Here is a 56,644-nt window from a genome sequence, read left to right on the forward strand (position 1 = left end):
ATAGGCCAGGTCCTCGCTGCTGGCACCCGCCACCACCGGCTGGGTCGACTCGCAAGCCGCCAGCTGCGCCTGCACCTGCGGCGTGTCCAGGCACAGCGCCTGGTCCTCAGCCACCGGCACCTGCCCCAGCAGCCGCTGCTGCATCAGCACCTTGCGCGCCCCGGAGTCCTGCACCATGTGCGCCAGGCGCTGCGCCGGGTAGCTCGGGTCCAGCGGCACATAGGCCGCACCGGCCTTCAGGATGCCCAGCAGCCCCACCACCATCTCCAGCGAGCGCTCCATGCACAGGCCCACCAGCTCGTTGCGCTGCACGCCGCACGACTGCACCAGGTACTGCGCCACGCGGTTGGACTGCGCGTCCAGTTCGCGGTAGCTCAGGCTCTGACCCTCGAAGCGCAAGGCCACCGCATCAGGCGCGCGCTGCGCCTGAGCCTCGAAGAGCTCGTGGATGCGCACGTGCTGCGGGAAGGACCGCGTCGTGGCGTTGAAGCGCTGCAGCTGGGACTGCTCGGCCGCGCTCACCCACCGCAGCGCCCCCATGGCGTCAGTGGGTCGATCCAGCAAGGTCTGGAGGGCCAGCTCGAAGGTATCGGCCAGCCGATGCACGACGGCGGCCTCAAAAAGCCCATGTGCAAAGCGCCAGTTCAGCGCCAGGCCCTGCTCCGCGGCGCGGATGTCCAGTTCGAGCTCGTACTGGCTGAAGCCCTGCTCCAGCTGCGTGGCGCGGCAGGCCAGGCCCCGCAGCGAGAACGCCGGCAACTCCTGGTTCTGGTAGGACAGGCAGATCTGCACCAGCGGCGCGATGCCGGCGCTGCGGGCCGGCATCAGGCGCTCCACGATCTGGGCGAAGGGCAGCGCCGCATGAGCCACCGCCTGCTGGAAGCCAGCAGTCGCCAGCTTGAGCTCATGGATGAAGCTGTTCTTCAGGTCGAACCGCAGCCGCAGGGGCAGCAGATTCACGAAGTAGCCCACCAGCCCATCGAGCCGGGACGAGGGGCGCACGGCCAGCGGTGTGCCGATCACCACATCCCTCGCATTCGAGTGCATGCCCACGGCCAGCGCCAGCAAGGTGTGCAGGACGACGAACTCCGTCGTGCCGGCCTGCCGTGCCATGGCACGCACCTGCTCGAGCCGCTCAGCCGGCAGCAGGCGCTGGAAGGTCAAGACCTGACCCTCCGAGCCCAGCGCCCGCTCGCGGTTCACGCGCAGGCCGTGGACCTCGGGCGCATCGGCCAGGGCCTCTTGCCAGTAGGCCAGGTCCTGGGCACGCTGTGCCTGGTGCAGCTCGGAACGCTCCCAGACCGCGAAGTCGGCGTACTGCAGGGGCAAGGGCTCCAGCACGGCGCTGTGCCCGGCGTGGGCCAGCTCATAGAGCCGCCGCAGCTCCTGCACGAAGACGCCCAGCGACCAGCCGTCGCTCGCCGCATGGTGGAAGGCCAGCCAGAGCTCATGGGTCTGCGCGTCCAGGCGGACCAGCGCGCCTCGCAGCTTGCAGTCCTTCGCCAGGTCAAAGGGAGCGAGGAAGACCTGCTCACGCAAGCCTTGCAGCGCAGCGTCGCGCAGCACGGCTTCCTGACCCTGCGTGCTGAGGCGGGCCAGGGCCTTGAAGGGGGTCTGGCCGGCCCGCTGCACGAGGCCCGTCGCGCTGACCTCCATCGACGACTCCAGCACCTGGTGCCGTGCGCACAAGGCGCGCAGCGCCGTCTCCAGGGCCTGCTCATCCAGAGCGCCAGCGCATTCGATGCGTGCGCAGAAGTGCAAGCCGGGGTGCCGGCGCTGTGCCTCGTAGGCCAGCCAGAGCGCCTCCTGGCCAAAGGACAGCGGTGCGGCCTCGCCGGTGGCCACCACAGGCCTCAGCTGCGCCTCAATCCCCGTGAAGTCCGATGACGACGAGGCGCCGTCGGAGGCCAGCCTCTCCAGCCAGGACTTGATCTGCGCCTTGCGCTCCCTCAGTTCAGCCAGCAGCTCGCCCTGCAGGACACCACGCGGCGCACTCGTCTTGAGCTGCCCCTGCTCCAGCTGGAAGCGGATCCCGAGCTGCTCGCAGCGGCCAAGAAAGCTGATCCACGATGTGTCCATTCCCTCTGCTCCTGATGCTGGGTTGTCCCAGACGTATCACCCATGTGCGGCCCCTGTGCACAGGCTGCCAGCCCGGCATCGCGGCCTGATGACAAGGCGCTGCCGCCGGTGCTGAGTGCTCACCGGCGGCATGCGCGTCGCGCGCGGCGCTCCCCCGCGGGGGGCGCCGCCGCGTTCATTGCTGGCGTGGCGCGGGCCGGGATCGCTCCCGCCCGCGGCCGCCCTCAGTTCGCTCCGGCCTTGCGGATGCGATAGGTCCAGTTGATGCCGTAGTAATCGCGTCCCACGATGCCGGCGTCTTCGCCGTAGATCACGGCGCTGTACTTGACCTGATAGTTCGCACCCTCGCCCCAGACGAAGCGCAGCCGGCGGACGTGGGCGAAGCGGTAGGTGTCCAGCTTGGCCGGGTCGGTGAAGGCGTCGTGACAGACCTGGAAGCTCGGCTCGGAGACGCCCTGCTTGGAAATGCACTCGAAGCTGACCAGCTCGCCATCGGTGTCGATGAACCAGTGACCGCCGACCGTGCCACCGTCCAGGCTTCCATCGGGGCGGAAGTTGACCTTGACCAGGCTGACGCCATCCACGCTGGGCATGTAGTAGCTGCCGGGGAAGGTCTTGGGGTCCAGCACAGGCTTGGCATCACGGATGATGTCGGTCATGAGGTCCAGATCGGAACCATCCCGTGCGGTGAAGCTGAGCACGGCGCTGTAGCCGCCCTTGATCTCCTTGACGAAGCGCAGGCGGTACTTGGACACCCGTCCCGGCATGTCGTCCAGCTCAAGGGCGATCGCGCCGCTGTCGTCGCGCGACCAGCTGAAGCCGCGGGACTCGCTGTGGCGGCCCTGGATGACATCGACATACTTCATCACCCCGCGAGTCGCCGAGCTGAACTCCAGGGTGTTGCCGATGCCGTCGATGGTGAACTGCGCATCGAAGGCGCCGGGGAAGGTTCCGAAGAAGCGGTCACCCGCCTTCACCTCGGGTCCGCGGACGAACTGGTTCACGATGGAGAAGGCGCTGGTGGCCCTGTGCGGCTTCTCGTACACGTCGACGCCCAGCGCGGCCCGGTCCATGCCGGCCGGCAGGTCCACCTTGCGGTGCAGCTCGTAGCTCACCAGGAGGTTGTTGGATGCGCCGGCCATGAGCACCGCGTTCTCCAGCCACTCCTTCACCTTCACGGTGACCGGCTCACCGGTCACCGGATGGGGCACGGTCAGCTGCGTGTCCACCGCCTCGTCCTTGCCCGTCAGCACGGGCATGGCACGCATGGGCGTGGGCGGCAGCGGGATGGTCAGCACGTGGGGCACGCTGGTGTCGAGCAGGCCCATCTGCATGAACTGGCCGTCACTTCCCGCGGGATTCGCGTAGGAGAACTGCGCGGCCTTGGTCATCAGGAAGCGCCCGCCGGGCACCGTCGAGCGGCTCAGCGTGGCGGGGCGGAAGTTCAGCTCGCGCGTCGACGGCGCACTCGCTCCTGCCGGCGTCGACTCGATGGTCCAGGCGTAGTCCTGGGGACCGACCCGCAGCGCCACCTTGATCCGCTCCGTCCCCACTGCCGGACATTGGCGCAGGTCGGGCAGATTGCAGATGGGGTCCACCTTGGTCAGCATGGCCTCGCCATTGCTGTTCACCGACCAATGGAAGCGTGCCTGGACCTCGCCGCCCACGACGATGCGGCCGGTCTTCACCGCTTCCAGCTCCGCGCTGGCATTGATGCTGGAGGGGGAGAACTCATACTCCACCTCACCCGGCGTCTCGGTACGCCAGCCGCCCAGCAGCTTGTCAGCCTCCAGGCGCACAGGCGCCTGCTGCGAGTCAGAGCCGCCGCCGCAAGCAGCGAGCGCCATTGCGGCGGCCACTGCGGCCAGCCAGCGCGCCATCTTGAATCCAGGGACTGTGTTGAGTTTCATCATTGCGTTCGTTGGTTGTGACAAGCCGTGGACGCCGCAAGGCAGCAGGCGGCGTGGCCTGCCCCGCGCAGCTCCCGTGGCCGGGAGGGATGCCGTCAGGCCGCTTGCGGGGCCTGGCGCGCTGGGCTCTGGACGGCGGAAGGAGCGCTGCCCGCACCGCCTCGGGACGAATGCCCGGAGTCGGCGATGTCGGCGCTGACGCGCTGGCCGCCTTCCATCTTGATGACGGCATCCGCGCAGTGGAAATAGCGGTCGTCGTGCGTGATCGCCAGCACCAGCTTGTTCCGCCTGCTCAGCTCCGGAAGGATCACTTCGTAGAAGGCGCGCTTGAACTCGGGGTCCTGGTCGGCGGCCCATTCATCGAAGACGTACATGTCCCGGTCCTGCAGCAGGGCGACCAGCAGGGCCAGACGCCGCCGCTGGCCGTCGGAGAGCTTGGTCGCGGTGAACTCGCCGTCGCGGTACTGGGTCTTGCCCTGCAGGCCCAGCATGGTGATCAGCCGGTCCACTTCCTGGGTGTCGACCGGCGTCGCCACATAGAGCTTGCGGAACAGGTAGTAGTTGGAATAGATCGCCGAGATCCGACGGCGCAGCGACTGCCGGTTGCCGTCATGGACCACGGTGCCATCAAAGGCCAGCTGACCGTCCTGCGGGCGGTAGTGCAGCGTCAGCAGCTTGGACAGCGTGGTCTTGCCCGATCCATTGCCGCCCACCAGGAAATAGACCTTGCCGCGCTCCAGGTCCAGGTCGATGGGGCCGACCGAGAAGGCCTTCTCGGAGCCGCCGTCCTCCGCGATGACGTAGTGATAGCGCAGGCCGCGCACCGTCAGGTGCTGCCACGGCTCATGCGAGGCAGCGGTCTGCTCCTCGCGCACATCGGCCAGACGACGGAACAGCTCGGTCACGCGCTCCGCCGAGATCTTGCCGGCCTGCAGCTGCGGCAGCATGGCCAGGATGTTGCCGACCGGCGCGGCAATGCACAGCAGCACCATGACGGTCCCGGACACGGTGTCTGTCGGCAGGCTCAGCAGGCGCGGCAGCACGAACACGGTCAGCCCGATCACGAAGAAGGCCAGCAGGTCGCTGAACACGCCGGCCGAATGCAGCAGGGCATCGCCATGCTTTTCCCAGCGAACGGCGGCCTGCTGACTCTGGACGACCTCTTCGTCCATGAAGCGTCGGGACTTGGGGCGGTCCAGCCGCAGTTCGTAGGCCCCGAGGATGACGCCCCGCACGCCCTCCAGCGTCACGTCGCGCAGCTGGGTGGAACGCCGGTAGAAGCGCTCCGAAATGCCCAGCGGCAGCTGGAAGGCCACGACGCCCACGAAGATGGCCAGCAGCACCATCCCCAGCACCGTGAGGTTGAGATAGGCCAGGTAGGCCAGCATGCCCATCACGGTGACGGCCGAGACCATGATCATCGGGATCGCCGCCGCGGCGTTGGCGATCCGGTTCACGTCGTCGACCACCACATTGATCAGCTTGGCGAAGCCGACCGCCTCCAGCGCATCGACCTCCAGGCGGTTCACATGCGAGGTGATCGACACGCGCAGGTCCGCGGCGGCCGACTTGGCAATGTGGTTGATCAGGATCACCGAGCCGGCCTTGGTCAGCATGATCAGCGAGCACAGGCCGAAGAACAGCCACGCGCCGGACGATCCGCCCGCCTCGCCCGCGCCCTGGCTGCCCAGGCCCTTCATGATCATGGGCACCGCCGCGCTGTACAGCGCTCCGGCCAGGGCGCCCAGCGCGATGCCCAGGACCAGCCTGGCCGGCGCCTGCCGGAAGAGCATCCGCCCCACGGACAGCCCGCCGGAGAAGTCGGTCGCCTCACTCGCCGGCGGGGTCGGCGCAGAGGGCGGGAGCTCGGCCGCCAGGGCCTGCTGCATGGGCCCTGCACTCATAGCATCACCTCCTCAAGATCGTCGTCTTCCGTCGGCGCAGGCTGGGTCAGCGACTGCGCCATGCGTTGCATCACAGCGGCCTCGATCACCGCGGCACAGGCCCGCACGGACGAGTTGCCGTAGAACCGGGCGATCGGAAAGTCCACGCCAAAGCCTTCGCGGATCTGCGTCACCAGACGCGAGGCCTGCAGCGAGTTGCCACCGACCTCGAAGAAGTTGGCCGTCACGCCGAAGTCCTCGCGGCGCAGCACGGTCTGGCACAGGGCCAGCAGCTGGCGCTCGGTCTCGGTCGCCGGGGCCACCATGGCGTCGCTCAGGCGCGGTGCCGGCAGGCGCCGCCGGTCGACCTTGCCGTTCGGGCTTTGCGGCAGGCGGTCCAGGCGCATCAGCACGGCCGGTCTCATGGGTTCCGGCAGATGGGTGCGGAAGGTGGCATGCAGGGCGGCCTCCAGCAGGGCCTGCTCGGGATGCTGCGGCGCCGTCACGTAGTACAGGGTCAGCGTGGCCTCTTCGTCGCCCGGCAGCGACGGCACCCAGGCGGCCGCCTGGCTGACGCCGTCCACGGACTGGGCCAGGGCCTCGATCTCGCCCAGCTCGATGCGCACGCCGCGCAGCTTGATCTGGTGGTCGGTCCGCCCCAGGAACTCGAAGCGTCCATCGGCCAGCCGCCGGACCCGGTCGCCGGTGCGATACAGGCGGCCCGAGCCGCGCAGGTGATCCGGCACAAAGCGCTCGGCGGTCAGCTCGGGGCGGTTCAGGTAGCCCTTGGCGATGCTGGCTCCGCCGATGTAGAGCTCGCCTGGCGCGCCTGCCGGCTGCTCCTGCCCGCCCGGGCCCAGCACGTGGAAGCGGGCATGGCGATAGGGGCGGCCGAGCATGCAGCGCTGCTCGTCGTCTTCAGGCTGCGGTTCGTGGCTGGCGCAGACGATGGTGGACTCGGTCATCCCGTACAGGGCCAGCACACGGAGCTCCGGACGCCAGCGCCTGATCTTGCGCAGCAGGGTGCCGGTCACGGGCTCGCCACCGACCAGCATCAGGCGCAGGGGGGCATGGGAGCCAGGCCCCAGGGCCATGGCGGCGTCCAGCCAGCGCTGGGCCAGGCTGGGCACGGCATGCAGCACCGTCACGTCGGAGCTCAAGGCCGCCAGGCGGTCGATGTCGGCCACGTCTTCGCCCCGGACGATCTTGACCGAGCCGCCGCTGGTCAAGGGCAGCAGCAGTTCCAGCAGCGAGGCGCCGAAGGCCTGCGAGCCGATGGTCGGCATGCTGTCGGCCGGGCCGAAGCAGGTCACCTCGCGGTTCGCCCGCAGTGAATGCGCCAGGTTGAGCTGCGTGACCTCCACGCCCTTGGGCTCGCCCGTGGAGCCCGAGGTGAAGAGCACGTAGGCCACGCGCTGCGGATCTGGGGTCAGCGGTGCGAGGGGCGCCTGCCCTTCCGTGCCCAGGGACTCCACCCACCACCGCGCCACGCCGGGCGCCGGCGGGAAGGACTCGGCCTGCGCTTCGCTCAGCAGCACGCCGCGCGCCTGCGAGGTCCGCAGCATGGTCCCGATCCGTTCGGCGGGATAGCGCGGATCGATGGGCAGGTAGGCGGCGCCCAGCTTGAACAGAGCCAGCAGCGATGCGACCCAGTGCACCGAGCGGGCCAGCCCGACGGCCACCACGCTGCCGTCCCCCACGCCGAGCCGGGCCAGGTGCGCGGCGTAGGCGCTGCTGAGTTCGTCCAGCTGCGCGTAGCTGACACGCTGCCCCTCGTCGGACACCGCCAGGGCATCAGGCTGGCTGCGCACCAGCGCGGCGAAGGCCTCGATGGCCGTGGGCAACGGGGCGCCACCCTCGCTGTCTTGCACACGCGCGGCGGCTTCGGCCGGACCGCCAGACGCAGGCGCCACCGGCACCACGGCGAAGCTGGCCAGCGGCCGCTCGGGTTCTGCCAGGCCGCCTTGCAGGAGGCGCACGAAGCTGTGGCTGAGGGCCTCGATGGTGGCGGGCAGGAACAGCGCCGACGCGTACTCCCACGCCAGCACCGTGTCATCGCCATGCATGTGCAGGTGCAGGGCGATGTCGAACTTGGCCACCGGCTGCGACTGGATGATGGGGCGCACGCTCAGGCCCTGCAGACGCAGCGCCTGGGGATCGCCGTCCTGCTGCGTGAGCATGATCTGCAGCAGCGGGTTGTAGGCGGCAGACCGGCCCGGATTCAAGGCCTCCACCAGGGCGTCAAAGGGCAAGGCCTGGTGCCGCAGTCCGGCGACGGACAGGCGCTGTGACACCTCCAGCAGGCTGGACAGCGTGCTGTCCGGCCCCAGCTGGAAGCGCAGGGCCAGGGTGTTGACGAACAGGCCGATGGCCTGGGCCGCCTCGGGGTGCAGCCGGTTGGCGGCGGCCACACCGAACACCACGTCATCCTCGCCACCGTGCCGCGCGAGCGTGGCGGCGAACACGGCCTGGTACACGGTGAACGGCGTCACGCCCCGCTTCAGGGCAAACTGGTGGACGGCGGCAGCGAGCCCTTCCGGCAGCGCCTCGCGATGCACCGCGCCGGCCACGTCGCGCACGGGTGCCCTGGGCATGTCCGGCATCAGCCCGTGCAGCTGCGGCGCCTCGTGCAGGAGCTCGGTCCAGTAGGCCAGGTCTGCGCTGCGGCTCGCGGCACCGAGCCGCTCCTGGTGCTCCATGAGGTCCGCGTATTGCAGCGCGGGACGCTGCGGTGCCTGGCCCTGCCCGAGGGCATGGGCATAGGCCTGTTCCAGGTCCCGATAGAGCCGTCGCGCACTGAGGCCGTCAGCGGCGATGTGGTGGAGCGTCAGGGCCAGCACATGCTCGCCATCGGCCAGTTTCACCAGCAGGGCCCGCAGCGGCCATTCATCGGCGAGCTGGAAGCGATGGTCGGCATGGGCGGCCAGCAGGGCCTCCAGCGCGGCGGGTTCGGCGCCCGCCTGTGTGAGGTCCCGGCTTTCCCACTGCACGGGGCCGGGGGCGTCGACGCATTGCTCGATGCCCTGCTCGCCCCGCAGGTAGCGGGTGCGCAGGATGTCATGGGCGGACACCACCCAGTCCAGCCCGCGCCGCAAGGCCTGCACGTCCAGCGGGCCGCACAGGCGGAGCGCCGCCGGAATGTTGTAGTAGGACCGGCCCTCGGCAAGCTCCTCCAGCAGCAGCATGCGGGCCTGCGCCGGCGAGACCCGCCAGCGATAGGGCGCCTGCTTGGGCGACAGCAGGCGCACCAGCTCCGCCTTGTGCTGGCGCACCAGCGGCAGCAGCGCCTCCAGCACGTCGTCCGTGGCGTGGATGGAGAGGTCGGCGCCGTCCAGCCCGAGCTCCGCACCGCGGGCACGAAGCAGGTCCAGCAATTCGTAGGGGCTCATACCGTAGGAGCTCATACGGTGACCGTCCGCTTCGGGGCTGCCTGCACCGCCGGACGGGCCTGCTGCCGGGCATCGATCCAGCGGGCCATGTCTTCCAGGCGAGGCGTCTCGAACAACTGGGCGACCTGCAGGTCGGGCAGCCCGTACTGGCGCCCGATGGCCGCCACTACTTCCGCGGCCGACAGCGAATCGCCTCCCAGCGCCAGGAAATGGTCCTGCGCGGACACCTGGCTGCGGTTCAGGGCCGCGCACCAGATGGCAGCCAGGGCGCGCTCCGTGGCCGAGTCAGGCGCCCGGCCACTCACCGCGGCCTCGTGCAGCACGCCGGTGTCGGCCAGGATCTCAAGCGTGCCGTCCTGCAGCATCGCCCGCGCCTGGCGGCGCTGGATCTTGCCGCTGGACGTCATAGGCACCTTGTAGGGCTTGACCAGCACGACGCGATTCACCACCGCCTCGTACTGCTCCATCACGGCCGACCGGATGGCGTCGATGACGGCCTGTGCGTCCATGCTGCGGAAATGGGCACGCTCGATCTCGGCCACCACGACCAGCTGTTCGCCCTCCTCGCCGGCCTGCGCGAAGGCCGCCACATGGCCCTCGCGCACGGCTTCATGCGCGCGCGCTGCGCTCAGCTCGATGTCCTGCGGGTACAGGTTGCGGCCATGCACGATGACCAGATCCTTGATGCGCCCCGTGATGTACACCTGGCCCTGGTGCATCACGCCCAGGTCCCCGGTCCGCAGGTAGCGATGGGCGTTGTCCGGCTCGTCGACGATGGCCTGGCCGAAGGTGGCCAGCGAGAGCTCCGGCATCTCCCAATAGCCGCCGGACACGCTGGGCCCGGCGAACCAGATCTCGCCCACCTGGCCTTCCGGCAGGGCTTTGCGGCTGTCGGGGTCGACGATGCGAAGGTCGTGCGGTCCCAGCGCTGCACCGCAGGCCACGATCTGCGTCGCCCGCGGCGAATCGGGCGGCAGCAGGCTCAGCTGGCGATCGGCCAGGGCGAAGCGGTCCGCGCACTGCGTGATGGGCTCGGCCGCCGCGTCGCCGCCGCTGATGAACACGGTGGCTTCGGCCATGCCGTAGCTCGGGTAGAAGGCCGTGGACCGGAATCCGCTCGCCGCGAAATGGCGGGCGAACTGCTCCAGCGTCGACGCCCGCACCGGCTCAGCGGCGTTGTAGGCCACCCGCCAGCTGGAGAGATCCAGGCCCGCCAGACGCTCCGGCCGGATCTTGTCCACGCACAGCTGGTAAGCGAAGTTGGGCGCACCGCACATGGTGCCGCGGTACTCGGTGATGGCGCGCAGCCACATCTCCGGATCGCGCACAAAGGCTGCCGGCGCCATCAGGGTGGATTCCGCCCCCATGGCGGCGGGCCACAGCACGGTCGTGACCAGCCCGAGGTCATGGAACAGCGGCAGCCAGTTGACGAAGCGGTCTGCCGGGTTGCCGGTGGACATCAGGGAGAGATGCTCGACATTGCCCATGATGTTGGCGTGCGAGATCATCACGCCCTTGGGCATGCCGGTCGAGCCGGAGGTGTATTGCAGAAAGGCCAGGTCCGTGAGTGCGGGCCCGGCCTGTGTCACGGGGCCGGCGCCGGCCAGCAAGTCCTGGTCCACCGCGTGGAACTGCAGGCGCGACGCCAGCGGCCCGATGGTCTCGGGGCTGCTCAGCCAGTCGAGTTCGGCAAGGGTGGTCAGCGCCAGCCTTGCATCGCAGCTCTGGGCCACCTTGTCGATGCGCTCCTGCTTGATGCCGCGGCGCGGCAGATAGAGCGGCACGGCCACCCAGCGCGCCATCAGGCAGGCGAAGAACGCACGCACATAGTCCAGGCCCGGCGGGAACAGCAGCAATGCCCGGCTTCCGGCGGGACCTCGCTCCTGCAGAAAACCGGCGAGGCGCTGCGCCTCGTCCCAGAGCCCTGCGTAGCTGAGCACCTGCGGCTCGGTGGACATGTCGGAGAGGAACCGGAATGCCACGGCGTCAGGTTGCGATTGGGCATGCTGGCGCAGCCGCTCCACGATCGTCTTCATGCGTACCCTCCAGGGCCCCCTCGTGAGGCGCCCATAGCTGTGCATCAACCCCAGCCAGGTGGAGTTTGAAATTCAATTGGGATGAAGAAATAACCCGGCACGGTCTTCGCAAGACCCTGCCAGCCGCCCATCGCCCTGGCGGCGCCGGCGGCCCGCCCTCAGAGGGCGCCCGGCCCGCGCTCAGCCGGCGCTCGCGCGCCGCCGAGACACCTCAGTAGGCGCCGCTTTCCTCGAGCTGCTCGAAAAGCTGCTGAACATTACCCTGTTCAAAACCCTGAGCACCGGAAACGCGGGAGATGAATTCAAACATCATCCCCGAATTTGCATCACGCGAAGTGAATATCTGGACGAGCCCTTCACCGCGAATAACGCTGGTGGAGAATTTCATGCCATTCTTCGCCAAGGCCTCGGAGGCACGGGCAACGTCGTCCACCTCGATGGCAATATGCTGAACGCCGGGGCCATATTCGGAAAGATAACGGCTCACCTGCGAATTTTCTGCATTGCTCTGCAGCAGCACGATGGAAAAGCCGCCGGCGTCCATTTCTGCCGAGCGCATGCCGGAGTACTGGCCACGGGTCACACGTTCCGCCATGAGATGGAAGCCGAACACATCTCGATAAAGACTGATCGCCGCATCAAGATCGTGGACTGCGATGGCCACATGATCAATGCGACCGCCTGCCAAGGATTTGGATTTCATACCACCCGCTTTATTCTTGGAATCAACGCTGCGCAATAAGGCTGCCATCCGCTGATGGCAAGAGACAGGCCAAATCAATACCGGCCCGAAACAGAAGACCCATCGCCCTCCACCTCCCCGAGATGCGCATGAATTGCCCAGGCAAACCCAGCCGCATCTTTGACGGGAAAGCAGCCCGCAGCGTACCCCCGCTCAAAGGCGGAATTATGACCTCCACCCCCAGACCATCAAGCCAAGGGTAAACACTTAGCACCACACCCTGTAAGACATTCGTATTGCCATCAATATTCTCAGTAAATTAATTGACTCGGATTTGATCTTTTGTTAGGCACAAAAATCAATCTCCACGTCTATTACAAATTATTTCATTACCATTCGCCTCATTACTTTTGTCATTCGCTGGACTCTTGTGCTTAAGTTTTCTTCCGACAATGCCGCGACAAGCCTCGATACCCCGTTCCCCGACGCGTCCCGGGCAGGCCTCCTGCAGCCCTCCTGGAGCGCCCCGGGGTTCATGGACATGAGAAACTGAGGCATGCGCCTCACCATTGCCAACAAGAACTACTCCTCCTGGTCCTTGCGCCCATGGCTGCTGCTGCAGATGCTGGGCCTGCCCTTCGAGGAACGCCTGCTGCCCTTTGCCACCTCCACCGGCGGCCTGGCCTATGCGGGCCGCACGCCCAATGGCCGGGTGCCTTGCCTGGAAGACGGCGATCTGGTGGTCTGGGACTCCCTGGCCATCGTGGAATACATCGCCGAGCTGGCCCCGGGCGCCTGGCCGGGAGACCGTGCCGCCCGCGCCTGGGCCCGCAGCGCCTGCGCCGAGATGCATGCGGGCTTTGGCCGCATCCGCGACGTCTGCACCATGAACTGCGGCCTGCGCGTGAAGGTGCGGGACTGGAGCCCTGCCCTGCTCGCCGAGTGGGCCCGCATGGATGCCCTGTGGTGCGAAGGCCTGCAGCGCTTCGGCGGCCCCTTTCTCGCGGGCCCGGTCTTCACCGCGGTTGACGCCTTCTTCGCGCCGGTGGCCCTGCGGGTGCAGAGCTACAGCCCGCCTCTGTCTCCCACCGCCCAGGCCTACGCCCAGCGCCTGCTGGACCTGCCGCCGCTGCAGGACTGGTACCAGGCCGCCCTGCTGGAGCCCTGGCGCGATCCGGCGCATGAAGCCGAGGCCCAGGCCGCAGGCGACTGGCTGCAGGACCTGCGCGCGCCGGCCACCCCTTCCCGCCCTTAGCCCGAGACCGCCATGTACATCGCCCTGCTGAGCTACATCCGCCCGCTGGAGGAAGTGGATGCGCTGATCAATGCCCATCGCGCCTACCTGGATCAGCAGTACGCCGCGGGCGTCTTCGTGGCCTCGGGCCGGCTGGAGCCGCGCACCGGAGGCGTCATCCTGATCCGCGAGCATCCGCGGGCACTGGTCACCGAGATCCTGGAGCAGGACCCTTTCCACAGGGCCGGCGTCGCCCGCTACGAGTTGCTGGAGTTCACGCCCAGCCAGATGCTGGCGGGCTTCGAGAACTACCTCTGAACGCGCGAGCCCTGCCCCGCGGATGCGCTAGCCCTCGACGAGGGCCGCGCCGTGTTGACGCATCAGCTCGCGCAGCACCGAGCGGTGGCAGCGGGCCTCGTCCTCACAGTAGCAGCCCATGGAGAAGGCACTGTGCTGCGACAGCGCGGCCAGCAGCTGCAGGCTGCGCTCGGCCCCGGGCTCGGCCATCTCGGCCCTGTACCTGCGCATGAACTGCGCCCATTGCGCGGGCGTCTCGGCCGCCTGGCCCAGCTTCATGGTCTCGACCGAGGGGGCCAGATTGGGGTACCAGACGTCGTACCAGTTGCCGGAGGCGAACTCACTCTTGGGCACGCCCCGCGGCGGTCGCCGCACGGTGCCGATGCGAAGCCCTTCATCGGGCGCCCGGGGGCTGCCCAGCCTGACGATGCGCAAGGCCATGGGGTGTCTCCTGTCCTGCCACCGCGCTCAGCGCTCGCCTGCCGAGAGCAGCAGCTGCGGATGTTTGAGCCGCGCCGGGTCCGGCAGTTGGCGCCGCCAGGTGGCTCCGCGCAGGGCCGGGATCTCTTCCGTTGCCAGCTGGGCCTTCGCAGCCAGGCTGCGGTCGTTCAGCACCAGCACGCCCTGAGGTCCTTCCCTGGACGCGCTGATGCCGCGATCCAGCGCCTCGTAGTGGCCGGCGTAGACGATGTCCCCCTCCTGGATGCGCAAGCGGACCTGCAGCGGGCGCAACGAGCGGTCCACACGGGCGGTCTCACCGGCCTGCTGGACCAGCTCGAAGTCCTCGATTTCGTAGTCCCCCGCAGGCAAGGCCAGCAGCAGCAGCTCGCCCTGGGACTGGGGCGTGCGCCAGGGCCAGGTCTTGCCTCCCCAGCCCGGTTCTGACGGGTACTGCAGGACCTGCGCCGCCTTTGCACTCCCCTGCGCCGGCACGCCGCGCAAGCCCAGGGCGCAGGACCGGTAGGGCCGCTCGGCCGCGGTGCCCAGGCCCAGCAGCAGCCAGCCCGTGCCCGCCTGGGCGCGCACCGCCGGCGGCAGCAGCAGCGCCAGGGCGGCGGACGAAAGGCCGAGCAGGCAGCGTCTTCTTGGCAGGGCAGGCATGGCAGCAGCTCCGGTGGGGTGGCTCACCACTGTACGCTGGGGCCGGCATCCGCCCCGCCGGCCAGCTCGGCCTGCAGGGTGGCCAGCAGACCCCTCATCGAGGCTCGCAGCGGGGCATCGGCCAGCATGGCGGCTTCCGTCACGCAGGCGCCCAGCAGGGGCAGGCTGAGGCTGGACCGGCGCAGCAGCCGCGCATTCATGGTGCGCAGCACCTCCTGCAGGCTCTCGAAGGCATGGTGGGCGCGGGGCGAGGTGTTGACCAGCGCGACCGGCTTGTCCACGAAGCCCTCGAAGCTCACAAGCCAGTCCAGGGCGTTCTTCATCACGCCGGAGATGCCGTGGGCGTACTCCGGGCTGGCGATCAGCAGCACATCCGCCGCCTGCACCGCCGCACGCCACGCCTGCACGGCGGCCGGCGGCTCGCTTTCGAGGTCCGGATTGAACAGCGGCAGGCGCCCCGCATGCTCGCTGACGTGGACCTGCTGCGGCCCCAGCTGCGCCAGCGCACGGCAGAAGGCTGCGTTGATCGAGGCCCGGCGCAGGCTGCCGGCAACGGCCAGTACCTTCATGGCATGCTCACGATCGTCATTTCGCGCCCTGGTCCACGTCCTTGATGAAGCGGACCAGGCCCTGGAACCAGGTCTTCTGGTCGTCGTACATCGACATGTGCGAGCCCTGGGCGCAATGCAGGTAGCGGCCCTTGGGCATCAGCGAGGCCATCTTCTCCATGTGCTTGGGATCCATGGTGTCGTACTGGCCGCCGATGGTCAGGGTGGGGACGGTGATCTTGCCGAGGTCCGCCATCCGGTCCCACTGGGCCAGCTTGCCGCTGGAGCTCATCTCGCTGGGCCCCTGCATGGGCACATAGACCTCGCGGTTGGTCTTGTCGAAGCCCCGCTTCACCGGATCCGGCCACTGGTCCGGCGGCATGCGCAGGATGTGGTGCACGTAGTAGTGAGGGATCAGCAGTGCCATGTAGCGCGGGTTGTCGTAGTCCTTCTTCGCCTCCAGCTTGAGGATCTCCTTGAGGGCCTGCGGGTCCATGGCGGGCATCAGCGTGGTCTCGGCGTAGCGCACGTACTCGGGAATGCTGGCCATCATGTTGGAGATCACCAGGCCCTTGAGGTGCTGCTGGTACTTCAGCGCGTACTCGATGGCCAGCATGCCGCCCCAGGAGTGGCCCAGCAGGTAGAAGTTGTCCTTGTCCAGCTTCAGGGCCTGGCGGACCTGCTCGACCTCATCCACGAAGCGGTCCAGCTCCCACAGGCTGCCGTCCTTGGGCTGGTCGCTGTAGGCGGAGCCGAGCTGGTCGTAGTAGTAGTACTCGATGCCCTCGCCGGGGAAGTAGCTGTCGAAGGCCTCGAAGTACTCGTGCGTGGCGCCGGGGCCGCCGTGCAGCAGCAGCACCTTGATGCGCGGGTTGTGCCCCACCCGCTTGGTCCAGACCTTGAACGTGCCCTTGGGCGTCGTGATGGGGATGAGCCGGACGCCGCCGGTCAGCGCGTCCTCGCCGCTGGCGTCGTGATAGCTGGCCAGGCTGGGCTGCACGGCTCCGGAAGCGGCAGCCGCCGGCTTGTCGGCGCCGGGGGCGGTGGCCGGCGCCTGGCCCGCGGGCTGGCAGGCCTGCAGCCAGGCAGTGGCTGCCAGGATCAGGAGCCATCGCGCAGTCAATCCATGGAGCAGGTAGGGCATGTCAGTCTCCGGACTGGGAAGCCGCCTTTGTAGACGGTCGACGGGCCGCCGGCCACCGGGTCTTCACGGTGGCCACGGTCGCGCGGGGCTCCGGCCTCAGCCCGGGATGTCAGGTTCCACCAGCTGCGCCAGCAGCAGCAGGGACTCCTGCCAGCCCATCAGGCAGGCTTCCTTGGGAATCACGGCGGGAATGCCTTCCTGCACCACCTCCAGCTCGGTGCCGCAGAAGACCTGACGCAGCCGGATGGTGACCGTCAGCACACCAGGCAGGTTCGGGTCCTCGAACTGGTCCGTGTGGCGGATCAGCGAGGACGGCACCAGCTCCAGGTACTCGCCATGGAAGCTGTGGCTGTTGCCGCTTCCGAAGTTCGTGAAGGACATGCGAAAGCGGCCGCCGACCCGCGCATCCAGCTCATGGACCGTGCAGGTGAAGCCATGCGGCGGCAGCCACTTGCACAGCGCACCGGCCTCCAGGAAGGCGCGGTAGACCCGCTCGGGAGGCGCACGCAGGATGCGCTGAAGATGGACGGTATGGGTCTCGGACATGGCGGCTCCTCTCGCAGGTTCCCGCGCATGCTAACCAGCTGCGGGCGAACTGCAAGCCCGCACCGCCCCTGGGTGATCTCTGCAGGCACCAAAAAAAAACGGCCGGGGAGACCCGGCCGTTGCAAAGGCATTGGTGATTGAAGCGAGAGATCAGAGCTTGTAGTTCACACCCAGCAGGGTCTGGCGGCCGTACTTCTCCCAGCCGCGGTAGCGATCCTCGCTGCCGGAGAAGGTCTGGAAGGCCGAGTTCGTCAGGTTGTTGACCTGCAGCAGGAAGGACAGACCCTTGTACGTGCCCTCCTGGATCTCGTAGCCCAGCTGCAGATCCACCACGGTGTCCGCCTTGATGAAGGTCTTCTCGCTGGTGCCGCCGGGGCCGCCGATGGAGCCCAGGAAGTTGGAGCGATGACGCTGGCTCACCCGCAGCGAGTAGCCGTTGTTCTCGTAGTAGGCCGTCAGGTTCAGCACGCTCTTGGACAGGCCGGGCAGCGGCAGGTTCTGGTCACCGAAGCGCGAGTCCTTGACGTTGATGGAGCTGTCCGTCAGCGACAGGTTGCCCTGCACGCCAAAGCCCTTCAGCGAGGGGCTGACCATCTCCAGCGGCACCGACAGCGAGAACTCCAGGCCACGCAGCGAACCGCCCTGGCCGTTCTCCGGGTGGGTGATGGTGCCGATGGTGGTGCTGGGCTTGATCGGCGTGCCATCGGGGGCGGTGCCGGTCAGCGGATAGTCCTTGAAGTCGAAGGGCGTGGTGACGTTGTAGATGTAGGACTTCAGGCGCTTGTAGAAGCCGGCCACGGCCACATAGCCCTTGCTGCCGAAGTACTTCTCCCAGGACAGGTCCAGGTAGTCGGACTTCCAGGGATCCAGCCTGGGGTTGCCGCCGCTGCCGCTGGGCGTGCCGGTATTGCCGGCAGACAGGCCCACCTGGAAGGAGGCGTTCAGGTCATCCAGCTTGGGACGGGCAATCGCCTGACCGGCGCCGAGGCGCAGCTGCTGCTGGTCGGGCAGGCTCCAGGAGAGGTTCAGGGTGGGCAGCACGTCGGTGTACTTCTTGCCATCCTGCACCGGCACCAGGGAGGCCAGCGGCCACTGCAGCAGGGTGTTGGAGGTCGAGCTCTGGTCGGTGTTGACCACCTGCAGGCCGACGTTGCCGCGCACCGGGCGACCCAGCAGCTCGGTCTCGAGGTTGGCCTTGGCGTAGACCGTGCTCACGTTCTCCTTGATCGCCCAGTTCTTGGTGGCGCCCCAGGGGTTCAGCACGGCGGGGGTGTAGGGACCGAAGTTGCTGGCCAGCGCCTTGTCGATGTCCCAGGCCAGGATGGCGGGCAGGCCGACGCGCGAGAGGTCGGTGGGCGACAGCAGGTCGGCGCTGGCGAAGTCGGACTTCAGCGCGTTGAAGCCGGTCTCCAGATGCTGGCGGCTCTTCTCGCGGCGCGAGTAGTTCAGGCCGAAGTCGACGCTGGTGATGATGCCGGCGTCGAAGTCACGCGAGAAGTCCAGGCGCACGGCGTCCAGCTTGTCGCGGAAGCTCGGCACATTGACATAGCCGTTGCCGAAGGGGCCGCCCAGCTTGACGGCGGCATTGCTGTCGTAGGCCTTGCCGAACTTGAAGGTCGGCACCGGACCGGCGTAGTTGTAGGTGATGGTGTCGGCGCCGAGGCCCGAGTTCATCTCGATCAGGGTCTCGTCGTGGTCAGCGGTGGAGTGGCTCAGGTCCAGCACTGCGGTCCACTTGTCGACGACCCACTTGTTGTTCCAGCCGATGGCGCTGAGCTTGTCTTCGCGCGTCAGGATGTTGTTGCGCACCACCGGGGTGGCCTGCACCGTGCCGGCCAGGGCCAGACCGTTGGTGATGGTGGTCGAGTTGAAGTTGGCGCCGGACCAGTTCTCGAAGGGCACTTCCATGCCGCGACGGGTCTCGTCATACGAGAACTTGGAGTGGTAGACGTCCAGCGTCGAGCTGAAGCTGGTGCTCGGACGGTATTCCAGCACGCCCATCACGCCGTCACGCTTCTCGCGACCGGTGTAGTACAGGCCCTTGAAGCCCTGGGGATACAGCGCGTCCTTGTCGGCCGCGCCGGCGCCGCTGAGGTTGCCGCCGTTCTTGACCCAGTTCCAGGTCTCGAACTGATAGCGGCTGACCGGGTGGTCGCTGTGGGCGAAGCCCACGGCCAGGCCCAGGGTCTTGTCGGCGAACTGGTCGATGTAGGAGGCGCTGACGCGGTTGCCGGTCGAGGGGGCGCCGTCGGAGATGGCGCCGTTGGAGTTCTTCTCGCCGCGCACGTTGAAGGCCACGGTGCGCTTGCCGAAGTTCAGCGGCTTGACGGTCTGCAGGTTGACCGTGCCGGCCAGGCCCTGGCCAACCAGGGAGGCGTCGCCGGTCTTGTAGACGGTGACCGCGCTGATCAGCTCGGACGGGTACTGGTCGTATTCGACGTAGCGGTCGCCACTGGTGCTGACCTGTTCGCGGCCGTTGAGCAGCGCAGACGACAGGTCCGGGGCCGTGCCGCGGATGCTGATCTGCTGGGCCTGGCCATTGACGCGCTGGGCGGCCAGGCCGGGCAGGCGCGAGATGGACTCGGCGATGCTGATGTCAGGCAGCTTGCCAATGTCTTCGGCGGAGATGGACTCCACCACCGACGTGGCGTTCTTCTTGACTGAGATCGCGTCTTCGATGCCCTTGCGGATGCCGGTCACGGTGACGGTATCCAGCTTGTTGTCACCCTGCGCCGCGGGCGCCTGCTGTGCCTGGGCGCCTGCCGCCAGCATCAGCAGCGCGCAACCCGCCACGACGGGGCTCAAACGGAATGTGTCGCGATGGACTTGCACTGTCTTCATCCTTGTCTCCTGTAGCTCTTTGAACAACTGCTGCCGCGCCCCTCAGGACGGCTGGGACTGCGGCGCCATGGAACCCTTTGACTGAAACAATTCTGTACTAAAACTAGATTCGCACACAACACGAAGAAAACCCTTATCAGCCCCGAACGATGCCGAAAAGCATCAGATTTGGCCCAAACATCAAGGGTATCCACCAGTATTTCGGCCCCAAACGTGATCAAACGTCCGTGACCTTCGTCACCTGTATGTAGGTCAACTACACACAATCAGAACTTGACTACAGCCGCCCCCGGCAGTGATTGCTCGATCGCCAGGGACACACCGCCCATGGCGGCCAGGGTGTCGGTGATCAGCACCGTGGGAATGCCCGCCAGGTAGGACTGAAAGCGCCCCTTGGCCTCGAAGCGCTCGCGGAAACGGGACTGGAAGAAGGCCTCGCCCAGGCGCGGCACGATGCCGCCGCCCACATAGACTCCGCCGCGGGCCCCCAGGGTCAGGGCCACGCTGCCGGCAAAACCGCCCAGCATGGCGCAGAAGCTGTCCAGCGTGCGCGCACACAGGGGGTCCTGCCCGGCGAGGCCGCGCTCCAGGATCAACTCCGGTGTCAGCGGTTCCGGCGCGGCCTGGCTGCCGAGCACGGCGCACACCGCCTCATGCAGGGTCGGCAGGCCGATGCCGGAGAGCAGGCGCTCGGCGGAGACATGCGCATGGCGCCCCCGCACATGGGTCAGCAGGGCGCTCTCGAAGTCATCGGCAGGCGCGAGCGTGGCGTGCCCACCCTCCCCCGGCAAGGCCTGCCAGCCCTGCCCCGTCTGCAGCACCGCCGCGACCCCCAGCCCGGTGCCCGGGCCGATCACCGCCAGGCAGCCGGCCGCCGCGGGCAGCGGCCCGCCCCAGGCGCGGACCTGGTCAGCGCGCAGACGCGGCAGCGACAGCGCCAGGGCCTCGAAGTCGTTCAGCACCCGCAGGCTTTGCAGCTGCAGCGCCGCCTGCAAGGCCTGGCGGGAGAAGCGCCAGCGGCTGTTCGTCAGCACCACCTCGTCGCCCGCAACGGCGGTGGCCACCGCGACGGCGGCATGGCGAGGCGCCGGGCAGCCGCGACCCTGCGCCTGCAGCTCCGCAGCCAGGTCCTGGAGATAGCGGCGGACCGCCTCCTCCAGGCCAGGGAAGTCCTGGACGGCGTAACTGCGCAGCCGGGCCACGGGCGCACCGGGGCCTTCCACCCAGCCGAAGCGGGCGTTGCTGCCGCCGACGTCAGCTACCAGCCATGGATACAGATCCTGCGGGCCGCTCATGCCCGCCCCTCGTGGCACATCAGGGCTGCTGGAACCGGCACCGGTGGGCCGGACACCCGGGGCCACTTCAACTTGTCTTGCATGGATGATCTTTCCTCGCTCGGCCTGCCGCGGTCCGGCCAGCCGTGGAGCCTGTAGTTTTACAAGCGCATTGCATGCGGCGAAAGGTAGCAAAACTACATGCCACTGACAAGCTCTCGCTAGCCCCGCCCCGCAAGCTGTCAGCAGGACGCCTTCAATACAGGGCGGGCATTGAGGAAGAAATGCCGGGCAAGTCCCTGATCTGTCGAGCTTTCGTTCCACAATATGGCAAGCGCTGGCACTGCGGGCGCCCGCGCTGGTCAGGCCCACGGCCCGGCCCTGGGCATGTACCGATGCCCACCTGCTGTAGTTGCGTTACACCCTGACCCATCCCATGAGCTCCTTCGACAACCCCCGACTGATCGCCGACATCGGCGGCACCTATGCGCGTTTCGCCCTGGAAGCCAGCCCGGGTGAGTTCAGCCACAGCGCCTCGCTGCGTTGTGCGGACTACAGCGACTTCCACGCCGCGGTCTCGGCCTACCTGGACGGGCTGGGGGGGGCCCACATCGAGCACGCTGCCATCGCCATCGCCAATCCGGTGGAGGGCGACCAGGTCCGCATGACCAACTACCACTGGCAGTTCTCCATCGAGGAGATGCGCCAGCGCCTGGGCCTGGACACCCTGGTGGTGGTGAACGACTTCACCGCCCTGGCCATGGCCATCCCGCGCCTGGGGCCCGGCGAACTGCACCAGATCGGTGGCGGCGAGGCCCGGCGCCAGAGCGTGGTCGGCGTACTGGGCTCCGGCTCGGGCCTGGGCGTGTCGGGCCTGATCCCGGCGGGGGACGCCTGGATCTCCCTGGGCTCCGAAGGCGGCCACACCAGCTTCGCCCCGCGCGACGAGCGCGAGCTGGCCATCCTGCGCTTCGCCTGGCGGCAGTTCGACCACGTCTCCTTCGAGCGCCTGGTCTCGGGCCCCGGCCTGGAGCTGATCTACCGCGCTCTGGCCGACCGCGCCGGCGAGGCCGCCAAGCCGCTCAGCGCCCCCGACATCACCCAGGCCGCGCTGGACGGCCGCGACGCCGTCTGCGCCGAGGCCCTGGAGGTGTTCTGCGCCCTGCTGGGCACGGCCGCCGCCAATCTGGCAGTCACGCTGGGCGCGTTGGGCGGCATCTACATCGGCGGCGGCATCGTGCCGCGCCTGGGCGAGTACTTCGCCCGCTCCCCCTTCCGCAGCCGCTTCGAGGACAAGGGCCGGTTCAGCAGCTATGTGGCGGGCATCCCCACCTTCGTGATCACCGCGGAGAACGCCACCTTCAAGGGCGCCTCCGCCATTCTGGAATCCCAGCTCAAGAGCCTGCACAGCAGCGCCGGCGCGGCCATCCTGGGCCAGATCCGGCGTGCCCGCAGCGAGCTCTCGCCAGCGGAGCTGCGCGTGGCCGAGCATGTGCTGGCCCATCCGCGCGACGTGCTCAACGCTCCCATCGCCGACATCGCCCGCGCCGCCCAGGTCAGCCAGCCCACGGTGATCCGCTTCTGCCGCTCCCTGGGCTGCGAGGGCCTGTCCGACTTCAAGCTGCGCCTGGCCTCCGGGCTCACTGGCACCGTGCCCGTCACCCACACCCAGGTCAACATGGACGACTCCATGGTGGAGCTGGGCGCCAAGGTGCTGGGCAACACGGCTTCGGCCATCCTGCAGGTGCGCAGCCAGCTCAACCGCGAGATGATCGACCGCGCCATCCAGCTGATGCTGCAGGCGGGCCGCATCGAGTTCTATGCCGCCGGCCACTACGGCGTGGTGGCGCAGGACGCCCAGTTCAAGTTCCTGCGCTTCGGCGTCTCCTGCGCGGCCTACACCGATCCGCGCCTGCAGCAGCTGGCCGCCGATGTGCTGCGCCCTGGCGATGTCGCCGTGGTCATCAGCAGCTCGGGCCGCCTGCCGCAGCTGATGGACGTGGTGGAACGCGCCCATGCCCGCGGGGCCACGGTGATCGCCATCACCGCCAGCCAGTCACCGCTGGCGCGCAAGGCCGATGCGGCGCTGATCATCGACCACGTGGAGGACGTCAGCACCCATCTGCCCATGGTGAGCCGCATCCTGCACCTGCTGGTGATCGACATCCTGGCCGTGGGCGTGGCCCTGCGCCGCAATCCCGAGGCCATGCAGCTGATGGACGACGACGACAAAGCAGCCCTGGAACAACAGCGCGATGCCGGAGCCCGCCGTGCCGCGCCCGGCGTGGGCGTGGCGGCGCCGCTGGCCAGGCTGACTTCGCATACCCGCTGAAGCACCGCACGCGGGCTCCCCGCCAGCACAGGCGCCCGCCCGCGCTTCCGCGCTCCCGCACTCCCGCACTCCCGCACTCCCGCACTCCCGCACTCCCGCGCTTCAGCGGCTCTTGCTGCCCGTCAGGCCGTTGATCCACGGCCCCAGGGTCGCCCCGGCCGCGGCCTGCAGGCGCGCATCCGCAGGCAGGCCGGCGGGGTCCAGCACGGCGCAGCTCTGCTTGCCGTCCTTGGTCTCGTAGAGGAAGGTGATGCGGTGCGTGCCGCTGGACGAGACCCACACAGCCGGCGATTCACCGGCCGGCTGGCACAGGGCCACGCCCGAGACGCCTGGCAGCATCCAGCGGAAGGCCCAGGGCAGCAGGCCCTTGATGTCGCCCACCAGATTGCGCAGCTGCACGTCCGCACGCCCCACCTGCTCCGGCGTCAGGCTGGCCACCTTGGGGACCACCTCGAGACTCAGGCGCAGGCCCATGCTGCCCTTGGGCTGGTTGGGAATGAGCTTGGCCGTCTCGGCCTGCGCCGGTGTCAGCGGGGGCAGGCTCAGGGTGCCGTCCTCCGCCATGCCCACGGGCAGCTCCTGCTCGTTGTCCAGCTCCACGACCAGGCGGGTGCCGGGGGCCGGCAGCTTCTGCTTGCTGGCATGGGCCTTGAAGTCCAGGCGGATCAGCTCGCTGGCGTGCTTGCGGGCCACGCCATCGATCAGGTAGATGAACTTGGCGGGCATGATGGCGGGATCGGGCGCGCGCTTGCCCTGCACCGCCACGGGCGCCAGGACCAGGTCCGGTGCGGCGGAGGCCGGGCTTGCAGGCACGGCGGCCGCGCCTTCGGTGGCCTGTGCATTCTGGGCCAGCGCGCACATCGCCAGGCCCGCCACGCCAAGGCTGCGGCGCCCGCCGCAGCTGCTCTTTTTCTTGCTCATCGATGGTTCCTCTGTTCCGGCCCTGGCCGGTCCCTGTCATCCGGGCCCCGCAGTGTAGGCAAGGCCCGGCCGTCGCGGATCGCCCAGATGACCTGCTGCCGCGCCAGGGGAACCAGATGCAGTCGGGGATGACGAGTGACGGCCGGATCGCCAGAGGGGGGTCAGGTCTTGCCAGCCGGCGCGGAACGCTCGGCTTGCACGGTCGCCAGCAGCGCGGCCAGCGCCGCGCGCGCCGCCGGCTCGGGCTTCCCGCTGTCAGCCAGCAGATCCAGCTGGCGCTGGCTGAGCCAGCGGTAGAGCTGCAGGGCATCGGCGTCGCGCGCCTCCATCACCTGCAGATGGGCGGCCAGGACCCGCGCATCACCCCGGGCTACCGGGCCGGCGATGGCCCCTGGCAGGCCGCGCTGCGAGGCGGCGTCCAGGGCACCGCGTGCCAGCGGCATCAGGGCCGCCAGGGCCTGGTCGGCGGCCAGCCCGAGCTGCTCGAACAGGCTGCAGGCCTCGCTGAGCACTGACAGCAAGCCGCTCGCCGCGATGTTGGCCGCGGCATGGTAGGCAGCCCGCTGCCGGCCGCTGAGCGCCAGCGGGCGCAGGCCCAGGCGTCCGGCAAGGCGATGCAGCTGCTCACCCAGCGATCCATCCGGTGTCTCGATGGCCACCACCGAGCCCCTCAGGCGCTCGCGGGCCGTCCGGGGATCGGAAAAGATCTGCAGGGGATGAAAGCCCCCGACCATGGCGCCGGCGCGGTGCGCCGTGTCCAGCACGTCCAGGCCGGTGGCACCGCTGCAGTGCACGGCAGCCTGCCCGCGCCGCCAGGGCAGGCTGGCGGCCAGCGCCTCGATGGCGTCGTCCGGGGTGCTCAGGAAGACGATGTCCGCGACGGCCAGGCAGTCGGCCGCCGGCAGCGCGTGCACCCCGGGCAGCTGATCCGCCAGCCGCTGGGCGGCCGCCGGATCACGGCTCGCGATGGCCGTCACCGCCTCGCCCTGCTCCGCCAGCACGGGCGCCAGGCACTGCGCCAGCCGCCCGGCTCCAATGAATGCGATACGTGGACTCATGCCCGCGAACATACCACCCCGTCAGCGGCCGGAGGGCGCGGGCGCGGGTCCGGCCGCTGCATCCCGAGGCTCGGCACCTCCCCCAGGCGCATCTGCAGTGCCTGCGCCCGCTGGCCCTCGCTCAGGCGCGGCGGCCGCGGCTGCACGCCGCCGCTGCGGATCCGCATGCCGGTGAGCCTGTAGCATCTGGCGAGGTCCTGGGTCGAGCGGTAGACCAGGCAGCAGCAGCCGCTGGCGATGGCGCCCGGAGCGTTCCAGGTGAATTCATGGAAGCTCTCGTAGCTCGACCAGCTCAAATTCAGCGTGTACCTGCAGCAGGGCTTGGCACGGCTGCGGGTGTCTTGCCGCCGCTCACGCACCAGGTCGGGCGGTCGTTGCCGTCGCACAAGAAGCCACCCATGAAGATCTGGTCGCCCTGCACCTCCAGTGCAAAGCCGCGCGCGCCCACGGAGGCGCGGCGGCCCATGCGTGCGCCGCGCTGCACTCAGAAGGCGGCGATGCCCGTCTGCGCGCGGCCCAGGATCAGGGCGTGGATGTCATGGGTGCCCTCGTAGGTGTTGACCACCTCCAGGTTCACCAGGTGGCGGGCGATGCCGAACTCGTCGGAGATGCCGTTGCCCCCCAGCATGTCGCGCGCGGTACGGGCGATGTCCAGGCTCTTGCCGCAGCTGTTGCGCTTCATGATGGAGGTGATCTCCACCGCGGCCGTGCCCTCGTCCTTCATGCGGCCCAGGCGCAGGCAGCCCTGCAGCGCGAGGGTGATCTCGGTCTGCATGTCGGCCAGCTTCTTCTGAACCAGCTGATTGGCCGCCAGGGGCTTGCCGAACTGCTTGCGGTCCATCGTGTACTGGCGCGCCATGTGCCAGCAGAACTCGGCCGCGCCCAGGGCACCCCAGGCGATGCCGTAGCGGGCACTGTTGAGGCAGGTGAAGGGGCCCTTGAGGCCGCGCACTTCGGGGAAGGCGTTCTCCTCGGGGCAGAAGACCTCGTCCATCACGATCTCGCCGGTGATGGAGGCACGCAGGCCCACCTTGCCGTGGATGGCCGGCGCGCTGAGGCCCTTCCAGCCCTTTTCCAGCACGAAGCCGCGGATGGCGCCTTCGTCGTCCTTGGCCCAGACCACGAAGACGTCGGCGATGGGGCTGTTGGTGATCCACATCTTCGAGCCGGTCAGGCTGTAGCCACCCGGCACCTTCTTGGCCCGGGTGATCATGGAGCCGGGGTCGGAGCCGTGATTGGGCTCGGTCAGGCCGAAGCAGCCGATCCATTCGCCGGTGGCCAGCCTGGGCAGGTACTTCTGCTTGGTGGCTTCGTTGCCAAATTCGTGGATGGGCACCATCACCAGGGAGCTCTGCACGCTCATCATGGAGCGGTAGCCGGAGTCCACGCGCTCCACCTCGCGCGCCACCAGGCCATAGCAGACGTAGTTGAGGCCGGCACCGCCGTAGGCTTCGGGGATGGTGGGGCCCAGCAGGCCCAGGGCGCCCATCTCGCGGAAGATGGCCGGGTCCGTCTGCTCATGGCGGAAGGCCTCCAGCACGCGGGGCATCAGCCGCTCGGAGCAGTAGTCGCGGGCGGCGTCGCGCACGGCGCGCTCGTCGGCCGTCAGCTGCTGGTCCAGCAGCAGGGGGTCGTCCCAGTGAAAGCTTGCCTTGGTGGCCATGATGATCTCCTGTCCAGTCTTGTCTCTATTGCTGCGGGGCGGCTTTGCTGCACCTTGATGGGCAGCAAGTATTCCTTGTGAGACGATTCGTGTCCAATACGAATAAGCCATTCAACGATAGGCAGCAGATATGGCAAGCTCACTGGCGACCGCCGCCCTCTCCCGCGTGGAACTGCGCCATCTGCGCTACTTCCTGGCCCTGGCCGAGGAGCTGCACTTCGGGCGGGCGGCGCAGCGCCTGGCGATGTCGCAACCGCCGCTGTCCGTGGCGCTGCAGCAGCTGGAGTCGGCCGTGGGTGCGCGGCTCCTGGACCGCGACAGCAAGGGCGTGCGCCTCACCCCCGCCGGTGAGAGCTTCCGCGCCAGCGCGCAGGCGCTGCTGGGCCGCTTCGAGGAGGCCTGCGCCCAGGCCCGCGAGGTGCAGGCCGGCGAGGTTGGCCGCCTGCGCCTGGGTTTCGTGGGCTCCACGGTCTTCCATGGTCTGCCCGACTGGCTGGCCACCTTCCAGGACTCCCATCCCCGGGTGGAGGTGGTGGTGATCGAGCTGAACTCGCAGGACCAGATCCAGGCCTTGCTGCAGGAGGAGCTGGACCTGGCCCTGCTGCACACCGACCGCCTGCCCCCTGCCCTCGCCTGCGAGCCGCTGTACGACGAGCCCTTCCTCGCCTGCCTCCCCGCCTCGCATGCGGCCGCGGGCAAGCGCCGCGTGGCCCTGGCGTCGCTGAGCGACCAGCCCTTCATCCTCTTCTCCCGCCGCGGCTCGCCGGACTACCACGCACGCATCGTCGAGATGTGCCGCCAACAGGGCTTCTACCCGCGCCTGCAGCACGAGGGGCGGCACTGGCTGTCGGTGGTGTCTCTGGTAGCGCGGGGGCTGGGCGTGTCCATCGTGCCCGCGGCCTTTCGGGACGCCGGCATCCAGGGCGCCGTGTTCAAGCCTCTGGCGGAGACCATGGAGCGCAGCCGCGTGTTCGCGGCCTGGCGGCAGGATTCGGCGCCGGCACTGCGCGAAGCCTTTCTCTCGACGCTCGGCAAGACCTGACCCCTGGCCAGGCAGGCAGCCTGCGCCCACAGCGGCGACAGCGGCGAGAAGCAGCGGGGCCGACGCAGAAAAGCCCGCCGAAGCGGGCCTTCATGGAACGTGCTGCGCGCTATTGCGAAGTGGCAGACGCCCCGGCCTGACGGCGGCCGCGTCGGCTACCGGCCAGGGCCAGCAGGCCCAGGGCGGCCAGTGCCACGGTGCCGGGCTCGGGTACGGCCCCGACGTCGCCATCGATGACGGCCAGGGCGTGGTAGGAGGCGAACTTGAACGTCCAGCCCTGTCCGCCATCGTTCATCGCGAAGAGCCAGGCGCCGGTCGTATCGGGGCCGTAAGTCAGACCCGACCAGTAGTAGCCGTCCTGAGCCATGTTCAGGAAATCGCCGACGTTCTGGAGACCGAAGCCCGGCTGGAACAGGCCCGAGGGCGAGTAGTAGGCGTGGTTCCCGAGCAGGTCGTAGTACAGATGGGCCATCTCGCTGCCAGAGGCCTTGCTCGTGTCCACGTTGTAGCCGCTGTCGCCGCCGTTGAACGAGAAGTGGAAGCCGTCATCTCCTTTGTCGACCATCGTCGGCAGTCGCCAGCCCGACAGGCCGAAGCGGTCCTGCTCGGCCCAGGCCTTGGCATCATTCCAGTTCATGGCGCTGAGGCTGCCGGCGCGGAGCCAGGTCAGGTTGCGCGTCGAGTCATAGTAGGCTTCCGCGCCGTTGGCCGAATTGCCGTCCAGGTCACGGGCCTGCAACCCGCCCATGGGGCCGGCGTGCGCGATCCCGCCCAGGCTCAGCGCGAACACGGCGCCAGCAAGCGCCTGCTTGAAGAACTTCATGGATCCTCCCTTGCTTTAACCGCCCCCGGTGGGCGGCCTTCATATTTGCGTGCGGATGCTATTGGAGGTTCTGTGCTGCCTGAATCCGGACTGTCCCGGATGCTCGCCAAGGACTTCGCCAGTAGCGGGACCGCCGGCCCGGGACGCACGTGGTTTCGGTACACCGATCCAGCACCACCTTCTGCGCCAGCGCTTCAGCAGTGGCCCGCAGGGCACCGAAGCGCTTGACCAGGCCTTGCACGCGCAGGAAGTCAGCCATGGGCGCCCTCCCCCCGCGCCAAGCACCGGCGCAGGCCCTCAGCCAGGCCTTTCTGGACACGGTGGGCAAGACCTGCCCCCAAGCGGCCAGCGTCAGGCCGATCGGGGGGTCTGCCAGGGACGCAGCCACTGCAGCAGCTGCTCATACACCGCCGGATCGCCCAGCAGGGCCAGATGGCCCAGGCCATAGCCGATCCACTGCCGCTCGGGTGCGAAAGTCAGGGTGCGCTGAGGGTCCGGGTGGCGGCCCAAGGCGCTGTCCAGGGGCACCAGACCGTCGCCCAGCAGGCGGTCCTTGAGGTCGTCGCGGCGGGCGCCGATGCTGCCGGCGACCGTGTAGCAGCGGATCTGAGCCGGCAGCGGCAGATGCCGGGGCAGCGCCGGCCCGGGGCTGAAGCGATCGCGTCCCTGCCAGTCCTCCTCGAGCAGGCTGCCGTGGCGCAGATCGGTGATGCCCTCGCTGCGCACGCGGCCCAGGCGTGCAAAGGGCGTGGCATAGGGCGTCTGCTCCAGCAGGCGCTCGAACCAGTGGCCCAGGCGTTCCAGCGGCGCGCCGTGGTGGGGCGTGCCCAGGAACAGCAGATCGCTCACCAGCGAGGGCCAGCGGTGCCCTGCCATGGCGCCCTGGTGCAGCGCGCTGCGCGCCACCAGGCCGCCCATGCTGTGGCCCAGCAGGGTCAGGCGGCGCAGCTCGCCGGGCCATTGCGCCACCAGGCGTTCCAGAAGGGTCGCCAGGGCCTGGCCGTTGCGGGCGATGTGCAGGCCGGTGTTGTAGCGGAGGTAGAGCGGCGTATAGCCGAGATCCCGGGCCAGCGCGGCGCCGTGGTCATGGCCGCCGTACAGCCACTGCTGCTCGTTCATGCACAGGCCATGGAGCATCACCAGGGGCGCATCCCCCCCCTCAGGCAGCGCGCCGGACTGGAGGTCCAGCGGATGCCCGCCGTGGTGAATCGCCATGGGAATGGCCAAGGGGTTGTGAGTCCGCTCGAGGTGATCCCCGAGCACGCCGTTGAGGGCCGAGACCAGGGCATCACCCTGCGGCAGGCCGGTGCTGCGGCCCAGCGCGGGCTCCAGCAGGGCCAGCAGTTCGTCGGCCCCCGCACCCGCGACCCGCGTCACGCCTCGGATGCTGCGATAGACCAGCCCCGTCAGCCCGCCGGCGCGGTCCGGGGCCTCGCGCCCGGCCGCCAGCGGACCGTTCAGCACGCGGGCATGCACGGCTTCGACCAGGTCTGCCAGGGCCAGCGTGGCGCTGGCCGTGAGCTTCACGAGGCCGCGCACCGGATGGGCGCGGCGCGAAGGAGGTTCAGCCATGCCCGCATTCCTCGTCTGTTGATGACGGGCCATTCTGCAACAAGGCAGGGGAGTCACCCCTTTGCGCCGTGCACTTGGGGCTGACTATGATCGGCAAGACGCAGAATGCCGGCCCGACATGTCGTCGCCCACCGGGCATCTCGGCAGGGGGATTGGCATGAGAGCTGTCATGGCAAAAGTGCTCGCGCTGCTGCCGGCCTTGCATGCCGGCCCCGCGCTGGCGCATCCACCCCCTGGCGAAGCGCCGCTGCGCCTTTACTACTACGAACGCCCCCCGTTCCACTACACGGACGAGCAGGGCCGTGTCACCGGCCACTTCGCGGAACTGACAGAGCAGATCCTGCGCCGCGCCGGCCTGCGCTTCGAATGGGTGCGCATGCCGGCCAACCGCATCCTGCTCACGCTGCGCAGCGAGCCCGAGCCCGCCTGCTCGCCGGCCTGGTATGCCACGCCGGAGCGGCAGGCCGACTTCTGGTTCAGCAAGCCCATGCTGCGTGACAAGCCGCTGATCGCCCTGCTGCGGGCGGATTTCCCGCTGGAGCCCGGCACCACGGCCCGGGACTTCTTCCAGAGCCCCAAGGTCAGGCTGCTGCTCAAGCAGAACTTCTCGCAGGGCGCCTACATGAACGCGCTGATTGCCCGCATGCCGCCGGCGCAGCTGCAGCAGGTGTCCCTGGAAGTGCCGGCCATGGTCCAGATGCTCAAGCGCAACAGGGCGGATGCCATCATCACCACCGAGGATGAGGCCGGCCTCTTTGTCCGGCAGGCGGGCTATCCCATGAGCGAGTTCCTGGTCGTGCAGTTTCCCGACGTGCCGGCCGAGGAGTACCGCTACATCCTCTGCAAGCGCACCCTGCCCGCGCCGGTGCAGAGGCGCATTGACGAGGCCATCCCCGCCCTGCCCTAGCGGCCGGCCCGGCAAAAAAAAAGCGCCCCGGTGAGGGGCGCTTCGCTTGAGAGTCCGCGGGTGTTCAGCGGGCTGCGCGCTGTGTGCGGCGCAGAACGGCCGGCTTGGCCATGGCGGCACTGAGGAGCTTGGGACTGTCTTGCGCCACCTTGACCGCCTTCGCCGGCTTGGCCGCCGGGCTGGCCGCGCTGGGCAGGAAGTTCGTCATGCGCGTCAGGCCTGGGGCATCGGTCTTGAGGTAGAGCAGATCCATGATGAAGCTGCTGCCGCTGCCGCTGCCTTCCACGCTGAAGACGGGCAGCAGGCTGGCCTGGCCGTAGTTGGACACGTAGGCATAGCTGGTCGCCATCGGGCCGGTGGGCAGCTTGCCGTAGGTGACCAGGGTCTGGCGGGTGTCGCCCTGAACGCTGCGCAGGGTGCCACCGGACATGTTGAAGGGCCCCACGGCGCCGTCGACCATGAACAGGGCCCAGCTGGCCGAGCCACCCAGCCAGGAACGCGCCGGCCACGTCTTGGCGCCCATCCAGCCCACCACCATGCTGCCCGGCAGCCATTGCTGCGAGCCGCCGTCGGGGGCACTGATCAGGGTGCGCACGGAGGGGCTGGGGCCGATGCCCAGCACATTCACGTAGACATTGCCGCCCGAGGTCTGGGACTGGCCGAAGGTTTCACCATCAGCCAGGGTGTACAGCACGCTCTTCGCGCCGCCCGCACGGGCGATGCCGATGACCTGACCCTTCTTGCCGCTCAGGCCGAGGCTCTGCACCACGACATGGCTGGAGGTCAGCTGCACGTCGCTGGCCTGCACGTCCAGCGTGGCCAGGGTGTCGACGGCCAGGGTGTCGGTGATGTGCAGGATGCGGGTGCCGCTCAGGGACGTCAGTGCCAGGTAGCCGTGGGGGCCATCGCTGACCACCGTGCCCTGGTGGCTCTCGTCGGCCGCCAGGGTGGCCAGCAGCTTGGCGCCATCGAGCTTGGCCAGGTCCACGCCGTAGAGCTTGCCGCCTTCGATGAACAGCCAGATGCCCGGGCCCGAGGAGCCGATGTTGCCATCGCTGAGGTTGTTGAAATCGGCGCTGCCCAGCTTGAACAGGGCCGTGGGCGAACCCAGATCGGCGTCCACCCGGCTGAGCTGCGTGCCCTTGCGCAGCACGAAGCCGGCCAGGGTGCCGTCGTTGTTGCGGATCTCCGCCACGGGCATGTCGATCAGGCGGGCGGAGCTGCCGCCATCCATGTTGAGGCGCACGGCCCAGGCCTGGTTGTCGGCGCTGGTGTCGCAGCGGCCGTCCGGGCCGGGTGCGACCATGAACATCCACGAGCGCGACGGATCGACGAAGTCATTGCCCATGCCATCCAGCATCGCCAGGTCCATGGTGACGCTGGAGCGACCGCAGACCTCGCTGCTCTTGAGGCTGGACAGCAGCGCCGGCACCGGCACGCCACTGCTGATGGACTGGTCCACCTTGTACAGGCGGCTGCCCTTGAAGTAGGCGTAGTAGCGCTGCTGGACATTGCTCACCTGACCACCCGACACGCTGGCCTGGATGACGCTGTGGTTCCAGAAGGACATCTGGCCACCGGCCTCGACCGTGCTGGTGCCCAGGCCAGGGTTGTCGGCCTTGACGGCCACCAGGGCCGGCGTGCCCGAGGTTTCTGGACCGTCAGCGAAGGTGGTGGTGACGTTCACCGAGGGGCCGGCGTAGGACAGCAGGTAGTAGCCTGAGCCGCCCGAGCTGCCGGCATTGACCGTCACCGTGGCGCTGCTGCTGGTGACCTTGCCCACGCTGTTGCTGAGCACGACCTGGTAGCGGCTGCCGCTGTCCTTCAGCTCCAGCACGGGCGTGACGTAGCTTGCCGAGGTGGCCCCGGCGATGTCCACGCCATTGCGCTGCCACTGGTAGCTCACCGGCGCGATCTCGTTGGCCTCGGCCACCACGGACAGCGAGGCGTTCTGGCCCACGCTGACCGTCAGGTCACGCGGCTGCGTGGTGATGACGGGGGCAAGGGGCACGGCCACGCTGAGCAGGGCCGTGTCGGAGTTCACCGACTTCTTGTTGGCCGTCACCACGACACGGAAGCCGACGCCGTTGTCGGCCGCGGTGAGCTTGGGCGTGGTGTAGCTGGCGCCGGTGGCGCCTGCGATGTCGGTCCAGGCGCCGGCACGCAGCTGCTGCCACTGGTAGCTCATCGGGAAGCCGGCGGCATTGGCGTCGACGCGGAAGGTCACGGTGGCCCCGACGGCGGCCTTCTGGCTCGCCGGCTGCTGGTAGATCACCGGCGATGCGGCGCTCGTCAGGTGCAGGGTGGCCGGCAGGCTGGTGACGCTGCCGAACTCGTTGCTGACCTTGACGGTGAAGCGGGCGTTGTCGTCGGCCGCGCCCGTGGGCACGAACTCGAAGGTGCTCTGGGTGGCGCCGGCGATGGGCACGCCGTCGCGGCTCCACTGGTAGCTCAGGGTGCGAGCCCCGGCCGCGTAGACGGTGAACGGGGTCGGCCAGGCCACCATGCTGTTGGCGTCCTGCGGCTGCTGCAGGATGACGGGGGCCGAGGTGCTGGCGCTGAGCACCAGGCAGCTGGGCAGGGTGATGTCGGTCGACGAGGGGCCGGCCTTGACGAAATTGGACAGCAGGTCACCCGTCTGGGCGAAGAGCGTGGCCACGCTGCCGCGGCGCATCACCAGATCGAATTCGCCGGTGCTGCCGGTGTAGGCCGTCGTGCGGGCGCTGTAGTCCACGCCGTCGGCGAAGACGGGGACGCCGGACTTGCGCTGACCCTTGTCGTCCTGCACGCAACCGTGCACCCGGATGGAGTCGTAGACGCGGTCCGCGTTCCAGGTCGTGAAGTGGCTGACCTGGCCTTCGTAGTAGCGCTGGCTGCCCTCGCCCACCAGGCGCGCTTCGCCTTCCTGCACCCAGAGGCCGGTGGCCTCGTTCAGGTAGAAGAGCGGGATGGTCGCGGGCACCTCGGGCGAGCGCGTGGCCAGCGGGATGCGGATGACGGCATTGACGCCCTTGGCCAGCTGAAGGTCCTGGCCGGCGCTGTCGCGCAGCGTGACGGTCAGGGCGCCCAGGCTCTCCATGGGCTGCGGGGCGGCGCCCGCGGTGGCCGGCTGCGCCATGTAGCCGCCGGGCATGCGGGCTGCATCGGTCGCGGGATCGATGGGCGTGATCTCCACGGCGATGGTGCCGGTGTAGGCGGCACCCTTGGCGTCCACCACGGCATTGGCGGGCAGGGTGACCCGGGCCGTCGAGTTCGGCACCTGGGCCGAGCCACCGCTGACAGCGCTCACGCTGGCCGTGGCGCCCACACGCACCAGGCTGGCGCTCACGGCGCTTGCCACGCCCTGCTGCACCTGCGTCTTGGTCTGGTGACCGGCATGGCCGGCATGGCTGATGGCCAGCAGCGCATCGCCCACCGGCAGCTCGGCCAGCGTGAAGGCGCCCTTGGCGTCGGTGGTGGCGCTCAGCGTGCCGCTGCGCACCGTGGCGGCTGCGATCGGCAAGCCGGTGCCGGCCTCATAGACGAAGCCGCTGACGGAGCCCGTCTTCACCACGACCGGCGGGATCGGGGGTTCCGGCGTGGGGGTGGGTGTTGACGAGTCGCCGCCGCAGCCGCTCAGCGCGGCGGCCAGACTCACAAGGCACGCGCCAAAGCGCAGGCGCCAGCCATGATTTCGCATGAGATTCCTCCCGAGGCGCCTGGACTTGGGCAGCTCGACCCAACGTCAGCTGCGGGGCTGCACGCGCTCTGCGGCACGCTGTGGACCAGCCCGTCCGTCCAGGACAAGATTGCTAAGGATCAGCGGCCTGCATCGCCCCGGACCTGCCCGCACGCGGGCACGCCGGGCCGCGCAGGGGGCCGCCTGATGTCGCCGCGGATTCTGCCGCCCAGGCCAGCCCCGACATGCCGGGAGAGGTAATGGTTTGTAAGCCACCCCCTGCTTGAGCGGGTCATGCCGCCAGGCCCCTCATGCCGGCTCGACGGCGGGCGATCAGCGATCAGCGATCAGCGATCAGCGATCAGCGATCAGCGATGGGCAATGGGCGATCAGCGCCCTCAGCCCAGCACCGCCGTCACCTCGATCTCCACCTTGGCCCGGTCCTCCATCAGCGCCGCGACCTGCACCGCGCTCATGGCCACGCCGTACTCGCGGCCCAGCACCTCGCGGTAGACCTGCCCCACCTCCCGGCCGCGGGCCAAGTACTCGCGCTTGTCCAGCACATACCAGGTCATGCGGCAGATGTGCTCGGGCCCGGCACCGCCCTCGGCGAGCACGGCCTTGATGTTCTGCAGGGCCTGGCGGACCTGGTCGACGAAGTCGTCGCTCTCGAACTGGCACTGCGCATTCCAGCCGATCTGGCCGGCCACGAAGATCTGGCGGCCGCTGGCGGCCACGCCGTTGGCATAGCCCTTGGGTGCGGCCCAGTCGGCGGGCTGCAGAACGGTCTTGGGGGTCGTGGTCATGGGGTGCTTTCCTGCAGGCCGCCCGGGCTGCTCAAGGCGAGCAGGGCGCTGCGAATGTCGTCGGGCAGGGGCTGGGCACGGTGGGTCTCCAGGGACGTGCACACCAGCGACTGGCGGAACCAGGCCCGTCGTCCGTCGGGGCCTTCGTAGTGATGGAAGAGGCGCAGCGAGCTGCGCCCCAGGTGCTCGAGGGCCACGCGCTGGCGCAGCACGTCGCCCATGCGGCTGATGCGCTCGAAGCCACTGTCCAGCTGCACCGTGGGCAGGCCCACGCGGCGCGCGCCGAGCAGTTGATCGAAGGGAATGCCCAGGCCGAAGGTGAAGAAGTCCTCCACCACGGCATTGAGCATCTCGTAATAGCGCGGGTAGAACACGATGCCGGCCGGGTCGCAATGGCCGAAGCGCACGCGCTCCTCGCGCTCGAAGATGAATCGGGGGGCCGGTGTGCTGCTGATGTCCGTCTCGCTCATGCCTTGCTCCTCAGACACCCAGATAGCGCTGCCACAGGGCCGGATCGGCCTCCAGCGCCGCCGAGTCGCCCTGCCACACCATGCGGCCGCGCTCCATGATGTGATGCGCATCGCCCAGGCGCAGCAGGCGCTGCACGTACTTGTCGACCACCAGGATGGTCTGGCCCTGGGCTCGCAGCTCGGCGAGCACGCGCCAGATCTCCTCGCGCACCAGGGGAGCCAGGCCCTCGGTGGCCTCGTCCAGGATCAGCAGCTGCGGATTGGTCATCAGCGCGCGGGCAATGGCCAGCATCTGCTGCTCGCCCCCCGACAGCTGCGCCCCGCCATGATGGCGCCGCTCGGCCAGGCGCGGGAAGGCCTCGTAGACGCGGGCCAGGGTCCAGGGCCGGGGCAGGCCACGCCGGTTGGCGGCGAAGGCGACGAGGTTCTCCTCGACGCTGAGATTGGGGAAGATCTGCCGCCCTTCCGGCACCAGGGCCAGGCCTTGCCGGGCGATGCGCTCGGGCGACCAGCCGGTGACGTCCTCGCCACACAGGCGGATCCGGCCGGCGGCTGGTTTCAGCCAGCCCACCAGGCACTTGATCAGGCTGCTCTTGCCCATGCCATTGCGGCCCAGCAGGGAGCGCACCTCGCCCTGGCGCACGTCCAGATCCAGGCCGAAGAGCACAGGGCTGCGGCCATAGGCGGCCTCCAGGCCGCGGACTTCCAGCACCGTCTCGCTCATGCCGCGTCCTCCGCTGCGGGCATCTCGTCGCCCAGGTAGGCCTCGCGCACGCCGGCATGGGCACGGATGTGCTCGGGCGTGCCGCTCGCGATCACCCGCCCGCCCACCAGCACCGAGATGCGCGTGGCCAGGCGGAAGACGGCGTCCATGTCATGCTCCACCAGCAGCAGGGTCATGTTCAGGCGCAGCAGCTGCAGCAGCTCCAACATGCGCTCGGATTCGTCAGGTCCCATGCCGGCCATGGGCTCGTCCAGCAGCAGCAGGCGCGGCTTGGCGGCCAGGGCCAGGCCGATCTCCAGCTGGCGCTGCTCGGCATGCGAGAGGCTGCCCGCCGCGCGCTCCAGCTGCGAGCTCAGGCCCACCTTCTGCGCCAGCGCCTCGGCCTCGGCCATCACGACGATCTGGGTGCGGCGCGCCTGCCACCACTGCCGGGCACCGCCGCGGCGGGTCTGCACCGCGAGCACGAGGTTGTCCAGCACACTGCAACGCGGGAAGACGCTGGTGATCTGGTGGCTGCGCACCAGGCCGGCCTGCACACGCGCGGCCATGTCGAAGGGGGCCAGGTCTTGCCCCCGGAAGCGGATGCTGCCGGCGTCAGGCCGCAGGCTGCCCGCGATCTGATGGATCAGCGTGGTCTTGCCCGCGCCGTTGGGCCCGATGAGGGCATGGACCTCGCCCTCCAGCACCTCGAAGCTGGCCTCGTCCGTGGCCCGCAGCGCGCCGAAGCGCTTGACCAGGCCTTGCACGCGCAGGAGCTCAGCCATGGGCGCCCTCCCCCCGCTGCGCCCGGCGGATGCGCAGGCCGGCCAGCAGGCCCGCCAGACCCTGGGGCGCCACCATCACCACCGTCAGCAGCAGCAGGCCCAGGGCCAGCTGCCAGTGCAGGGTGTAGGCCGACAGCAGCTCCTCCAGCAGCAGGAACACCGCAGCGCCCAGCGGACCGCCCCACAGCGCCCCCGCGCCGCCCAGGATCACCATCACCATCAGCTGGCCGGACTGCGCCCAGTGCAGCATCTGCGGGCTCACCAGGCCGTTGAGGTTGGCCAGCAGCGCGCCCGCCAGGCCGGCCAGGGCCCCCGCCAGGATGAAGGCGCTGCACTGCAGGCCGAAGACGGGCGCACCCAGGGCGCGCATGCGGCCCTCGTTCTCGCGCACGCCCTGAAGCAGCAGGCCGAAGGGCGAGTTCAGCAGGCGCTGCAGCAGGGCCATGCAGGCCGCGAAGGCGGCCAGCACGCAGAGGTAGAAGTTTTTGTCATCCTTGAGGTCCACGCCCGGCAGCAGGGAGCGCTGAAGCAGGGGCAGGCCGTCGTCACCGCCATAGGCCTTGAGGGACACGGCCAGGTAATAGAACATCTGCGCGAAGGCCAGCGTGATCATGATGAAGTAGACGCCGCGCGTGCGCAGCGCCACCAGGGCCACCAGGCCCGAGGCACAGGCGCTCACCGCCATGGCCAGCGGCCAGGCGACCAGGGCTTGCTGGCCCAGGCCGCCGCCATTCATCAGCGCGCCCACCGTGTAGCCACCCAGGCCCATGAAGGCCGCATGGCCGAAACTCACCAGGCCGCCGAAGCCCAGGATGAGGTTGAGGCTGCTGGCCGCGATGGCGAAGATCAGCACGCGGGTGGCCACACCGGTGTAGAACTCCTGGCCCATCAGCTGCAGCAGCCAGGGCAGGCCGGCCAGCGCCAGCAGTAGCAAGACCTGACCCCACAGGCCCAGGCCCGGGTGGTCCAGCCTCAGGGGCGTGGAGGAGGACGCAGCGGTGGAAGTGGTGGAAGCTGACATTCAGCGCCGAGCAGGAAAGAGGCCTTGCGGACGCCAGAACAGCACCGCCGCCATCAACACATAGATCAGGATCGACGCCAGCGCCGGGCCCAGGCTCGAGGCCAGCTCCGGCGAGGCAAGCGCGCGCAGCAGGGCCGGCAGCAGCGTGCGGCTGGCGGTGTCCACCAGCCCCACCAGCAGCGAGCCGATCAGCGCGCCACGGATGGAACCAATGCCGCCGATGACGATCACCACGAAGGCCAGGATCAGGATGCTCTCCCCCATGCCCACCTGCACCGCCAGCAGCGGGCCCAGCAGGCCACCGGCCAGCGCACACAGGGCGGCGCCCAGGCCGAAGACCAGGGTGAAGAGCTTGCGGATGTCCACCCCCAGGGCCTGGGCCATGGCGCGGTTGGACGCCCCCGCCCGCACCCACATGCCCACGCGCGTCCGCGTGACGCCCCACCAAAGCCCCAGCGCCACCACCAGGCCCACGCCGATGATCAGCAGCCGGTAGGCCGGATAGAACAGCCCAGGCAGCAGCTCCACCGGCCCCGACAGCGCGGCCGGCGTGTTGAGCATCAGCGGCTGCTCGCCCCAGAGGATGCGCACCCCTTCGTTGATCATCAGGATCAGCGCAAAGGTGGCCAGCACCTGCGAGAGGTGGTCGCGCTGGTAGAGCCGGCGCAGCAGGCTCACCTCCAGCAGCATGCCCAGCACCGCCGTGCCCGCGACCGCCGCCAGCAGCCCCAGCACGAAGCTGCCCGTGGCCGCCCCCACCGCCGCCGCCAGGTAGGCGCCGACCATGTACAGCGAGCCATGGGCCAGGTTGATCATGTCCATGATCCCGAACACCAGCGTCAGGCCGGCCGCCAGCAGGAACAGCATCAGCCCGAACTGCAGGCCATTCAGCAACTGCTCAGCAATCAGTACGAAGTCCATGGACGATTGAAATGCTCAACGACGTATTTGCAAGCGAGAAGTCCACGCGCCACCGTAGCCACTTCTCCACGGAGCCCTGCCACCGCAAGGTGTGGGCAACACCTCCAGCGGGGATCGCGGATCCGGCTCCGCCGGGCCGCCGATCACGCCCCCCCTGGGGGGCTGAGGTCGGACACAAACGCCTTGGCGTTTGTGCCTGCCGAAGGGCCAGGCCTCTGGCCTGGCGCGGCCTGCAAGGCCGGCGCAGCCGGTAGGGAGGGGTCATTTCATCTTGCAGAGCGGCGCGTAGGCGTCTGCATGCTGGCTGAAGATCTTGCCCAGGGTCTTGTTGGTGACCCGGCCCTGGGCGTCCTTGCCGATGATGCGCAGGTAGTAGTCCTGGATAGGGTACTGGTTGTTGTTGAACTTGAAGGCCCCGCGCACGGAGGTGAAGTGCGCGGCCTTCAGGGCCTTGAGCAGGGCGGGCTTGTCCTCGATCCGGCCCTTCACGTCGGCCACCGCGCCGTCGATCAGCAGCGCGGCGTCGTAGCCCTGGCTGGCATAGAGCGAAGGCAGGCGGCCGTACTCCTTCTGGAAGTCGGCCACGAACTGCTTGTTGGCCGCATTGTCCATGTCATGCGCCCAGTGCGAGCTGTTGAACATGCCCAGCATGGGCTCGCCCACGGCCTTGATCACGTCCTCGTCCGCCGAGAAGCCGGGGCCGAAGAGCGTGATGTCGCGCGAGAGGCCGGCGCCCACGAACTGCTTGATGAAGTTGATGCCCATGCCGCCGGGCAGGAAGATGTACAGGGCGTCCGGCTTGGCCGCGCGGGCCTGCGCCAGCTCGGCGGCGTAGTCCAGCTGGCCCAGCTTGGTGTAGATCTCCTCGGCCACGGCGCCCTTGTAGAAGCGCTTGAAGCCGGTGATGGCGTCCTTGCCCGCGGGGTAGTTGGGGGCGATCAGCACGACCTTCTTGAAGCCCTTGTCCGTGACGACCTTGCCCACGGCCTCGTGCAGGTTGTCGTTCTGCCAGGCCACGTTGAAGAAGAAGGGGTTGCACTGCTCGCCCGCGTACTGCGAGGGGCCGGCGTTGGCGGACACATAGGGCGTCTTGCTGTCGAACACCGTGGGGCCCACGGCCAGCATGATGTTGGAGAAGACCACGCCGGTCATCACGTCGACCTTGTCGCGCTTGAGCAGGCGGTCGGTGGCCTGCTTGGCGGTGTCGGGGTTCTGTTGGTCGTCCGCGATCACCACCTCGGCCGGCAGCCCGCCCAGCTTGCCGCCCTTGTGCTTGAGCGCAAGATTGAAGCCGTCACGGATGTCCACGCCCAGGCCGGCACCGGCGCCGGACAGGGTGCTCAGCATGCCGACCTTGATCTTGTCGGCGGCCTGCGCCGCTGGCGCCAGCGCCGTCAGGGCCAGGGCTGCAGCGACAGCGAGCGTGGGGGTCAGGTCTTGCTTTCGGAACAGGCGGGGCAGGCTCATGCGGGTCTCCATCCGGTCATTTGGGGGAAAGAAGCTCAGGGCTGGCGCAGCTTGAAGCGCTGCAGCTTGCCGGTCTCGGTGCGCGGCAGGCTGGGCAGGAACTCTATCGCACGGGGGTACTTGTAGGGAGCGATCGTCGCCTTGACGTAGTCCTGCAACTGGCGCACCAGTTCGGGGCCCGCCTCGTGGCCGGGGCGCAGCACCACGAAGGCCTTGACGATCTGCCCGCGCTCCTCGTCCGCCTGGCCGATCACGCCGCATTCGGCCACGGCCGGATGGGCCAGCAGGGCGGCCTCCACCTCGGGCCCGGCGATGTTGTAGCCACCGGAGATGATCATGTCGTCGGTGCGGGCCTGGTAGACGAAATAGCCGTCGGCATCCTGCAGGTAGGCATCGCCGGTGAGGTTCCAGCCCTTGAGCACGTAGTTGCGCTGGCGCTCGTCATCCAGGTAGCGGCAGCCCGTTGGACCCTTGACCGCCAGGCGGCCGATGGAGCCGGGTGGCAAGACCTGACCCTCTTCGTCCAGCACGCAGGCCTGGTAGCCCGGCACCACGCGGCCGGTGGCGCCCGGGCGGGCGTCCGATTCGCCATGCGAGATGAAGATGTGCAGCATCTCCGTGGCGCCGATGCCATCGATCAGCTCGATGCCCGTCGCCTCCTTCCACAGCGCTCGCGTGGCCGCCGGCAGCGCCTCGCCGGCGCTGACGCACTTGCGCAGCGACGTCAGGTCATGCTGGCCCACCTGCCCCGCCATCGCCCGGTAGCTGGTGGGCGCGGTGAAGCACACGGTGGCACGGTGCTGGGCGATGGCGCCCAGCAGCACGTCCGGCGTCGCCTTTTCCAGGAGCACACTGGAGGCGCCCACGCTCATCGGGAACAGCACCAGGCCACCCAGGCCGAAGGTGAAGGCCAGCGGGGGCGAGCCGATGAAGACGTCCTCCGCCGTGGCCTTCAGGCAGTGCGGCGGCCAGCAGCGGCAGATGGCCATCACGTCACGATGGAAGTGCATGGTGCCCTTGGGCTGGCCCGTGGTGCCGGAGGTGAAGGCGATCAGGCAGACGTCGTCCGAGGCGGTGTCCACGTTCTGGAACTGCCCGGGCTTGCCTGCCGCGAGCGCCTCCAGCCCGTCTGCAGCCTCCGAGTGATAGTGCACGATCCGCTGCAGCACCGGATGCTCCGCCTGCGCCCGCGCCAGCTCCTCGCCCAGGGCCGCATCGCACAGGGCATGCGTGACCTTGGCCTTGTCGACGATCTGGCCCAGCTCCTTGGCCCGCAGCAGGGGCATGGTGGCCACGGCGATCGCGCCAGCCTTCTGGAGGGCGAACCAGCAGGCCGCCAGCATGGGCGAATTGCCGCCGCGCAGCAGCACGCGGTTGCCGGGCTGCACGCCCATGTCCTGCACCAGCACGTGGGCAATGCGGTTGGCCTCGGCCTGCAGCTGGGCATAGGTCCAGCGGTGGCGCGCGCCCGTCAGGCAAGACCTGTCCCCCAGGCCCCGGTCCACCCAGGCATCAAGCAGCTCGCTGGCGCAATTGAGGCGCTCTGGGAACTGCAGCGCGGGCAGATCGAACAGCAGATCGGGCCATTGCTCAGGCGGCGGCAGCCGGTCCCGGGCAAAGGTGTCGGTGTGGGCACTGCGATGCATGGACGGTCTCCTCGTGGTCTTTGTGTGGTCGTCCGGAATCGTGGGCGGGGCGGGCGGCTGATCAGCCGTTCTTGAGCAGGTCCCGCCCGATGATCAGCTGCTGCACCTCGCTGGCGCCTTCGTAGATGCGCAGGGCGCGGATCTCGCGATACAGGGACTCGACGATCTCCCCGCTGCGCACGCCGCGCCCGCCGTGCAGCTGCAGCGCGGCATCGATGACCTGCTGCGCCGTCTCGGTGGCCATCAGCTTGGCCATGGCGGCCTCGCGCGTGATGCCCTGACCCTGGTCGCGCTGCCACGCGGCGCGGTAGACCAGCAGGGCCGAGCTGTCCACGCCGCAAGCCATGTCCGCCAGCTTGGCCTGCGCCAGCGGCAGGTCGGCCAGGTGGCCGCCGAACATGGGCCGGGACTGCGCCTGGCTCAGGCCTTCCTGCAGCGCGCGGCGTGCAAAGCCCAGCGCGGCGGCGGCCACCGAGGTGCGGAACACGTCCAGCGTCCGCATCGCGATCTTGAAGCCCTCGCCGGGCGCCCCGATCATCTGGCTGCGCGGGACGCGGCAGTTCGTGAAGCGCAGGCGGGCCAGCGGATGCGGCGCGATCACCTCGATGCGCTCGGCGATCTCGAAGCCCGGCAGCCCCGCATCGACGATGAAGGCCGAGATGCCCCGCGCACCCGGCGCCTCGCCGGTGCGGGCGAAGAGCACGTAGAAATCGGCGATGCCGCCGTTGGAGATCCAGGTCTTCTCGCCGTTGAGCACGTAGTCGTCGCCGTCAAGCACGGCGCTGCACTGCATGGCGGCCACGTCCGACCCCGCTGCGGGCTCCGACAGCGCAAAGGCGGCCAGCGCCTCGCCGGCGGCCACGCGCGGCAGATAGCGCTCGCGCTGCGCCGCCGTCCCCGCCAGCGAGATCGCCCCACTGCCCAGGCCCTGCATCGCGAACGCGAAATCAGCGAGGCCATGATGCCGCGCCAGCGTCTCCCGCAGCAGGCAGATGGACCGCGTGTCGATCACCTCCGCCGCCCCGCCCAGGGCCGTGCCCGCCACCGCGTTCCGCAGCCAGCCGCCCTGCCCCAGCGCCTTCACGAGCGCCCGGCATTCGGCATCGACATCCGCCCCATGCCCCGCATGCAAATGCTCGCCGCACCAGGCCTCCAGCCCCACGGCCATCGCCCGATGCCGCTCTTCGAAAAAGGGCCAGGCCAGATGCCTCAACGCCGCACGATCATCATTCATCGATTCATCCTTTGCATCACTCACACCACCGCACGGAGGGCGGGGATGCGGCTCCGCCGGGCCCTCGCCCTCGCCCCCTTGAGGGGGCCGGCGAAGCCGGTACGGGGTGGTCCTAATCACCTTCGAAGACGGGTCGCTGCTTGGCCACGAAGGCGTGATAGGCGCGATGGAAGTCCTGCGTCATCATGCAGATGGCCTGTGCCTGCGCCTCGGCCTCGATGGCCTCGTCCACGCCCATGCTCCATTCCTGGTGCAGCATGCGCTTGGTCATCGCATGGCCGAAGCTGGGGCCGGTGGCGATCTCGGCCGCCCAGGCCAGGGTGTGCTCCAGCAGGTCGTCGGGCTCGACAAGGCGGTTGTGGAAGCCCCACTGCAGGCCCTCCTCGCCGCCCAGCGAACGGCCGCTGTAGAGCAGGTCCGAGGCGCGGCCCTGGCCCACGATGCGCGGCAGGATGGCGCAGGCGCCCATGTCGCAGCCGGCCAGACCGACGCGGGTGAAGAGGAAGGCCGTCTTGGAACGGGTCGTGGCCACGCGCAGGTCCGAGGCCATCGCCATGATGGCGCCCGCGCCGGCACAGACGCCATCGATGGCCGCGAACACCGGCTGCGGGCAGGCCCGCATGGCCTTGACCAGATCGCCCGTCATGCGGGTGAAGGCCAGCAGGTCGGGCATGCTCATCTGGGTCAGCGGGCCGATGATCTCGTGCACATCGCCGCCGGAGCAGAAGTTCTCGCCCGCGCCCTGCACCACGATGGCCTTGATCTCGTCCACGTAGCTGAGGTTGCGGAAGAGGTCACGCAGCTCGGCGTAGGAGTCGAAGGTCAGCGGGTTCTTGCGCTCGGGCCGGTTCAGCGTGACCAGGCCGACGGCGCCGCGCTGCTCCCAGCGGAAGTGCTCGGGCGTGAAACCGGCCAGGCTGATCTTGTTGCCGTTGGCCAGATGGGAACTGATGGGTTTGCTCATGGACTTCCTTTGCGGCGCGGGGCCGGACTCGCGGCGGATGCCTTGGCTGGCTTGCCTGCCTTGCCTGAAGGCCGGGCCTGATCGAGCCCTGCCAGATGGAGTTTCAGATGGGCCAGCAGGTTGTAGACCTCGCCCTTCTGCGCGGCATTCCAGCCGCCCAGCAGCTCCACCACCCAGGCCTCGTGCGTGGCCGCCATACGGCGGAAGAGGCGGCGGCCGGTGGGCGTGAGGGTCACGGTGAAGGAGCGGCGGTCGCTGGCATGGGGCTGGCGTTGTACCAGGGATTCGGCCTCCAGCTGGTCCACCACGCCGGTGACATTGCCCCCCGTCACCATCAGCCGCTGCGAGAGCTCGCGCATGCTGAGCCCCTCCGGATGGCGTTCCAGCTGGGCCAGCAGGTCGAAGCGGGGCAAGGTGGTGTCGAACTGCTGGCGCAGGCGGTTGCGGATCTGGTCCTCGACGCGTGTGGTGCAGGCCAGCAGACGGAGCCAGAGCTTGAGCGCCTGGTGGTCGTCGTCGACCACGCGGGACTCGAGGTCCGGGCCCAGCAGCGCGGCCTCGCCAGCCTGCTCGGATGGCAGCGCCTCGGCCGGTGCGTCTTGGTGCGGCCGGCTCATGTCACGCACTCGCCACCGTCAATGGCCAGGGCCTGGCCGTTGATGCCGACGGCGCCCGGGCTGGCCAGCATCAGCACCTGCAGGGCGACCTCGTCCGGCTGGATCAGGCGCCCCTGCGGATTGGCCGCCGCCAGCTCGGCACGGGCCTCGTCTGCGCTGCGCCCGGTCTTCGCGACGATGTTCTCGACGGCGCGCTGCACGATCTCCGTCTCGGTATAGCCGGGGCAGACGGCGTTGACGGTGACGCCCTTGCGCGCCACCTCGGCCGCCAGCGCCCGCGTCAGGCCCAGCACCCCGTGCTTGGCCGCGCAGTAGGCCGCGACATAGGCGTAGCCCTTCAGTGCCGCGGTGCTGGCCACGTTGATGATGCGCCCCTGGCGCGCCGCCAGCATGGCAGGCAGCACCTCGCGGCTGCACAGAAAGGTACCGGTGAGGTTGACCTGCAGCATCTGCTGGAACTGGGCCAGGCTGGTGCGGGTCAGCGGTGCGGTCTCGACCTGGCCGGCGTTGTTGACCAGGATGTCCACGGCGCCCATGCGCTCGACGGCCTGGGCGAAGGCCGACTGCACGCTCGCTTCCTCGCCCACGTCGCAGACCTCGGTGTGCAGGCGCTCCAGCGCGGGCGGGGTCAGGTCTTGCGCGGCGGTGGCCAGGCGGCTGCCGTCGCGGCCCATCAGGGTCACGCGGGCGCCCGCGGCGAGCAGCTGCCGGGCGATCGCCAGGCCGATGCCGCTGCCGCCTCCGGTCACCACGGCGTGGCGTTCATGCAGGTCCAGGGCCTTCGACGCTGCCATGATCAGACCCCCATCGCCCGGTTGGCCTGCTCCAGCGCGGACAGCCCGGCGCCCTGTGCCGCCTGGGCTCGCTGGCGTTCGTGCTCCTTCTCCAGCTGGCCCTTGCCCGAGAGATAAGGCCTGGGCCAGTCCAGGCCCGGGCCGGCCGTGTAGCCGATCTTCGCGGCTTCATGCAGGGTCCAGGCCGGATTGGCGAGGTGCGGGCGGGCCACGGCGCAGAGGTCCGCACGGCCGGCGGCGATGATGCTGTTGACGTGGTCCGCCTCGCTGATGGCGCCCACCGCGATGGTGGCGATGCCCACGCGGTTGCGGATGCTCTCGGAGAAGGGCGTCTGCCACATGCGGCCGTAGACCGGCTTCTCGGCCTTGCTGACCTGGCCCGAGGACACATCGATCAGGTCGGCCCCCGCAGCCTTGAAGGCCGCGGCGATCTGCACCGCATCCTCCGGCGTGATGCCGCCCTCCACCCAGTCATGCGCGGAGATCCGCACGGACATCGGCCGGTCCTGCGGCCAGACCTCGCGCAAGGCGGTGAAAACCTCCAGCGGGAAGCGCAGGCGGTTCTGCAGCGAGCCGCCGTAGTCGTCAGTGCGACGGTTGGTCAGCGGCGAAATGAAGCTGGACAGCAGATAGCCGTGCGCGCAGTGCAGTTCCAGCCAGTCGAAGCCGGCTGCAGCGGCACGCTGGGCCGAGGAGATGAAGTCCTCGCGGACGCGGTCCATGTCGTCGCGCGTCATGGCGCGTGACCAGGCGCTGACACCCTCCAGGTACTGCTGCGGCGAGGCCGAGATCAGCGGCCAGGCGCCCTCCTGCAGCGGCTGGTCGATGCCGTCCCAGGCCAGGCGCGTGGCGCCCTTCGCGCCGGCATGGCCCAGCTGCATCGCCACCTTGGCGCTGCTGTGTGTGTGGATGTAGCGGACGATCCGGGTCCAGGCCGCCTGCTGCTCGTTGGTGTAGAGGCCCGGGCAGCCGGGCGTGATGCGGCCGTCCTCGCTGGGCGCCGTCATCTCGGCGAAGACCAGGCCGGCGCCGCCCATGGCACGCGCGCCGAGGTGCACCAGGTGATGCTCGCCCGGCACACCGGCCTCGCAGCTGTATTGCGCCATGGGTGAGACCACCACGCGGTTCTTCAGCGTCAGACCGCGCAAGGTGAAGGGCGTGAACATGGGCGGCACGGCCTGCTTCGGCAGGCCGGATCGCTCGGCCAGCCAGGCCTCGTAGCCGCCAACGTAGGCCGCATCGCGCAGGCGCAGGTTCTCGTGCGAAATGCGCTGTGAGCGGGTCAGCAGGGAATAGGCGAACTGCTCGGGCGGCAGCTGGGCATGGCGCTCGATGTTCTCGAACCACTCGGTGCTGTTGCGCGCGGCGTTCTGGATGCGCAAGACCTCGATGGAGCGGCTCGCCTGGTAGGCTGCCAGGGCCGGTTCCAGCGCGCCCTTAGCCTCGCCGATGTCGCGGGCCAGCGCGATGGCGTCTTCCAGGGCCAGCTTGGTGCCCGAGCCGATGGAGAAGTGCGCGGTGTGCGCTGCATCGCCCATCAGCACGACCGGCACGCCGTCGGCGCGGCGGTGCACCCAGGTCCTGCACACCACGCGCGGGAAGCGGATCCACTGCGCCGAGCCGCGCAGGTGAGAGGCATTGGAGATCAGCGCCTTGCCATCCAGCACCTTGGCAAAGAGCTTCTCGCAGAAGGCGATGCCCTCCTCCTTCTCCATGCGGTCCAGGCCGGCAGCCTGCCAGACGCTGTCAGGCGCCTCGACGATGAAGGTGCTGTGCGTGCCGTCGAACTGGTAGGCATGGGCCTGGAACCAGCCCCATTCGGTCTTCTGGAAGTCGAAGGTGAAGGCGTCGAAGAGCTTCTCGGTGCCCAGCCAGACGAAGCGGCACTGGCGCAGGTCGATGTCTGGCTGGTAGGTGGCGGCGTACTTGCTGCGGATGCGGCTGTTGAGGCCGTCGCTGGCGATGATCAGGTCGGCGTCAATGCCTTCGTCGTCCGGTTGCTCATGTTCGTAGACCAGCTCCACGCCCAGCTGCTCGCAGCGTGCCTGCAGGATGTTCAGCAGCTTCTTGCGGCCGATGCCGCAGAAGCCGTGGCCGCTGGAGCGCATGGTGCGGCCGCCGATGTGGACGTCGATGTCGTCCCAGTGGTTGAAGGCGGTGAGGATCTCCTCGGCCGTCTGCGGGTCGGCCTCGCGCAGGCCGGCCAGGGTCTGGTCCGAGAAGACCACGCCCCAGCCGAAGGTGTCACCGGGCTTGTTGCGCTCCAGCACCCGCACCTGATGGGACGGGTCCTGCTTCTTCATCAGGAGGGCGAAATAGAGGCCCGCGGGGCCGCCGCCGATGCAGGTGATGCGCATGATGTCCCTCGCCTTCCAAGCTGGTCTGCGACGCACTTTAGGCATCGATAGTTTAGGTGTCAATTATTTTTGGAATGTGCCAGACTACGGACATTCCCGGGCGTCTGACGACTGCGGACCCGCTTCGCGTCGCCACGCAAGCCTTGTTGGAATTAACCGACACCACGCCCCTGCAAAGCCCCTTAAGGTGCGCGCCGTTGACGAAAGACGCCCATGAAAAAGCTTTGGGACATCTCCCCCCTGGTTCACCCTGACGCACCCATCTTCCCCGGCGACGAGCCCTACCGCCTGCAATGGACGGCGCGGCTCTCGCCCCAGTGCCCGGTGAACCTCAGCGCGCTGACCATGTCGCCCCATGTGGGCGCCCATGCGGACGCGCCGCTGCACTACGCCAACGAGGCGGCCGACATCGCCTCGGTGGACCTGGACGCCTACCTGGGCCCCTGCCGGGTGATCCATGCCATCGGCTGCGGGCCGCTGATCCGCGTCGAGCATGTCGCCCATGCCGCCGAGGGCCTGCCCGCCCGCGTGCTGGTGCGCACCTGCGAGCGGGCGGACACCGCCTGGCGCGAGGACTTCACGGCCTACGCACCGGAAACCGTGGCCTGGCTGGCCGCACGCGGCGTGCGCCTGATCGGCCTGGACACCCCCAGCGTGGACCCTGCCACCAGCAAGTCCCTGGACAGCCACCAGCAGCTGCTGCGCGCCAACCTGCGCGTGCTGGAGAACCTGGTGCTGGACGAGGTGCCTGCGGGCGACTATGAATTGCTGGCCCTGCCCCTGAAGCTGGCCGGCGCCTGTGCCTCACCCGTGCGCGCCGTGCTGCGCGAACTCTGAAGGAGCTCTCTTGATGAAGCAAAGACAAGACTGCCAGGCCCTGGACGCCGCCGATGCCCTGCGCCCCCTGCGTGAGCACTTCGTGCTGCCGGAGGGCGTGATCTACCTGGACGGCAACTCCCTGGGCGTGCTGCCCGCCGCCACCGAGGCGCGGGTGCTGCAGGTGATCCGCCAGGAGTGGGGCACGGACCTCATCAAGAGCTGGAACACCGCCGGCTGGATGGACCTGCCCCGGCGCATCGGCAACAAGATCGCCTGGCTGGTCGGCGCGGGCGAGGACGAGGTCGTGGTGGCGGACTCCACCTCCCTCAACCTCTACAAGGTGCTGGCCGCCGCCCTGCGCATCGCCGGCCAGGACCATCCGGAGCGCCGCGTGATCCTTTCGGAACGCAGCAACTTTCCGACGGACCTCTACATCGCCGAGAGCCTGGCCGCCCAGCACGGCTACACGCTGAAGCTCTTCGACCATGTGGACGAGCTGCCCGGCCTGATCAACGCCGAGCTGGCCGTGCTGATGCTCACCGAGGTCAACTACCGCAGCGGCTACAAGCACGACATGGCCGGCCTCACCCGCCTGGCCCATGCCGCCGGTGCGCTGGTGATCTGGGACCTGGCCCACTCGGCCGGCGCCGTGCCGGTGGACCTCAAAGGCGCAGACGCCGACTTCGCCATTGGCTGCGGCTACAAGTACCTCAACGGCGGCCCCGGCGCCCCGGCCTTCGTGTGGGCCCACCCCCGCCATGTGGACCGCTTCTGGCAGCCGCTGTCGGGCTGGCTGGGCCATGCGGCGCCCTTCCAGTTCACGCCCAACTACACGCCGGCGCCGGGCATCGGCCGCTACATCTGCGGCACGCCGGCCATTCTCTCCATGGCCGCACTGGAATGCGGCGTCGACGTCTTCCTGGCCAGCGAACCCCTGGGCGGCATGCCGGCCCTGCGCCGCAAGTCCATCGCGCTGACCGAGCTCTTCATCGAATTGGTCGAGACGCGCTGCGGCATCAAGGCAGCAGGGGCGCAGGGCGGGTTCCGCGATCTGGGTGTTCGCCTGGCCTCGCCCCGCGATGCCGCCCATCGCGGCAGCCAGGTCTGCCTCCGGCTGGAATCCCCCCTGCAAGAAGCAGGTTATGCTGTCGTCCAGGCTCTCATCTCGCGCGGTGTAGTTGGCGATTTCAGAGCCGGAGACCCGAAGCAGCTCGAGGCCACGCCTCACATCCTGCGCTTCGGCTTCACCCCTCTTTACCTCCGCTTCACGGACGTCTTCGACGCCGTCGAGCACCTGCGTCAGGTGCTTGAAACAAGCGAGTGGCGACAACCCCAATTCAATTCGAAGGCCTCTGTGACATGACCTGCCCTTACCACTCCGCCGGCGCTCGCGGCGAAGCTGTCGTCCAGGAAGAAGGCGCCCAGCTCGACTTCTCCGCTGACATGAGCTATGGCGATTACCTGAAGCTCGACCAGGTCCTGTCGGCGCAGCATCCGCTGTCGCCCGAGCACGACGAGATGCTCTTCATCATCCAGCACCAGACCTCCGAGCTGTGGATGAAGCTGATGCTGCATGAGCTGCATGCGGCGGTGGACCACCTGAAGCGCGATGAACTGCCGGCGGTGTTCAAGATGCTGACCCGCGTCGAGCGGGTGATGGAGCAGCTGGTCAACGCCTGGGACGTCCTGGCCACCATGACGCCGCCCGAGTACACGGCCATCCGGCCGTATCTGTCCAACAGCAGCGGATTCCAGAGCTGGCAGTACCGTGAGATCGAATTCCTGATGGGCAACAAGAACGCCGCCATGCTGCGCCCGCATGCGCACCGGCCGGACCTGCTGGCCGACGTGGAGCAGGCGTTCAAGGCGCCGTCGCTGTACGACGAGGTGCTGCGCCTGATGGCCCGCCGCGGCATCGCCGTGCCCGCCAGCCACACCGATCGCGACTGGACCCAGCCCTATGCTGCCAGCGAAGCCGTCAAGGCGGCCTGGCTGCAGGTCTACCGCGACCCCAAGGCGCACTGGGACCTCTACCAGATGGGCGAGGAGCTGGTCGACATGGAGGACGCCTTCCGCCTCTGGCGCTTCCGCCACGTCACCACGGTGGAGCGGGTGATCGGCTTCAAGCGCGGCACGGGCGGCACGGGCGGGGTCAGCTATCTGCGCAAGATGCTGGACACCGTGCTCTTCCCCGAGCTGTGGGCCCTGCGCACCGAGCTCTGACTCTGACGTTCGCCCCGGGGGCCGGGGCGCCGTTCACCGCCCGGGCCTGCCACCGAGCCGCCCAGCCCGCCATTCGCCGCACCGGAGCGGCGGGCGCGGGCGGGCCCCGGCACAGTACGTTCATCCCCTACGGAGGAACGCACCATGAATGCCAAGACCCTGTCCCTGCTGATCAGCGCCGCCTGCACCCTGGCCGGCCTCCTGAGCGGCCTGGCCCCCACGCGCGCCGCAGCCGAACCGGCCCCGGAGGTCGCGTCTGCCGCGGCGGTCGCCCCTTGCAACGGCCCCACGCTCCAGACTGCCCGGGGCTGACACCCCAGCCCGGAGCCCTCCCGCCGCCGCCCGGCCGTCCGGGCTGTTCTGTGCGCATTCCGGCCGCTTCCTGCAGATACGAAGGGCTGTTCACCCCTGACGAATAGCCGGACGCTGGCATATCTCTAGAATGCCTGGCTTCCGCGACGTGCACGACCTGCGCGCCGCCGACGACCTTCCCGCGCCATCCAGGATCGGCCCATGACGCCGATCCAGCCTCCGGAGACAGCCATGGACACCCGCACTTCCGAGATCAGCCTGCGCATCGCGCGCGTTCGAGACGAGCTCCGCGCTGCCGGCGCCCACGCCCTGCTGGTGCCCTCGGCCGATCCGCATCTTTCCGAATACCTCCCGGAGCGCTGGCAGGCCCGCCAGTGGCTGTCGGGCTTCACGGGTTCGGTCGCCACCCTGGTGATCGGCCTGGACCGCGCCGCCCTCTTCGCCGACAGCCGCTACTGGACGCAGGCCGAGGTTGAGCTGGCCGGCACCGGCATCGAGCTGGTCAAGGTGATGAGCGCCGTGTCTCCCGATTTCATGCACTGGATCGGCAGCACCCTCCAGACCGGGCAGACGCTGGCCGTGGACGGCCAGGTGCTGGGCCTGGGCCTGGCGCACCAGCTGCGCGCCGTGCTGGGTGCCAAGGGCATCCAGGTGGCCACTGGCCGCGACATCGTTCAGGCCGTCTGGGACGGCCGCCCGGGGCTGCCCGCCGCACCGGTCTACGAGCACCTGGCGCCCCAGGCCACGGTGAGCCGCGCCGCCAAGCTGGCCGATGTGCGCGCCGCCATGGCCCGGCATGGCGCCAGCCACCACTTCATCTCCAGCGTCGACGACGTGGCCTGGCTCTTCAACCTGCGTGGCAGCGACGTCGAGTGCAATCCCGTCTTCATCGCCCACGCCCTGCTGGACAGCACCCAGGCCACGATCTTCATCGCCGAAGGCAAGATCCCCGCCGACATCGCCGCCCGACTGGCCGCGGACGGCGTGCAGCTGCGCCGCTACGAGGAAGCCGGCGCGGCCCTGCGCGGGCTGCCGGCCGGCGCGGTGGTGCTGATGGACCCCCGCCGCGTGACGCTGGGCCTGCGCGAGGCCGTGCCCGCCGGCTGCGCCGTGGTCGAGGCCATCAACCCCAGCACCCTGTTCAAGAGCCGCAAGACAGAGGCCGAAGCCGCCTTCGTTCGCGAGTGCATGGAGCAGGATGGCGCGGCCATGTGCGAGTTCTACGCCTGGTTCGAACAGGCCCTGGGCCGCGAGCGCATCACCGAGCTCACCATCGACGAACGCCTCAGCGCCGAGCGCGCCAAGCGCCCCGGCTTCGTGGGCCTGAGCTTCTCCACCATCGCCGGCTTCAATGCCAACGGCGCCCTGCCCCACTACCGTGCCACGCCCGCCGCCCATGCGGTGATCGAGGGCAAGGGTCTGCTGCTGATCGACTCCGGTGGCCAGTACCTCGGCGGCACCACCGACATCACGCGCGTCTGGCCCATTGGCGAGGTCAGCGCCGCGCAGAAGCGGGACTACACCCTCGTGCTCAAGAGCACGATCGCACTGTCCCGCGCCGTGTTCCCCCGTGGCACGCTGGGCCCCATGCTGGATGCCATTGCCCGCGCGCCGATGTGGACGCACGGCCTGGACTACGGCCACGGCACCGGCCACGGCGTGGGCTATTTCATGAACGTGCACGAGGGTCCGCAGAACATCTCCAAGGCCCTGCCGGACCCGAACATGGCGATGGAGGTGGGCATGATCACCTCCATCGAGCCGGGCGTGTACCGCCCCGGCCAGTGGGGTGTGCGCATCGAAAACCTGGTGCTCAACGTGCCTCATGCCACGCCGGAGAACGGCGCCTTCGGCGAGATGCTGGCCTTCGAGACGCTGACGCTGTGCCCCATCGACACCCGCTGCATCGAGCCCAGCCTGCTGACTGCCGAGGAGACCGGCTGGCTCAACCGCTACCACGCCGAAGTGCGCCGCCGCCTCAGCCCCCTGGTGCAGGGCCCGGCCCTGGCCTGGCTGATGACCCGCACCGAGGCGATCTGACCCGGGCGACCGCCTCCGGTCCCAGACGACGCGACCCCCGGGTCGCGTTTTTCATGCGCGCGCCAGGCCTGCACTGGAAGCGAAGCCGGCCATGGCTTACAGTCGGATCAGCCCTGCCCCTTGCACAGCAGGGCGGGAGCGCATCATGACCAGCAAGTCCCTGCATGAGTTCTCCGACAGCGGCCTGCACACGGCACTACTGGTGGTCCTGTTGCTGATGGCGCTGGTCGGCGTCGTCGACGCCCTCTTCTTCACGCCGGAAGGCAAGACGCCCGTGGTCTGGCGGCTCGAGACCGTGGTGGTGGACGGCAAGTCCGCGCCGCGCTGAGGCGCCGCCCCCGAATCGAAGCCAGCGAGGCTTGCCGGACGGCGTCAGGAGACGCGGTCCGCCGGGCTCACATCTGCCGGAACAGGTGCAGGTAGCTGCGGCTGACCGGCAAGACCTCGCTGCGCTTCTTCAGGTGCAGGTCCGCGGTTTCATTGGGGCCACGAGTCACGTGGCTGATCGCGTGCAGATTGACCACCACCGAGCGGTGCACCTGCACGAAGTTCTGAGGATCGAGCTGCTCGATCAACTCGCGGATGGGCGTGCGGATCAAGGCCTCGCCCTCCTCCCAGACCACCAGGGTGTACTTCTCGTCGGAGCGCATGAAGAGGATCTGCTCGACCGGGATGAGGCGCAGCGTGCTGCCCACCGAGGCGCGGATCCACTGGAGATAGCTGCTGGCGGCGGGTGCGGCGCGCGGGGCGGCCGCAGGCAGGCTGCCCTCCTGCACCAGGCGCTGGGCCAGTTGCTCGATCATGGACTCCAATCCGGCCGCCGCAGGCGACTGCCCCGCGCGCTGCTGGCGCAGGCGCTCCTGGAGGCGCTCGACGGTGTCGCCCAGGCGCGCCGGGTCGACCGGCTTGACGACATAGTCCAGGGCCCCCTGCTCGAAGGCCTGCACCGCATACTGCTCGTAGGCAGTGACAAAGACCAGCTGCGCGCGGCGGCCGATCTGGCGCGCCGCCTCGACGCCATTGACGCCGGGCATGTGCACATCCAGGAAGACGATGTCCGGCGTGTGGATCTCGAAGAGCTCCACCGCCTCGCGCCCGTTGCGGGCAGTGGCCACCACCGTCAGCTCGGGCCAGTGCTGCTGCAGGGCCCGGCTGAGACTTTCGCGCAGCAGGGGTTCGTCGTCGGCAATCAGGGCGGTGGCGGCAATCATGGGCTGAACTGGATCTGGGCACGCAGGCCGTGCGGTTGATTCTCTGCCAAATCCAGCGAGGCCGAGGGCCCGTAGAACACTTGCAGGCGCTCGCGCAGATTGCGCAGGCCCGTGCCCGTGCCCATGGACTGCGCCAGGCCCACGCCGGTATCCGTGACACCCAGCACCACGCGTGCCCCCTGGTGCTCGCCGCTGATCACGATGCGGCCGCCTTCCTCGCTGGGGTCAATGCCATGGCGCACGGCGTTCTCCACCAGGGTCAGCAAGGCCATGGGGGGGAAGCGCAGGCTGTGCAGCGGGGCGGGCACCTCGATGCTGAACTGCAGGCGGTCGGGCATGCGCAGGTGCATGAGGTCCAGGTAGGCGCGTACCAGCCCCAGCTCATCGCCCAGCGTGGCCAGCTCATCGTGCAGCCGGGGCATGGCCGCACGCAGATAGGCGATCAGGCTGTGCAGCACCGGCGCGGCCTGCGGCGAGCCCGTCTCCACCAGCGCGCGCACATTGGCAAGCGTGTTGAAGAGGAAGTGGGGTTCGATCTGCGCCTGCAGCAGTCGCAGGCGGACATCCAGCGCGCGGCGCTCCAGCTCGCTGCGCTCCAGCTCGAAGCGCAAGGCCTGGGAGCGCGCCTCGGCGTCACGCTGGCGGTACAGCGCGCCCAGTGCGATCAGCGGCCCCAGCAGCAGCCCCGAACCCACGATCCACTGGAAGCCCAGGATGCGGCCCTCGCTCTGCAGCAGCCGATCGACATCCCCGCCCACCGCGGCCAGGTAGACGATGGCCGTGCCCACCGGCACTGCCAGCACCACGACCATCACCTGCAGCAGCCAGCGCTCGATCCAGCGGGGCAGGCGCCTGGGCCATTGCCCGGCCGCAAGAAAGGCGATCAGCGCCAGGATGGCGACGAACAGCGTCCGGCCCAGCAGGACCGGAAAGGGCGTGATGAAGATGGAATTGAGGAAGCCGGCGGCCACGGCGCCCAATGCCAGGGCGACCCCGACTCGGCGCGGATTCAGCTCGGCAAAGAAGGCGCGCCGGGCTTCAGCATGGCTGGGCACGGGCGGGCGGGGCATCTTCTCCGATTGCATGGAGCGAGACGATAGCCGCCCGCGGAGCCCTCACCAAGGCGCCAGCCCCAAGGAGGCGATGAGCGACGGTATGGCAAGCCTGAAATACGCTCGCCGGCCCCAGGGGTGTCCAGGGGCGCCCAGGGGTATCGGGATGTGTCTGGCCTGCTCAGGCCACCACGGCGCCGTAGGGCCTCTGCGGTGCGCGGCTGCTCACGGCCCGCTGCCCTTCGCGCACCGCGTGGCGCAG

47 protein-coding genes (1 of these 47 cut by a window edge) are annotated in these 56,644 nt (G+C 69.0%); 11 read left to right on the forward strand and 36 right to left on the reverse strand.

From position 1 onward, the window contains the following. From O9Y01_RS00005 to O9Y01_RS00030, 6 genes are all read right to left on the reverse strand, one after another. A partial coding sequence (locus O9Y01_RS00005; RefSeq protein ID WP_269629444.1) for a condensation domain-containing protein occupies window positions 1-2,079 on the reverse strand: 2,079 nt, incomplete at its 3' end. Between the two features lie 224 nt (window positions 2,080-2,303). Further along, window positions 2,304-3,989 carry a hypothetical protein gene (locus O9Y01_RS00010; RefSeq protein WP_269629445.1) on the reverse strand — a complete coding sequence of 562 codons (1,686 nt, stop codon included), beginning with the start codon at window positions 3,987-3,989 and terminating at the stop codon, window positions 2,304-2,306. A 95-nt stretch (window positions 3,990-4,084) separates the two neighbouring features. Next, window positions 4,085-5,893: a cyclic peptide export ABC transporter gene (locus O9Y01_RS00015; protein ID WP_269629446.1), complete on the reverse strand. Its 1,809-nt coding sequence runs from the start codon at window positions 5,891-5,893 to the stop codon at window positions 4,085-4,087. Continuing rightward, a complete protein-coding gene (locus O9Y01_RS00020; protein WP_269629447.1) occupies window positions 5,890-9,261 on the reverse strand; it encodes a non-ribosomal peptide synthetase in 3,372 nt (1,123 codons plus the stop codon). The genes O9Y01_RS00015 and O9Y01_RS00020 overlap by 4 nt, the downstream gene beginning before the upstream one ends. Before the next feature lie 11 nt (window positions 9,262-9,272). Then, window positions 9,273-11,297 carry an AMP-binding protein gene (locus O9Y01_RS00025; protein WP_269629448.1) on the reverse strand — a complete coding sequence of 675 codons (2,025 nt, stop codon included), beginning with the start codon at window positions 11,295-11,297 and terminating at the stop codon, window positions 9,273-9,275. Between the two features lie 211 nt (window positions 11,298-11,508). Beyond that, complete coding sequence (locus tag O9Y01_RS00030) at window positions 11,509-12,000, reverse strand: VOC family protein (RefSeq protein WP_269629449.1); 492 nt, start codon at window positions 11,998-12,000, stop codon at window positions 11,509-11,511. Window positions 12,001-12,535: 535 nt separating this feature from the next. Between O9Y01_RS00030 and O9Y01_RS00035 the strand changes: the two genes are divergently transcribed. Beyond that, window positions 12,536-13,234, forward strand: a complete 699-nt coding sequence (locus O9Y01_RS00035; protein WP_269629450.1) for a glutathione S-transferase family protein — start codon at window positions 12,536-12,538, stop codon at window positions 13,232-13,234. A 12-nt stretch (window positions 13,235-13,246) separates the two neighbouring features. Then, the gene (locus O9Y01_RS00040; protein WP_269629451.1) at window positions 13,247-13,531 is read left to right on the forward strand and encodes a YciI family protein; all 285 of its coding nucleotides are present in this window, start codon (window positions 13,247-13,249) and stop codon (window positions 13,529-13,531) included. Window positions 13,532-13,558: 27 nt separating this feature from the next. On the opposite strand, the gene O9Y01_RS00045 is transcribed toward O9Y01_RS00040, so the two are convergent. From O9Y01_RS00045 to glk, 7 genes are all read right to left on the reverse strand, one after another. Further along, window positions 13,559-13,951, reverse strand: a complete 393-nt coding sequence (locus tag O9Y01_RS00045) for a DUF488 domain-containing protein (protein WP_269629452.1) — start codon at window positions 13,949-13,951, stop codon at window positions 13,559-13,561. A 27-nt stretch (window positions 13,952-13,978) separates the two neighbouring features. After that, complete coding sequence (locus O9Y01_RS00050) at window positions 13,979-14,611, reverse strand: hypothetical protein (protein WP_269629453.1); 633 nt, start codon at window positions 14,609-14,611, stop codon at window positions 13,979-13,981. Between the two features lie 23 nt (window positions 14,612-14,634). Continuing rightward, window positions 14,635-15,180, reverse strand: coding sequence for an NADPH-dependent FMN reductase (locus O9Y01_RS00055; protein WP_269629454.1), 546 nt, complete (start codon window positions 15,178-15,180; stop codon window positions 14,635-14,637). A 16-nt stretch (window positions 15,181-15,196) separates the two neighbouring features. Continuing rightward, window positions 15,197-16,303, reverse strand: coding sequence for a proline iminopeptidase-family hydrolase (locus O9Y01_RS00060; protein ID WP_269629456.1), 1,107 nt, complete (start codon window positions 16,301-16,303; stop codon window positions 15,197-15,199). 96 nt (window positions 16,304-16,399) lie between these two features. Then, the gene (locus O9Y01_RS00065; RefSeq protein ID WP_269629457.1) at window positions 16,400-16,849 is read right to left on the reverse strand and encodes an SRPBCC family protein; all 450 of its coding nucleotides are present in this window, start codon (window positions 16,847-16,849) and stop codon (window positions 16,400-16,402) included. Window positions 16,850-16,999: 150 nt separating this feature from the next. Continuing rightward, window positions 17,000-19,690, reverse strand: a complete 2,691-nt coding sequence (locus tag O9Y01_RS00070; RefSeq protein ID WP_269629458.1) for a TonB-dependent receptor — start codon at window positions 19,688-19,690, stop codon at window positions 17,000-17,002. Window positions 19,691-19,956: 266 nt separating this feature from the next. Then, window positions 19,957-20,985 (reverse strand): glucokinase, encoded by a 1,029-nt coding sequence (gene glk, locus O9Y01_RS00075; RefSeq protein ID WP_269629459.1) that lies wholly within the window; start codon window positions 20,983-20,985, stop codon window positions 19,957-19,959. Window positions 20,986-21,400: 415 nt separating this feature from the next. Here glk and O9Y01_RS00080 point away from each other — a divergent pair, with 415 nt between their 5' ends. Continuing rightward, a complete protein-coding gene (locus O9Y01_RS00080; protein ID WP_269629460.1) occupies window positions 21,401-23,296 on the forward strand; it encodes a glucokinase in 1,896 nt (631 codons plus the stop codon). Between the two features lie 102 nt (window positions 23,297-23,398). Here O9Y01_RS00080 and O9Y01_RS00085 read toward each other — a convergent pair whose 3' ends face one another. From O9Y01_RS00085 to O9Y01_RS00100, 4 genes are all read right to left on the reverse strand, one after another. Next, complete coding sequence (locus O9Y01_RS00085) at window positions 23,399-24,217, reverse strand: hypothetical protein (RefSeq protein ID WP_269629461.1); 819 nt, start codon at window positions 24,215-24,217, stop codon at window positions 23,399-23,401. Window positions 24,218-24,378: 161 nt separating this feature from the next. Beyond that, window positions 24,379-25,275 carry a Rossmann-like and DUF2520 domain-containing protein gene (locus tag O9Y01_RS00090; RefSeq protein WP_269629462.1) on the reverse strand — a complete coding sequence of 299 codons (897 nt, stop codon included), beginning with the start codon at window positions 25,273-25,275 and terminating at the stop codon, window positions 24,379-24,381. Beyond that, the gene (locus O9Y01_RS00095; protein ID WP_269629463.1) at window positions 25,272-25,571 is read right to left on the reverse strand and encodes a hypothetical protein; all 300 of its coding nucleotides are present in this window, start codon (window positions 25,569-25,571) and stop codon (window positions 25,272-25,274) included. Before O9Y01_RS00095 ends, O9Y01_RS00090 begins: the two co-directional genes overlap by 4 nt. Before the next feature lie 188 nt (window positions 25,572-25,759). Then, entirely contained in the window at window positions 25,760-26,938 is a 1,179-nt protein-coding gene (locus tag O9Y01_RS00100) for an acyl-CoA dehydrogenase (RefSeq protein WP_183102832.1), read from the reverse strand. 130 nt (window positions 26,939-27,068) lie between these two features. Between O9Y01_RS00100 and O9Y01_RS00105 the strand changes: the two genes are divergently transcribed. Next, complete coding sequence (locus O9Y01_RS00105) at window positions 27,069-27,980, forward strand: LysR family transcriptional regulator (RefSeq protein ID WP_269629464.1); 912 nt, start codon at window positions 27,069-27,071, stop codon at window positions 27,978-27,980. A 109-nt stretch (window positions 27,981-28,089) separates the two neighbouring features. Here the strand turns inward: O9Y01_RS00105 and O9Y01_RS00110 are convergent, their stop codons facing one another. Together O9Y01_RS00110 and O9Y01_RS00115 are read right to left on the reverse strand one after the other, a co-directional pair. After that, window positions 28,090-28,803 carry a PEP-CTERM sorting domain-containing protein gene (locus O9Y01_RS00110; protein ID WP_269629465.1) on the reverse strand — a complete coding sequence of 238 codons (714 nt, stop codon included), beginning with the start codon at window positions 28,801-28,803 and terminating at the stop codon, window positions 28,090-28,092. A 351-nt stretch (window positions 28,804-29,154) separates the two neighbouring features. After that, window positions 29,155-30,375, reverse strand: coding sequence for an esterase/lipase family protein (locus O9Y01_RS00115; RefSeq protein WP_269629466.1), 1,221 nt, complete (start codon window positions 30,373-30,375; stop codon window positions 29,155-29,157). Between the two features lie 169 nt (window positions 30,376-30,544). Here O9Y01_RS00115 and O9Y01_RS00120 point away from each other — a divergent pair, with 169 nt between their 5' ends. Continuing rightward, the gene (locus O9Y01_RS00120; protein ID WP_269629467.1) at window positions 30,545-31,282 is read left to right on the forward strand and encodes a substrate-binding periplasmic protein; all 738 of its coding nucleotides are present in this window, start codon (window positions 30,545-30,547) and stop codon (window positions 31,280-31,282) included. Window positions 31,283-31,346: 64 nt separating this feature from the next. On the opposite strand, the gene O9Y01_RS00125 is transcribed toward O9Y01_RS00120, so the two are convergent. From O9Y01_RS00125 to O9Y01_RS00190, 14 genes are all read right to left on the reverse strand, one after another. Further along, on the reverse strand, window positions 31,347-34,919 hold the full coding sequence (locus O9Y01_RS00125; protein WP_269629468.1) for a carboxypeptidase regulatory-like domain-containing protein: 3,573 nt from the start codon (window positions 34,917-34,919) through the stop codon (window positions 31,347-31,349). Between the two features lie 419 nt (window positions 34,920-35,338). Beyond that, window positions 35,339-35,746 (reverse strand): RidA family protein, encoded by a 408-nt coding sequence (locus O9Y01_RS00130; protein WP_269629469.1) that lies wholly within the window; start codon window positions 35,744-35,746, stop codon window positions 35,339-35,341. Continuing rightward, window positions 35,743-36,216, reverse strand: coding sequence for an acyl-CoA thioesterase (locus tag O9Y01_RS00135; protein WP_269629470.1), 474 nt, complete (start codon window positions 36,214-36,216; stop codon window positions 35,743-35,745). Before O9Y01_RS00135 ends, O9Y01_RS00130 begins: the two co-directional genes overlap by 4 nt. 10 nt (window positions 36,217-36,226) lie before the next feature. Beyond that, window positions 36,227-36,940 carry an ABC transporter ATP-binding protein gene (locus O9Y01_RS00140; protein ID WP_269629471.1) on the reverse strand — a complete coding sequence of 238 codons (714 nt, stop codon included), beginning with the start codon at window positions 36,938-36,940 and terminating at the stop codon, window positions 36,227-36,229. Further along, the gene (locus tag O9Y01_RS00145; RefSeq protein ID WP_269629472.1) at window positions 36,937-37,704 is read right to left on the reverse strand and encodes an ABC transporter ATP-binding protein; all 768 of its coding nucleotides are present in this window, start codon (window positions 37,702-37,704) and stop codon (window positions 36,937-36,939) included. The genes O9Y01_RS00140 and O9Y01_RS00145 overlap by 4 nt, the downstream gene beginning before the upstream one ends. After that, window positions 37,697-38,725, reverse strand: coding sequence for a branched-chain amino acid ABC transporter permease (locus O9Y01_RS00150; RefSeq protein ID WP_269629473.1), 1,029 nt, complete (start codon window positions 38,723-38,725; stop codon window positions 37,697-37,699). Before O9Y01_RS00150 ends, O9Y01_RS00145 begins: the two co-directional genes overlap by 8 nt. Then, window positions 38,726-39,646: a branched-chain amino acid ABC transporter permease gene (locus tag O9Y01_RS00155; protein WP_269629474.1), complete on the reverse strand. Its 921-nt coding sequence runs from the start codon at window positions 39,644-39,646 to the stop codon at window positions 38,726-38,728. Between the two features lie 261 nt (window positions 39,647-39,907). Further along, entirely contained in the window at window positions 39,908-41,113 is a 1,206-nt protein-coding gene (locus O9Y01_RS00160) for an ABC transporter substrate-binding protein (protein WP_269629475.1), read from the reverse strand. Between the two features lie 35 nt (window positions 41,114-41,148). Further along, window positions 41,149-42,759 carry an AMP-binding protein gene (locus O9Y01_RS00165; protein WP_269629476.1) on the reverse strand — a complete coding sequence of 537 codons (1,611 nt, stop codon included), beginning with the start codon at window positions 42,757-42,759 and terminating at the stop codon, window positions 41,149-41,151. Between the two features lie 61 nt (window positions 42,760-42,820). After that, the gene (locus O9Y01_RS00170) at window positions 42,821-43,993 is read right to left on the reverse strand and encodes an acyl-CoA dehydrogenase family protein (protein WP_269629477.1); all 1,173 of its coding nucleotides are present in this window, start codon (window positions 43,991-43,993) and stop codon (window positions 42,821-42,823) included. Window positions 43,994-44,105: 112 nt separating this feature from the next. Next, on the reverse strand, window positions 44,106-44,957 hold the full coding sequence (locus O9Y01_RS00175) for an enoyl-CoA hydratase family protein (RefSeq protein WP_269629478.1): 852 nt from the start codon (window positions 44,955-44,957) through the stop codon (window positions 44,106-44,108). After that, complete coding sequence (locus O9Y01_RS00180) at window positions 44,954-45,574, reverse strand: MarR family winged helix-turn-helix transcriptional regulator (RefSeq protein WP_269629479.1); 621 nt, start codon at window positions 45,572-45,574, stop codon at window positions 44,954-44,956. The genes O9Y01_RS00175 and O9Y01_RS00180 overlap by 4 nt, the downstream gene beginning before the upstream one ends. Next, window positions 45,571-46,368, reverse strand: coding sequence for an SDR family NAD(P)-dependent oxidoreductase (locus tag O9Y01_RS00185; protein ID WP_269629480.1), 798 nt, complete (start codon window positions 46,366-46,368; stop codon window positions 45,571-45,573). The genes O9Y01_RS00180 and O9Y01_RS00185 overlap by 4 nt, the downstream gene beginning before the upstream one ends. A gap of 2 nt (window positions 46,369-46,370) precedes the next feature. Continuing rightward, entirely contained in the window at window positions 46,371-48,725 is a 2,355-nt protein-coding gene (locus tag O9Y01_RS00190) for a bifunctional salicylyl-CoA 5-hydroxylase/oxidoreductase (RefSeq protein WP_269629481.1), read from the reverse strand. A 213-nt stretch (window positions 48,726-48,938) separates the two neighbouring features. Here O9Y01_RS00190 and kynB point away from each other — a divergent pair, with 213 nt between their 5' ends. The 6 genes from kynB to O9Y01_RS00220 all read left to right on the forward strand — a co-directional run bounded on the left by kynB (window position 48,939) and on the right by O9Y01_RS00220 (window position 54,447). Continuing rightward, window positions 48,939-49,562 (forward strand): arylformamidase, encoded by a 624-nt coding sequence (kynB, locus tag O9Y01_RS00195; protein WP_269629482.1) that lies wholly within the window; start codon window positions 48,939-48,941, stop codon window positions 49,560-49,562. 13 nt (window positions 49,563-49,575) lie between these two features. After that, on the forward strand, window positions 49,576-50,907 hold the full coding sequence (gene kynU, locus O9Y01_RS00200; RefSeq protein WP_269629483.1) for a kynureninase: 1,332 nt from the start codon (window positions 49,576-49,578) through the stop codon (window positions 50,905-50,907). Then, window positions 50,904-51,767 (forward strand): tryptophan 2,3-dioxygenase, encoded by an 864-nt coding sequence (gene kynA / locus O9Y01_RS00205; protein WP_269629484.1) that lies wholly within the window; start codon window positions 50,904-50,906, stop codon window positions 51,765-51,767. Before kynU ends, kynA begins: the two co-directional genes overlap by 4 nt. 144 nt (window positions 51,768-51,911) lie before the next feature. Further along, complete coding sequence (locus O9Y01_RS00210; protein WP_269629485.1) at window positions 51,912-52,079, forward strand: hypothetical protein; 168 nt, start codon at window positions 51,912-51,914, stop codon at window positions 52,077-52,079. 231 nt (window positions 52,080-52,310) lie between these two features. Then, entirely contained in the window at window positions 52,311-54,119 is a 1,809-nt protein-coding gene (locus O9Y01_RS00215) for an aminopeptidase P family protein (RefSeq protein WP_269629486.1), read from the forward strand. 145 nt (window positions 54,120-54,264) lie between these two features. After that, a complete protein-coding gene (locus tag O9Y01_RS00220; RefSeq protein WP_269629487.1) occupies window positions 54,265-54,447 on the forward strand; it encodes a hypothetical protein in 183 nt (60 codons plus the stop codon). 67 nt (window positions 54,448-54,514) lie between these two features. On the opposite strand, the gene O9Y01_RS00225 is transcribed toward O9Y01_RS00220, so the two are convergent. The 3 genes from O9Y01_RS00225 to O9Y01_RS00235 all read right to left on the reverse strand — a co-directional run. Next, window positions 54,515-55,330: a LytR/AlgR family response regulator transcription factor gene (locus tag O9Y01_RS00225; RefSeq protein ID WP_269629488.1), complete on the reverse strand. Its 816-nt coding sequence runs from the start codon at window positions 55,328-55,330 to the stop codon at window positions 54,515-54,517. Further along, window positions 55,327-56,400 (reverse strand): sensor histidine kinase, encoded by a 1,074-nt coding sequence (locus O9Y01_RS00230; RefSeq protein WP_269629490.1) that lies wholly within the window; start codon window positions 56,398-56,400, stop codon window positions 55,327-55,329. The genes O9Y01_RS00225 and O9Y01_RS00230 overlap by 4 nt, the downstream gene beginning before the upstream one ends. Window positions 56,401-56,563: 163 nt before the next feature. Next, on the reverse strand, window positions 56,564-56,644 hold the 3' end of the coding sequence (locus O9Y01_RS00235) for a hypothetical protein (RefSeq protein WP_269629491.1). The gene runs 186 nt beyond the window's last position; only the last 81 of its 267 coding nucleotides appear in the window; its start codon lies off the right edge, out of view — the gene reads right to left on this strand; it ends in the stop codon at window positions 56,564-56,566.

The organism is Pelomonas sp. BJYL3 (assembly GCF_027257975.1).
In the GTDB taxonomy this organism is placed as follows: Bacteria; Pseudomonadota; Gammaproteobacteria; order Burkholderiales; family Burkholderiaceae_C; genus Roseateles_B; species Roseateles_B flavus.

What these genes read in the sequence shown, in the direction of transcription:
- O9Y01_RS00155 (WP_269629474.1), bottom strand. Translation starts at nt 39,646, where the DNA reads ATGGACTTCGTACTGATTGCTGAGCAGTTGCTGAATGGCCTGCAGTTC.
- O9Y01_RS00160 (WP_269629475.1), bottom strand. Translation starts at nt 41,113, where the DNA reads ATGAGCCTGCCCCGCCTGTTCCGAAAGCAAGACCTGACCCCCACGCTC.
- O9Y01_RS00070 (WP_269629458.1), bottom strand. Translation starts at nt 19,690, where the DNA reads ATGAAGACAGTGCAAGTCCATCGCGACACATTCCGTTTGAGCCCCGTC.
- kynB (WP_269629482.1), top strand. Translation starts at nt 48,939, where the DNA reads ATGAAAAAGCTTTGGGACATCTCCCCCCTGGTTCACCCTGACGCACCC.
- O9Y01_RS00170 (WP_269629477.1), bottom strand. Translation starts at nt 43,993, where the DNA reads ATGAATGATGATCGTGCGGCGTTGAGGCATCTGGCCTGGCCCTTTTTC.
- O9Y01_RS00230 (WP_269629490.1), bottom strand. Translation starts at nt 56,400, where the DNA reads ATGCCCCGCCCGCCCGTGCCCAGCCATGCTGAAGCCCGGCGCGCCTTC.
- O9Y01_RS00220 (WP_269629487.1), top strand. Translation starts at nt 54,265, where the DNA reads ATGACCAGCAAGTCCCTGCATGAGTTCTCCGACAGCGGCCTGCACACG.
- O9Y01_RS00130 (WP_269629469.1), bottom strand. Translation starts at nt 35,746, where the DNA reads ATGACCACGACCCCCAAGACCGTTCTGCAGCCCGCCGACTGGGCCGCA.
- O9Y01_RS00100 (WP_183102832.1), bottom strand. Translation starts at nt 26,938, where the DNA reads ATGGCCACCAAGGCAAGCTTTCACTGGGACGACCCCCTGCTGCTGGAC.
- O9Y01_RS00145 (WP_269629472.1), bottom strand. Translation starts at nt 37,704, where the DNA reads ATGGCTGAGCTCCTGCGCGTGCAAGGCCTGGTCAAGCGCTTCGGCGCG.
- O9Y01_RS00175 (WP_269629478.1), bottom strand. Translation starts at nt 44,957, where the DNA reads ATGAGCAAACCCATCAGTTCCCATCTGGCCAACGGCAACAAGATCAGC.
- O9Y01_RS00040 (WP_269629451.1), top strand. Translation starts at nt 13,247, where the DNA reads ATGTACATCGCCCTGCTGAGCTACATCCGCCCGCTGGAGGAAGTGGAT.
- O9Y01_RS00135 (WP_269629470.1), bottom strand. Translation starts at nt 36,216, where the DNA reads ATGAGCGAGACGGACATCAGCAGCACACCGGCCCCCCGATTCATCTTC.
- O9Y01_RS00115 (WP_269629466.1), bottom strand. Translation starts at nt 30,375, where the DNA reads ATGGCTGAACCTCCTTCGCGCCGCGCCCATCCGGTGCGCGGCCTCGTG.
- O9Y01_RS00050 (WP_269629453.1), bottom strand. Translation starts at nt 14,611, where the DNA reads ATGCCTGCCCTGCCAAGAAGACGCTGCCTGCTCGGCCTTTCGTCCGCC.
- O9Y01_RS00165 (WP_269629476.1), bottom strand. Translation starts at nt 42,759, where the DNA reads ATGCATCGCAGTGCCCACACCGACACCTTTGCCCGGGACCGGCTGCCG.
- O9Y01_RS00055 (WP_269629454.1), bottom strand. Translation starts at nt 15,180, where the DNA reads ATGAAGGTACTGGCCGTTGCCGGCAGCCTGCGCCGGGCCTCGATCAAC.
- kynU (WP_269629483.1), top strand. Translation starts at nt 49,576, where the DNA reads ATGAAGCAAAGACAAGACTGCCAGGCCCTGGACGCCGCCGATGCCCTG.
- O9Y01_RS00180 (WP_269629479.1), bottom strand. Translation starts at nt 45,574, where the DNA reads ATGAGCCGGCCGCACCAAGACGCACCGGCCGAGGCGCTGCCATCCGAG.
- O9Y01_RS00020 (WP_269629447.1), bottom strand. Translation starts at nt 9,261, where the DNA reads ATGAGCCCCTACGAATTGCTGGACCTGCTTCGTGCCCGCGGTGCGGAG.
- kynA (WP_269629484.1), top strand. Translation starts at nt 50,904, where the DNA reads ATGACCTGCCCTTACCACTCCGCCGGCGCTCGCGGCGAAGCTGTCGTC.
- O9Y01_RS00090 (WP_269629462.1), bottom strand. Translation starts at nt 25,275, where the DNA reads ATGAGTCCACGTATCGCATTCATTGGAGCCGGGCGGCTGGCGCAGTGC.
- O9Y01_RS00190 (WP_269629481.1), bottom strand. Translation starts at nt 48,725, where the DNA reads ATGCGCATCACCTGCATCGGCGGCGGCCCCGCGGGCCTCTATTTCGCC.
- O9Y01_RS00140 (WP_269629471.1), bottom strand. Translation starts at nt 36,940, where the DNA reads ATGAGCGAGACGGTGCTGGAAGTCCGCGGCCTGGAGGCCGCCTATGGC.
- O9Y01_RS00085 (WP_269629461.1), bottom strand. Translation starts at nt 24,217, where the DNA reads ATGAGCAAGAAAAAGAGCAGCTGCGGCGGGCGCCGCAGCCTTGGCGTG.
- O9Y01_RS00210 (WP_269629485.1), top strand. Translation starts at nt 51,912, where the DNA reads ATGAATGCCAAGACCCTGTCCCTGCTGATCAGCGCCGCCTGCACCCTG.
- O9Y01_RS00225 (WP_269629488.1), bottom strand. Translation starts at nt 55,330, where the DNA reads ATGATTGCCGCCACCGCCCTGATTGCCGACGACGAACCCCTGCTGCGC.
- glk (WP_269629459.1), bottom strand. Translation starts at nt 20,985, where the DNA reads ATGAGCGGCCCGCAGGATCTGTATCCATGGCTGGTAGCTGACGTCGGC.
- O9Y01_RS00120 (WP_269629467.1), top strand. Translation starts at nt 30,545, where the DNA reads ATGGCAAAAGTGCTCGCGCTGCTGCCGGCCTTGCATGCCGGCCCCGCG.
- O9Y01_RS00150 (WP_269629473.1), bottom strand. Translation starts at nt 38,725, where the DNA reads ATGTCAGCTTCCACCACTTCCACCGCTGCGTCCTCCTCCACGCCCCTG.
- O9Y01_RS00025 (WP_269629448.1), bottom strand. Translation starts at nt 11,297, where the DNA reads ATGAAGACGATCGTGGAGCGGCTGCGCCAGCATGCCCAATCGCAACCT.
- O9Y01_RS00045 (WP_269629452.1), bottom strand. Translation starts at nt 13,951, where the DNA reads ATGGCCTTGCGCATCGTCAGGCTGGGCAGCCCCCGGGCGCCCGATGAA.
- O9Y01_RS00035 (WP_269629450.1), top strand. Translation starts at nt 12,536, where the DNA reads ATGCGCCTCACCATTGCCAACAAGAACTACTCCTCCTGGTCCTTGCGC.
- O9Y01_RS00010 (WP_269629445.1), bottom strand. Translation starts at nt 3,989, where the DNA reads ATGAAACTCAACACAGTCCCTGGATTCAAGATGGCGCGCTGGCTGGCC.
- O9Y01_RS00105 (WP_269629464.1), top strand. Translation starts at nt 27,069, where the DNA reads ATGGCAAGCTCACTGGCGACCGCCGCCCTCTCCCGCGTGGAACTGCGC.
- O9Y01_RS00015 (WP_269629446.1), bottom strand. Translation starts at nt 5,893, where the DNA reads ATGAGTGCAGGGCCCATGCAGCAGGCCCTGGCGGCCGAGCTCCCGCCC.
- O9Y01_RS00030 (WP_269629449.1), bottom strand. Translation starts at nt 12,000, where the DNA reads ATGAAATCCAAATCCTTGGCAGGCGGTCGCATTGATCATGTGGCCATC.
- O9Y01_RS00215 (WP_269629486.1), top strand. Translation starts at nt 52,311, where the DNA reads ATGGACACCCGCACTTCCGAGATCAGCCTGCGCATCGCGCGCGTTCGA.
- O9Y01_RS00065 (WP_269629457.1), bottom strand. Translation starts at nt 16,849, where the DNA reads ATGTCCGAGACCCATACCGTCCATCTTCAGCGCATCCTGCGTGCGCCT.
- O9Y01_RS00060 (WP_269629456.1), bottom strand. Translation starts at nt 16,303, where the DNA reads ATGCCCTACCTGCTCCATGGATTGACTGCGCGATGGCTCCTGATCCTG.
- O9Y01_RS00185 (WP_269629480.1), bottom strand. Translation starts at nt 46,368, where the DNA reads ATGGCAGCGTCGAAGGCCCTGGACCTGCATGAACGCCACGCCGTGGTG.
- O9Y01_RS00110 (WP_269629465.1), bottom strand. Translation starts at nt 28,803, where the DNA reads ATGAAGTTCTTCAAGCAGGCGCTTGCTGGCGCCGTGTTCGCGCTGAGC.
- O9Y01_RS00080 (WP_269629460.1), top strand. Translation starts at nt 21,401, where the DNA reads ATGAGCTCCTTCGACAACCCCCGACTGATCGCCGACATCGGCGGCACC.